At 52.2% G+C, this 57671-nt stretch carries 30 protein-coding genes (2 of these 30 running past the window's edge); 19 read left to right on the forward strand and 11 right to left on the reverse strand.

Annotation, left to right across the window (positions count from 1 at the left end):
• The 3 genes in view from SH449x_RS07865 to SH449x_RS07875 are tightly spaced (at most 48 nt apart) and all read left to right on the forward strand, a layout consistent with a single transcriptional unit that may run on beyond the window.
• A protein-coding gene (locus tag SH449x_RS07865) for a XylR family transcriptional regulator (protein ID WP_482380782.1) crosses the window boundary here: on the forward strand, positions 1-134 show its 3' portion. Its footprint begins 1039 nt before the window's first position; 134 of the gene's 1173 nt are visible here — the last part of the coding sequence; the start codon falls outside the window, past its left edge; it ends in the stop codon at positions 132-134.
• Positions 135-182: 48 nt separating this feature from the next.
• Complete coding sequence (locus SH449x_RS07870; RefSeq protein WP_482380783.1) at positions 183-2471, forward strand: glycoside hydrolase family 2 protein; 2289 nt, start codon at positions 183-185, stop codon at positions 2469-2471.
• Positions 2472-2492: 21 nt separating this feature from the next.
• Positions 2493-3140, forward strand: a complete 648-nt coding sequence (locus SH449x_RS07875) for a 4'-phosphopantetheinyl transferase family protein (RefSeq protein WP_482380784.1) — start codon at positions 2493-2495, stop codon at positions 3138-3140.
• 53 nt (positions 3141-3193) lie between these two features.
• Here SH449x_RS07875 and SH449x_RS07880 read toward each other — a convergent pair whose 3' ends face one another.
• Positions 3194-3964, reverse strand: coding sequence for a four helix bundle suffix domain-containing protein (locus SH449x_RS07880; RefSeq protein WP_482380785.1), 771 nt, complete (start codon positions 3962-3964; stop codon positions 3194-3196).
• Positions 3965-4145: 181 nt separating this feature from the next.
• On the opposite strand from SH449x_RS07880, the gene SH449x_RS07885 reads away from it, so the two are divergent.
• Entirely contained in the window at positions 4146-5177 is a 1032-nt protein-coding gene (locus tag SH449x_RS07885; protein ID WP_482380786.1) for a zinc-binding dehydrogenase, read from the forward strand.
• A gap of 82 nt (positions 5178-5259) precedes the next feature.
• On the opposite strand, the gene SH449x_RS07890 is transcribed toward SH449x_RS07885, so the two are convergent.
• Positions 5260-5982: an SOS response-associated peptidase gene (locus SH449x_RS07890; RefSeq protein WP_482380787.1), complete on the reverse strand. Its 723-nt coding sequence runs from the start codon at positions 5980-5982 to the stop codon at positions 5260-5262.
• Positions 5973-7133, reverse strand: coding sequence for a dGTP triphosphohydrolase (dgt, locus tag SH449x_RS07895; RefSeq protein WP_482380788.1), 1161 nt, complete (start codon positions 7131-7133; stop codon positions 5973-5975). Before dgt ends, SH449x_RS07890 begins: the two co-directional genes overlap by 10 nt.
• A 200-nt stretch (positions 7134-7333) precedes the next feature.
• Here dgt and SH449x_RS07900 point away from each other — a divergent pair, with 200 nt between their 5' ends.
• The 3 genes from SH449x_RS07900 to SH449x_RS07910 all read left to right on the forward strand — a co-directional run bounded on the left by SH449x_RS07900 (position 7334) and on the right by SH449x_RS07910 (position 11717).
• Entirely contained in the window at positions 7334-9172 is a 1839-nt protein-coding gene (locus SH449x_RS07900) for a sigma 54-interacting transcriptional regulator (RefSeq protein WP_482380789.1), read from the forward strand.
• A 125-nt stretch (positions 9173-9297) separates the two neighbouring features.
• Positions 9298-10521, forward strand: coding sequence for a GTP-binding protein (locus SH449x_RS07905; protein WP_482380790.1), 1224 nt, complete (start codon positions 9298-9300; stop codon positions 10519-10521).
• A complete protein-coding gene (locus tag SH449x_RS07910) occupies positions 10521-11717 on the forward strand; it encodes a GTP-binding protein (protein WP_482380791.1) in 1197 nt (398 codons plus the stop codon). The genes SH449x_RS07905 and SH449x_RS07910 overlap by 1 nt, the downstream gene beginning before the upstream one ends.
• 89 nt (positions 11718-11806) lie before the next feature.
• Here SH449x_RS07910 and SH449x_RS07915 read toward each other — a convergent pair whose 3' ends face one another.
• The gene (locus tag SH449x_RS07915) at positions 11807-13777 is read right to left on the reverse strand and encodes a 6-phosphogluconolactonase (RefSeq protein WP_482380792.1); all 1971 of its coding nucleotides are present in this window, start codon (positions 13775-13777) and stop codon (positions 11807-11809) included.
• On the opposite strand from SH449x_RS07915, the gene SH449x_RS07920 reads away from it, so the two are divergent.
• Positions 13777-14292, forward strand: coding sequence for a CinA family protein (locus SH449x_RS07920; protein WP_482380793.1), 516 nt, complete (start codon positions 13777-13779; stop codon positions 14290-14292). The two genes, SH449x_RS07915 and SH449x_RS07920, sit on opposite strands and share 1 nt — an antisense overlap.
• A gap of 369 nt (positions 14293-14661) precedes the next feature.
• Here the strand turns inward: SH449x_RS07920 and SH449x_RS07925 are convergent, their stop codons facing one another.
• Both SH449x_RS07925 and SH449x_RS07930 read right to left on the reverse strand, forming a co-directional pair.
• Entirely contained in the window at positions 14662-14856 is a 195-nt protein-coding gene (locus tag SH449x_RS07925; RefSeq protein WP_482380794.1) for a hypothetical protein, read from the reverse strand.
• Positions 14857-15000: 144 nt separating this feature from the next.
• Positions 15001-15384 carry a response regulator gene (locus SH449x_RS07930; RefSeq protein ID WP_482380795.1) on the reverse strand — a complete coding sequence of 128 codons (384 nt, stop codon included), beginning with the start codon at positions 15382-15384 and terminating at the stop codon, positions 15001-15003.
• 113 nt (positions 15385-15497) lie between these two features.
• Here SH449x_RS07930 and SH449x_RS07935 point away from each other — a divergent pair, with 113 nt between their 5' ends.
• The gene (locus SH449x_RS07935) at positions 15498-16688 is read left to right on the forward strand and encodes an aminotransferase class I/II-fold pyridoxal phosphate-dependent enzyme (protein WP_482380796.1); all 1191 of its coding nucleotides are present in this window, start codon (positions 15498-15500) and stop codon (positions 16686-16688) included.
• On the opposite strand, the gene SH449x_RS07940 is transcribed toward SH449x_RS07935, so the two are convergent.
• Positions 16685-17884 (reverse strand): PDZ domain-containing protein, encoded by a 1200-nt coding sequence (locus SH449x_RS07940; protein ID WP_482380797.1) that lies wholly within the window; start codon positions 17882-17884, stop codon positions 16685-16687. The genes SH449x_RS07935 and SH449x_RS07940 overlap by 4 nt on opposite strands.
• Before the next feature lie 51 nt (positions 17885-17935).
• Between SH449x_RS07940 and SH449x_RS07945 the strand changes: the two genes are divergently transcribed.
• From SH449x_RS07945 to SH449x_RS07970, 6 genes are all read left to right on the forward strand, one after another.
• Positions 17936-18979 (forward strand): thiamine-phosphate kinase, encoded by a 1044-nt coding sequence (locus tag SH449x_RS07945; protein WP_482380798.1) that lies wholly within the window; start codon positions 17936-17938, stop codon positions 18977-18979.
• Between the two features lie 59 nt (positions 18980-19038).
• A complete protein-coding gene (locus SH449x_RS07950) occupies positions 19039-19551 on the forward strand; it encodes a MogA/MoaB family molybdenum cofactor biosynthesis protein (RefSeq protein WP_482380799.1) in 513 nt (170 codons plus the stop codon).
• Positions 19552-19678: 127 nt separating this feature from the next.
• Entirely contained in the window at positions 19679-20521 is an 843-nt protein-coding gene (locus SH449x_RS07955; protein WP_482380800.1) for a DUF3467 domain-containing protein, read from the forward strand.
• Positions 20522-20676: 155 nt separating this feature from the next.
• Positions 20677-22065 (forward strand): DUF1501 domain-containing protein, encoded by a 1389-nt coding sequence (locus SH449x_RS07960; RefSeq protein ID WP_482380801.1) that lies wholly within the window; start codon positions 20677-20679, stop codon positions 22063-22065.
• Positions 22065-26921, forward strand: a complete 4857-nt coding sequence (locus SH449x_RS07965; RefSeq protein ID WP_482380802.1) for a DUF1549 domain-containing protein — start codon at positions 22065-22067, stop codon at positions 26919-26921. The genes SH449x_RS07960 and SH449x_RS07965 overlap by 1 nt, the downstream gene beginning before the upstream one ends.
• Before the next feature lie 19 nt (positions 26922-26940).
• The gene (locus SH449x_RS07970; RefSeq protein WP_482380803.1) at positions 26941-28350 is read left to right on the forward strand and encodes a c-type cytochrome domain-containing protein; all 1410 of its coding nucleotides are present in this window, start codon (positions 26941-26943) and stop codon (positions 28348-28350) included.
• 190 nt (positions 28351-28540) lie between these two features.
• On the opposite strand, the gene SH449x_RS07975 is transcribed toward SH449x_RS07970, so the two are convergent.
• Complete coding sequence (locus tag SH449x_RS07975; protein ID WP_482380804.1) at positions 28541-30007, reverse strand: DUF1501 domain-containing protein; 1467 nt, start codon at positions 30005-30007, stop codon at positions 28541-28543.
• Positions 30008-30076: 69 nt separating this feature from the next.
• Positions 30077-35218 (reverse strand): DUF1549 domain-containing protein, encoded by a 5142-nt coding sequence (locus SH449x_RS07980; RefSeq protein WP_482380805.1) that lies wholly within the window; start codon positions 35216-35218, stop codon positions 30077-30079.
• Between the two features lie 425 nt (positions 35219-35643).
• Between SH449x_RS07980 and rpsO the strand changes: the two genes are divergently transcribed.
• On the forward strand, positions 35644-35913 hold the full coding sequence (rpsO, locus tag SH449x_RS07985) for a 30S ribosomal protein S15 (RefSeq protein ID WP_482380806.1): 270 nt from the start codon (positions 35644-35646) through the stop codon (positions 35911-35913).
• 355 nt (positions 35914-36268) lie between these two features.
• A complete protein-coding gene (locus SH449x_RS07990; RefSeq protein ID WP_482380807.1) occupies positions 36269-38710 on the forward strand; it encodes a polyribonucleotide nucleotidyltransferase in 2442 nt (813 codons plus the stop codon).
• Between the two features lie 341 nt (positions 38711-39051).
• On the opposite strand, the gene SH449x_RS07995 is transcribed toward SH449x_RS07990, so the two are convergent.
• Positions 39052-39468, reverse strand: coding sequence for a hypothetical protein (locus tag SH449x_RS07995; RefSeq protein ID WP_482380808.1), 417 nt, complete (start codon positions 39466-39468; stop codon positions 39052-39054).
• Between the two features lie 92 nt (positions 39469-39560).
• On the reverse strand, positions 39561-54614 hold the full coding sequence (locus SH449x_RS08000) for a GEVED domain-containing protein (protein ID WP_482380809.1): 15054 nt from the start codon (positions 54612-54614) through the stop codon (positions 39561-39563).
• A gap of 290 nt (positions 54615-54904) precedes the next feature.
• Here SH449x_RS08000 and ffh point away from each other — a divergent pair, with 290 nt between their 5' ends.
• Together ffh and guaD are read left to right on the forward strand one after the other, a co-directional pair.
• Complete coding sequence (gene ffh, locus SH449x_RS08005; protein WP_482380810.1) at positions 54905-56377, forward strand: signal recognition particle protein; 1473 nt, start codon at positions 54905-54907, stop codon at positions 56375-56377.
• A gap of 44 nt (positions 56378-56421) precedes the next feature.
• Positions 56422-57671, forward strand: the 5' portion of a protein-coding gene (guaD, locus tag SH449x_RS08010; protein WP_482380811.1) for a guanine deaminase. It continues 58 nt past the right edge of the window; 1250 of the gene's 1308 nt are visible here — the first part of the coding sequence; its start codon is at positions 56422-56424; its stop codon lies off the right edge, out of view.

Here is a 57671-nt window from a genome sequence, read left to right on the forward strand (position 1 = left end):
TGAGTACCGATCTATCCGCAGAAAAGATCGCGACTCTGTGTGGCTTCGAACATTCGGAGTATATGTACGTGGTCTTCAAGCGACACGTCGGGATGACCCCCGGCGAATTTCGAACGAAAGCCTTGCAAGGCTAAACTTTTCCGCAAACACACACCTCCCCCTCTCACACAAAGGTTTAGCTGATGAGATTCCTCTACCTAATGCTCGTCGCATTGCTGCTGGGCAGTTCCCCCGCGATCGCTCAGATCGAACTCCAGGAAGAGTGGAGCTACACACTCGATCCTCCCGGTCCTGATTGGACACAACCCAATTTCGACGACACATCGTGGAAAATCGGAAACGGCGGCTTCGGCTCCGCAGGTACTCCAGGAGCACGTCTCGGTACCCGATGGCAAACCAAGACCATCTGGCTACGCAAGTTTTTCGAAGTGAAGGAAGTGCCCACCAACCTCGCACTTCTCATTCACCACGATGAGGATGCTGAAGTGTTCCTCAACGGTCAAAAAATAGCCGATGAAAAAGGCTATACGACCGACTACAAAATCCTTCCCATTACGAGCGAGCAGAAGAAAGTCTTGCTCAATAAAGGAACCAATCTGCTAGCGGTTCACTGCAAACAAACTGGTGGCGGCCAGTATATCGATGTCCACGTTGTCGATGCTGATAATGTACCGGTGCTACCCCCTGCCCAAGGATCCTTGAAACCCATCGCCACCCAGCTCACCACCATTTGGGGCGAGCAGCTTACCCCGGAAAATGCTTGGACTGAATATCCCCGACCTCAATTGGTTCGCGAGCAATGGATCAACTTGAACGGCAACTGGGACTACGCGATTTCGCCCGCAACAACCAAAGCAACACCAGGCGAGTGGGCGGGCCAAATCCTGGTCCCATTTTGCTTAGAGTCAAAACTTGGTGGCGTCGAACGGCTACTGCAACCTTCCGAAGCTCTCTGGTATCACCGAACATTCGAGCTCGAATCGCTCCAAGACGAACGATTGCTTCTCAACTTTGAAGCCGTCGACTACCTATGCGAAGTCTTCGTCAACGGAACCTCAGTCGGCACTCATCAAGGTGGCAACACCCCCTTCACACTGGACATCACCCAAGCTACCAAGGCTGGAACCAATGAGTTGGTCGTGCGAGTCGAAGACAAAACGATGGGCTTTCAATTGCAAGGCAAGCAACGCCCCCATCCAGAAGGGATCTGGTATACCCAGGTTTCCGGCATTTGGCAAACCGTTTGGATGGAACGAGTTTCAGCTTCCTACATCCAAGATCTAAAGATCTCAACCGATGCAACGAAAGGTAGTATTCGAGTTTCGCCCGTCCTCGGTGGATCTGCCAAGGGAACGAAGGTGCAACTGATTGTTCGTGATGATGATAGAATTGTCGCACAATCGGTGGGAGGGCTCGAGCCAGTAGAGTTGGCCATTCCGGCAGCAAAGCTATGGACCCCACAAACGCCGCATCTGTACCAACTCGAAATCAACCTACTCGATGCCGACGGTAACCAATTAGATTCTATCTCGTCCTATGCGGGAATCCGTAGCGTTGGTAAAGCTAAAGATAAAGATGGACACTGGCGGTTCACTCTGAATGGCGAATTTATCTTTCACTGGGGACCGCTCGATCAGGGCTGGTGGCCAGACGGATTGTTAACCCCGCCAAGCGATGAGGCAATGCTGTTCGACATCGAGTACCTCAAGGATGCGGGATTCAATATGATTCGTAAGCATATCAAAGTCGAGCCGAGGCGATATTACTACCATTGCGATCGGCTCGGTATGATCGTATGGCAGGACCAAGTCAGCGGGGCGGTCAATCCTCCCTGGACCCGGTTAGCCCCGAACCCACGAGATACCAAATGGCCCGACGAAGCCCACCAACAATACATGCTGGAACTCGAACGCATGGTTAGCGCGCTTGAGAATCACCCGTCGATCATGGTCTGGGTCCCGTTCAATGAAGCTTGGGGCCAACACCGAACGATGGAAGTGGGAAAATGGATGGTGGAAAGAGATCCATCCCGCTTAGTCAATATCGCAAGTGGCGGGAATTTCTGGCCCGTAGGTGATGTTGCCGACGAGCACAACTATCCTGATCCAGCCTTTCCTTTTGATCAACCTCGTTTCAACGATTTCGTGAAAGTGGTTGGAGAGTTTGGTGGCCATGGATTCCCGGTTCGAAATCACCTCTGGGATACCGAAGCGAATAACTGGGGGTATGGGGAGCTTCCAAAGACCGAGCAAGAGTACCGTGACCGGTACGTTCGAACGTTCCAGCAGTTGATGGATCTCAGGAAACGAGGCATCGCGGCAGGTGTATACACGCAAACGACCGATGTCGAAGGAGAGATCAATGGGCTCATCACCTATGACCGGCGAGTCATCAAGCTCCCGGCCAAGGAGCTGCGAGTGCTGCACTCTCCTGTAAACGATCCCGACCCCAAGGCTTCGGCAAAAGAATAAGTTCGAAAAGCCCCTAAATCGATGCAAGACTCATTAACACGTTCCCTTTTTCCTGACGGCGTGGTTTTGGAAACGCTTGAGGATCTGACGCTTGCCGAGGAACTCTCGCTCCCTGAGCAAGCTTTAGTTACGAAGGCGGTTCCGAAACGTGTTAATGAGTTTCGAGCGGGTCGACACTGTGCTCGGCAAGCGTTGCGACGGCTGGGCATTGAGCGATTTAATCTTCTGGCTGGCCCCAATCGCGAGCCCCTCTGGCCGAGTGGGGTGGTGGGTAGCATCTCTCACTGTGATCATTGTGCGGCGGCCGCGGTCGCCGCAATCGGCAAGATTCAGTCTCTGGGAATCGACATTGAACAAGCCAAACCGCTGGCTCAAGGAATGCTCAAGATTGTTGCAACACCCGATGAGATTCAAATGATCAGTGACTTTCCAGCAAACAAGCCTTGGGACACACTTCTCTTTAGCGCAAAGGAAGCCTTTTACAAAGCGTGGTTTCCGCTTACGAGATCCAAGCTAGATTTTCATGACGTACTAGTTACTCTTCGTCCTAACGAAAATCAATTCCTGGTTCGCATCCTCACCGAGGATGGTTTGGAGAGTCGGACCATGATTGGTCGATTTTTATTTTCGCATGATCTGATTTGGACGAGCACAACGGTGACAATGTAGTGCCAACATAGTCGCGGAAGCTGTCAACGCTTGCGATGGTTTTCTCGAATCGCTTAGATAGGCTGTGTTCCCCGACAATTGGGATAGCTTGTGCATCCCCAGAATTGGCTACCGGCATTGCGACCTTCTTTGGCTGTTCGCAATGCCATCTGGCCCCCGCAATTCGGACAAGGGGGAATGGTGGGATTTTCAGTCGCATGAGGTTGGGAGCAGATCTCAGATCGTTTCTTCAATCGAGCTGTCGCCAACTGTTCGCTATATCCACCCTCGTCGATAAAGTTCCGTTCTAGCGCATCGATCTGCAAATCCAGCAAATAATTGGCCTGATGAATTAGGCAGATAATCGCATTCGCACGAATCGCCGCGTCGCTATGATCGAGCCAGCGAGAATACAAAGTCCAGCGCTGCTGGTCAGAAAGATCGGTCAGATCAGTCCGATCCGACTGATCTCTTAGATCAGACTGATCTTTTCTCCATTGCGAAGCAACACTTCGCACTGCCGAGGCCTCAGGGCTATTAGGAGCCCAGAGAATCAATCGCCGATGACGCAAAAAATCCTCGTAGTCGAGCAGCAATTCTTCCAGGCTCGCGCGAGCCACATTCACGAGTCGCAACTCAGTCTGAGAGGAAGTCGCACCGGCACGACTCCCCTCTGCGATATTTTGTCGACCAGAGCGGGCCGCCTGGACCATTTGGTCCACAGTACGAGACTTGCGATCGTTGAGAAATTTTTCGCAAAACCAGACCGTCGCATCGTAGATGATAGTCGTCGTCTGAAAAGAGGCTAGTTTGCGGTAACCTCCACTTTTGCGTATGCGAGCCATTGCGTGATCTCCCCTGTTATGATGTCAGACGTCCCGTCTGACATCAACAGATCGGTCAGATCAGTCGGATCAGACCGATCTATTAGATCCGACCGATCTAATTCCTCCGATTGCGGGAAACACCGCATGCGGTATCCTAATTGGCACGTCCAGTGCCATTCACCTCCCTCCCCCTATTTCTATGAGCCTATCCGCTGCTGTTGTTAATTTCGCTCCCACCAAAGGATCGGTCGAGCTTCGCGATTTGCCTTGTCCCTCTATAGGCGAAGACGATGTACTGCTCGAGGTCTCTAACGTCGGGGTCTGTGGCAGCGATCTTCACCAGTGGACCGCCGACCACTCTTGGCCCGTGAATTACCCTGTCGTCCTCGGGCACGAATTCAGTGGTACCATTGTTGAACTCGGCAGCCGTGTTACTGGCTGGCAAAAAGGGCAACGCGTTGTCAGTGAAACCGCTGCCATCATCGATACCAATAACCCGATGACCCGCCAAGGCCGCTACAACCTGGATCCAACTCGAAAAGGATTTGGTTACGGTGTTAACGGTGCCATGACTCGCTATGTCTCGGTCCCCTCACGCATCCTACACAACGTCCCCGACCATCTCCCGATGGAGTACGCTTGCTTAACCGAGCCATGCTGCGTGGCTTACAATGCCGTGGTGAAGAACGCGAGGATCGAGCCAGGAGATCGAGTTGTCGTCATGGGACCCGGTACCATCGGTATCTTATGCGCGGCCATGGCTCGATTGTGCGGAGCAGAAGTAGCCATTGTAGGGCTGGAGGCTGATCGCAAACGACTCGAGGTCGCAGAAAAGAGCTACGGCTGCACCCCGATCATCGGCAACGCCAGCGAGTGGGCACGCGAGCGAGATGGGTTGGGAGCGGATGGGGTCATTGATGCTGCTGGAGCGAGTATCACGCTAAAGCTGGCTCTGGAAATCGTGCGACCCGCGGGCTGGATAAGCAAAGTGGGCTGGGGACCTCAGCCACTCAACTTTAGCTTAGACCCACTCGTTCAAAAGAACGTCACTTTGCAAGGCAGCTTCAGCCATCACTGGACAATCTGGGAACGAGTCATCGCTCTACTCGCTAGTGGTCAACTGGACGTGCAGCCGATCGTCGGTGGAATTTGGGCTCTCGAGCAGTGGCACGAAGCCTTCGAGAAAATGCATCACGGCGAAGTTATAAAATCGGTTCTGAAACCTATATAATCGATCATCGCGACTGTTAAGAATTGGTGGGCAAATGGCCCGCAGGTAAATTCGGAGACCGTGCCCCGAGGTCTCGTTCAAGTCATGTCATTCTTTGTATCAGCTCAGGTCCCTCCACCCTTGCTGAGTTAACGAGCCTGGCAACGGGCCTAAGCTCCAGCATGCCGGAGCTTGCCGTACGAATGATGTTGTTCATCCTCGATTCTGGCTCAACCTCTGAATTTTCAAGCCAACCAGTCATATCGTCTTGATCGAACATCATCGCAGGCATCCTATCGTGAACTGCTCTTGTATCTTCATTGGAAGGAACAGTGATGATGGTCGCGCTTTTCAATTCTCGGTCGGGTGAAACCTTGGTGTTGCATGCCCATAGTCCTGCCATACCGAAAGGTGATTCTGAGGGGCGATGAATCCAGAACGGCTGCTTGTCTTTTGGCGCAAGCGTCTTCCATTCGTAATAACCGTCTGCCAGTATGACGCATCGCTGCGTGGAAACGAGTGATTTGAAGCTGGCTTTTTCGAGCAGTGTCTCGCTACGAGCATTGAACATGCTATACGCGGTTTTGAGAGAATCCGCCCAAGCGGGAACCAAACCCCAACGCATGGGTTGAATTCGGAATCCCTCTTTTTTATCGCAACTAAGACACCAAACATTTTGGGTGGGAGCGATGTTATAGCGAGGTTCGAAAGACTCCGTCGTCCAACCAAACATGCTGGCGATATCAGCCCCGGGAAAGAGGCTGCGGAGCCATTCGGATACCGGAACTTTGAGTGTGAATCTACCGCACAACGGGCTTAACTCCAATCCGTACCTTTATCGCGTCCTAGCTCCAGCAAGAGGACGTACTGGTCATCGCAGAAACGATCCGTCATGCCGGCTATGTAACAAGCAATGGTCCGATCCAAGCCCCATTGATCCACAAACTGGTAAAATCGTTCCGGCAGGCGTTGCGGATACGACTTCAGCAATCGAAACATCTGATGAATCCGAGTCGCCGCTCGTTGACGAATCTCCGATAGTTTGGGATGTCGATAGACATGTTCGAAAAGGAAATCTTCAAGCTCCGATTTGTCGGCTGCGAAATCCGCAGACATGCTCAACCGGATCCCCAGGTCGCAAATACTTTGAGAATCTAATTCTTGAACATCGGCGAGAATCTCTTCTGAATTGGAAAGGAAATCTCTCATCTGGACGTCGATCAAGGCATGTACCAGCATTTGTCTTCGATTCTGGGGACCGCATTGATCCAAGGGTGCGATCTGCTTAGCACGACGAACCAGCGATAGCCCCTCAAGCTGTCTCCAGCCTAGCAGGCCCAATTTTAGTGCGTCGTCAACATCATGTGCATCATAGGCCATGCTATCAGCCATATCGACAACCTGAATCTCCAGCATTTGAGTTCGACCAGAATCTTTGTCGGATCGAAATTCTTGCCCAGCCAGTACCTCGCGTGTCAGATTCAATCCGGGATATCCTGTGTAACGTTGCTCGATGCGAGTCACTAGGTCCAAGGCGAATTGGTTGTGCGAAAAGCCACCGGCCTCTTTTGTACACTCGTCTAGTGCATCCTCACCACAATGTCCGTAGGGCGGATGGCCAATGTCGTGGAGCAACGCCATGGCTTCAATCAAATCTTCGTTAAGCCGCAAAGTCCGCCCAATGGTCCGGGCTAACGAAGAGACTTCGTTGGTGTGAGTAAGCCGCGTCCTGTGATAATCCCCCATGTCACCGGTAAAGACCTGCATCTTGCCACTTAGACGTCGGAAAGCCGCACTATGCAAAACACGGTCGCGATCTCGCTGGTAGGGATTGCGGTAGGGGTGCTGCTCTTCTTCATGCTCTCGCCCAAGGCTGCAAGCTGAATGAAAGGCGTAGGGCGCGAGCAGCAACTGCTCGCGTTGCAGCCAGCTTAGCGAGTCAATCAATCTTGAACTTAGGGCAAAAGGTGGATTCATGGTACTAATAGAAGCCTTTCTAGATAACCATCACGACATCCTAGCCTAGTGGCAAAAGATATCGCAAGGCCACCTAAACTCGCAAAAACCCGGGAATTGCGGGGAATTGCAGACGTTGCTGGGCAAATCTCATTATAGGTTACTGTCGCAGATTGAGACAGTAGGCATAATAGAATAGCCTCAAACCTACACACAACACTATGGCAACACACCTTACGGTCGTAAAGGGAACCGACCTCAATGCGAGGTTCCGACTCGAGAAGAACACGGAAACTACGGTAGGCCGCGGCTTGGAGTGTCAGATCCAACTCCAGGACCCGGTATCCTCGCGCGTCCATGCGAGACTTTTCTATCGAGCGGGCGTTTGGCATGTGGAGGATTTGCAGTCTCGAAACGGAACCTTGGTCAATGGCTCTAAGGTCGATCGGGCGGCTCTGCAGCACGGTACGCGAGTTCGTATCGGTAACACCGAACTCGAGTTTCAAGACGATACGATCAATGAAGATCTCACCGTGGAGCGAATCAGCCTGTCCCATGATCTACGCGAACCACGCACGGGGGCGATCACCAATGGAATAGCGTCCGGCATGTCGGCTTTTTTGTCCCTTAGAAAAGCGGAACGAACAGAGGATCTGTCCGACTTGCATCAGCTATCGATTCGATGCATATCTCTAGTAAACCCTGACGAAGTCATTCAGCTAGCCAGCGACGTGTTGCGCACCCGAACTCAGGCGACTGTTGTAGCATTCTTGTTAGCAGACAAAGATGGTGAGTTGGTAGATCAGCGTCGCAATCTGGCGGGTGCTGAGACTCGCATTACCCTTAGCGAAAAACTAACTGACATGGTCTGCAAACAGGCCACTGCTGTTTGGATCAAGAACGAGGTCCGCAATGTGACCGACGGGCCGCTTCGTCATTATGCCGATGCCATATGTGTCCCGTTGTTGCACGAAGGCTCACTGATTGGCGTCATACATCTCTACCGATCGAAAGAGTCTTTCGAGCAGCACTCTTTTCACTTTACCTTGGCTGCTGCTAGCTTCCTTGCTCCGTCGTTAATTCGCGCGCAGAGTGAATCGTCTCTTCGCATTCAGCATGAACGCCTACAAGACAAAAACGCAGACTTCGACGAGTTGCTCGGCGATAGCCCACCCATGTTGGATCTCAAAGCAAAGATAGTACGAGTCGCGGGGGCTATGGGGTGTATTCTGATCCGGGGGGAAAGTGGTTCGGGTAAGGAGCTCGTCGCTCGGGCCATCCATAAAGCGAGTCTCAGATCCGATCGCCCCATGCTGAGTGTAAACTGTGCAGCAATCCCCTCCGAGCTGATGGAGAGCCAGCTTTTTGGCCACGTCAAAGGTGCCTTTACCGGAGCGGACAAAGACCATATCGGCTGGTTTGAACAAGCGCACAGCGGTACGCTTTTTCTCGATGAGATCGGGGAGATGACCCTCGAGGGGCAAGCGAAATTGTTACGCATCATGGAGGGGCATCCTTTTTTACCAGTCGGTGGAAGGAAAGAAATCAAAGTCGACGTCCGAGTGCTCGCAGCTACCAATAGAGACCTGAGCGAATTCGTTGCGGACAAAAGATTCCGGGAGGATTTGTACTATCGACTAAGTGTCTTTGAGCTAAAGGTCCCACCGCTTCGTCTCAGAGGTGATGACATCGGGATGCTCATAGACTATTTCCTGGATCACTTCAGGACGCAACACGGCAGGCCAAGCATAAAGTTGAGCCCAGGTGCGAAGAAAAGGATGCTGGACTACAGTTGGCCCGGAAACGTTCGACAGCTCAGAAACGTAATCGATAGCGCGGTCGTACTAGCATCAACCGATGAAATTCAGGCTAACGAGCTGAGTTTGCATGAGTCGAAACCAGAGATCTTTGACACACTGAACATTGAGCAATGGGAACAGCGACTCATTCGCGAAGCCCTGCAACGGACGCATGGAAACATTCCGGAAGCTTCCGAACTGCTGGGTATTTCACGCGCCACCCTCTATCGCAAGCTTGACAGTTACGGAATTGAGCGATAATCGCAACTCCCTCCGAGAGCTTCGGATCCCGTGCCCTCGGCCCTGAGCGAGACTTGCTACTCCAGGCGTTCTTGATATGCTATTGCAATTATTGTGCAATAAGTCATTTAGCTAGGCAAACTCTTATGACCAGACAACTTCCCGTCACCTTACTTTCCGGTTTCCTCGGAGCCGGTAAAACCACACTGCTCAATCATATCCTGACGAACCGACTAGGGATGAAGGTCGCAGTCATCGTCAATGATATGAGTCAGATCAATATCGATGCAGCTTTGGTGCGAGGTGAGACCAGCCTTAGCCGAACGGAAGAAAAGCTCGTCGAGATGACCAATGGCTGCATCTGCTGCACCCTGCGTGAGGATTTGCTCGCCGAGGTGCGCATGCTGGCCGAGCAAGGCAAATTCGATTATCTACTCATCGAGTCGACCGGTATCTCCGAGCCTTTACCCGTCGCAGAGACCTTTACATTTGTAGACGAGAATGGAGTTTCGCTAGGCGATGTCGCACGACTCGATACACTGGTAACGGTGATCGATGCTGAGAATTTTTTGAACGACTACGAGACATTCGACGATCTGGTGGATCGCAAGCTCGGAGTCAATGAAGAAGACCACCGCAATATCGTCGATCTACTGGTCGATCAAGTTGAGTTCGCTAACGTTGTCCTGCTTAACAAGTGCGATCGGGTTTCCGCTGAATCGATCGAGGATCTCAAGCGTTTTATTTATCGAACCAATCCCTATGCCAAGATCATTACCACGGAATACTGCCAAGTCGACTTGAACGAAGTTCTCGACACGGGAAGCTTCGACGAAGACTGGGCTCAGGGGCATCCCGATTGGCTAGCCGTGCCGCGAGGATCGGAGACTAGCGAAGCTGACGAATATGGTATTTCATCCTTCGTATTTGAAGAAAGACGCCCCTTCCACCCCGAGCGATTGATGGAGGCATTGAATTTTGAAGACGGTGTTCTGCAAGGTGTCATGCGTTCGAAGGGATACTTCTGGGTCGCAACTTACAATGACGAAGCCTATCGTTGGTCACAAGCAGGGGTCTCGGTCCAGATGGATTCCGATGGGGCGTGGATGTGCACGGTCAGCGAAGACGAGTGGCCTGAAGACGAAGAGGTTCGGAATGGCATACGTGAATCGATGCAGCCACCCTTTGGCGATCGCCGTCAACAATTGATCTTCATTGGCTCGGACATGGACGAGCCTGTTTTGAGATCACGCCTCTTGGATTGTCTCCTTACCGACGATGAGCTCGCCCAAGGCCCTGAGGTTTGGGCTACCTGGGAATGCCCGCTACCAATTCCCGTCTACGACGAAACGGATTCGGAGGAAGCCTAATGCCACAACTACCAGTAACGCTGCTGTCAGGTTTTCTGGGGGCAGGCAAAACGACCTTGCTCAACGCCATTTTGAATAACCGGCAAGGACGAAAGGTTGCCGTCATCGTCAATGACATGAGCGAGATTAACATCGACGCTCGCTTGATCGAAAAAGGGGGGGCTGGCTTAAGTCGAGTCGACGAAAAGCTGGTGGCTTTGAGCAACGGTTGCATTTGTTGCACACTGCGCGAGGACTTACTCAAAGAAGTACGAGACCTGGCACTGCAAGACCGATTCGATTACTTGCTTATTGAATCCACTGGAATTTCGGAACCTCTTCCGGTCGCGGAGACGTTTTCCTTTGAAGATGAGAATGGGCTAAAGCTCAGCGACGTAGCACGTCTCGATACGCTCGTTACGGTAGTTGACCCGATCAACTTTGACGTAGATTACTTTTCCGAGGACGGGCTTAAAGAGCGATCTCTAGAGATCGATGAAACCGACGAACGTGGCATTGCCCAGCTTTTAACCGATCAAATTGAATTCGCGAACGTGATCGTCATCAGTAAGTGCGATATGGCGAGCGAAGAGCAGATCGGTGAGGTGCAACAATTGGTTCACATGATGAATCCCCGGGCGAGGATTTTAAGATCCAGTCAAGGCAATGCACCGATCGATGATATTTTAAATACGAATTCTTTCAGTGAAACTTGGGCCGAAGAAAATCGTAACTGGATGGCAGTCCAGCGAGGTGCCGAAGTATCCGAGACGGATGAATACGGTTTTGATTCTTTCGTGTTCGAGGCCCGTCGACCGTTTCATCCTCGACGATTTTCCGAGTTGGTCGAGAGTGAGCTTTTCGCGGACGTAGTTCGATCAAAGGGTGTTGTCTGGTTTGCAAATCACAATGACTACGCTGCGGAGTGGTCTCAATCTGGCCTGCTCTATGCCATAAAGCCGGCGGGGATTTGGGCGGCGACTGTGCCCGAAGCGGATTGGCCGGACATCCCAGGCTTTCGCGAACAAGCGATGGAGGCTTGGGTAGAACCTTTTGGAGATAGACGAATCGAGCTAGTGATCATCGGCCAGGATATGGACAAAGAGGCGATCGTCGATCAACTAGAAGATTGCCTTTTGACCGAAGAAGAATTGCAGATGGGGGCCGAACGCTGGGCGGGATTCCGCGATCCATTGCCCGATTGGATTGACTCCTAAGAAACCGGTGCAACGAAATAGCCAAGGGTATAGGATCAGCCATTTCGTTGATTAGCTTGGTTTCTTGGAGGCGAGGGAACAGTGGTAAGTTAGATTGGTTCCCATTGCCATCGAGCAAACGCTTCTAAGGCAAAAAACTCAGGCAGCCCAATTCGATTGTACGAGTCAGCCGTGCCTCGGTTTCTATCCTCTGCACGCTGCCAGAACTCACGAGGGTCACTTCCTGGAAAGAGAGCTTTGTCCTTCTGGCTTTCGTGCATGAAGATTGCTTGTCGCTTGAGGGCTAGGTCGTTCGGGCTGAGCGGAACGGCAATTTCAATTTCGTGCAGTGGGTACTCTTGCCAAGCGCCGCGGTAAAGTAGCACTTCCGGTGTCGGCTCGTTTCGATTCCTCATATTGATCAATGCCGCGAAAATCGCTTCCGCACAGACACGGTGCGTTCCGTGTGGATCCGCTAGATCCCCCGCCACGTAAATTTGGTCTGGGCGAACTTCTCTGAGCAAGTTTTCAATGATCAGAATATCTTCGTCTCCGACCGGTTTCTTGGCGATGGTGCCGGTCCGGTAAAACGGCAGATCAAGGAAGTGTAAATTTCCTTCGAGGCAACCAATGGCAAGTGCACCAGCTCTCGCTTCGCTGCGCCGAATCATCGCTTTGATCTTGAGCACGGATTCGTCGTCGGGATGACCAGGTCTCTTGTTTGCGATCGCAGAACGAACGGTGTCAGCTAGCTGGTCAGCTCGGTCTGAGTTCATCTCAAAGATTCGGTTGTAGTCAGCCACCAACTCGGCCACACGTTCCGCGTCATGATCAAAAACCGCAATATTGCCACTGGTCATGTAAGCAATATGAACATCATGTTTATCCTCGACCAAGCGGATGAGCGTTCCCCCCATGCTAATCACATCATCGTCAGGGTGTGGACTGAAGCAAATGACTCGCTTAGTCTCCCCTCCTGCAGGATGGTAATCGATCGTGTCGAGCATCCAACGAAACACTCGTTGTGAAATCATTTCTGCTGGACCATGATGCCGCAGTAGCTGATGTAAATCATGCGCTCGAAAGTCATCAGCATCCAGCTTGAGAAGCGCTTTTCCGGTGCGTTCACAAAGCCACAATGTCGCACGCTTGATAAGATCTTCGTCCCACTCGACATTTCCCAGAAGCCATGGGGTGGCAGCGCCACGAAGCATCGAAGCAGCTGGTCCGTCTAGCAACACGCGAACGTCCCCGTGGTCCTGCAAAAACGAGGCCGGTAATCGGTCGGTGGGTGGCTTCTCCAACGCCTCGGTGATGATCTTCGCTTTGTGCTCTCCTATCGCCAGCAATAGGATTCGCCGCGCACTGAGGATTCCACTCAAGCCAACTGTTAGGGCCTGCGTGGGAACGTTTTCCTCTCCAAAAAAGTCGCTTGCCACGCCACGACGCGTGATTGGGTCCAAGGTGCAGAGTCTTGTTTTGCTCTTCTTGACGGAGAAAGGCTCGTTGTAACCAATGTGCCCGTTCATACCGATGCCAAGCAAAACTAGATCAAACCCTCCCGCATGCTGAATCGCTTCGTCATAACGCCGACAATGAAGATCGATGTCGTTCAGCGGTAGCTGACCGTCTAGCGTGTAGATTTGGTCCGCTGGAATATTGACATGATCTAAGAGTTGTCGCTGTAACCATAGTTTGTGTGACTGAGGGCTATCAGAGGGCAATCCGTAGTACTCATCCAGTAGAAACAATACGACGCTTGACAGATCCAGTCCCTCCTCTCGGTGTAGTCGGATCAGTTCCCGCATCGTGGTCAATGGGGTGGAACCGGCGGGAATCCCGATGACCGTCTTTTGCCCCAGCGTGACACGCTCGCGAATAAGCCCCGCGATGATATGAGCCGCGTAGTGGGCCATTTCTCCTATCGTGTCAAAGCAGAACGATGGAATGAGAGTGCCGGAAATGGGCCGGGCTCGCGTACTCCACCTGGGAGAGATTTCGGATTTTGCCAAATTCATGCTGTAGGTCTTGATCGTTTGTCGGTACATTCGACGGGAAGTACTAGCCAAGGAACAGTCCATTGTATTTCACACTCCGGTCGATTTACCAAAAGTTACTAAAAAACGACGCCAGGCTCGTTTTAGCCGAAAGTTGTACATCAGGAATGGCTGCGGCGGAACTAGGGCAAATGCCGGGAATCTCGGCTTGTTTTTGCGGTTCCATGGTGGTTTACCAGACGGAATCTAAAATATCGTGGCTAGGCGTAGACGAGCAGCACCTAAACGATCCCGCAATCGGACCTGTGTCAGCGTGGGCTAGCTCCCAATTAGTCATTCAGCTGCTCAAAACTACTCCCCATGCGACCATTTCGGCGGCCATCACGGGACATCTAGGCCCTGGCTCGCCACCTGAATTAGATGGCGTGATCTTTATGGCGATTGCCTCGCGACAACTCTCCAGTCCGATGATGCGAGAAGCGAGATTGACGCACCCATCTCCCACCGGAGTCGAGGATTTTGAGGCAAGAAGGGCGCGTCAAATCGAAGCAACCAAGCTTTTTTTAGAATGGATTGACCAGATTCTTTCTGACGAATGAGCACATCAGCGAGACGTCTATAGCATAGCTGGGTTATCAAGTTGTAGAGACTAAACACGTAGAGGCAAAACCCAAGGTAGTTTGTCGATCGTTCCAGGAAGAGGACGATTGCATGACACGCCTTGACGTCGCATTCCCTTGGATTGATGAGTAAATCGTGGCAATTCTAAACCCGTACCAGTCACCGCCCGTCTCGACTCCCTCGAATACAGTGCGCGGAGAAGGCCGTTCCTATATCACTCTAATTTTGTTTACCAGCTTTCAAATTTTTGCTATTCTGACCGCTCATCGAATCTGGATGGAGAGTCCTGCCAATCAGTATGTATTGTTCGGCCAAAGCTGGATAGAAAAGGTGCTTTCCTCGATTTTCTACTCGCTCGTATTTGTCTTTGTGAACTGCACGCTGGCCTGGACCAGCGATCGATTTTCAAGCCATCGATTTTCAAGCCAACGTGCAGAATCTCGGACTGCATCGGCGAGTACCTCACCGAGCGCCTCGGTTAAGAATTGCGAAAAGTTAACCATATTGTTGGCTGCTAGCTTCGCCGTTTGTGGACTATCCATGACTGTTTATCATCGCATGCTACACCCAATTACCTCCTTTATGGTGGTCGCTGCCTTTTTAACCTTACTTTCGGCAGCGTGGTACCGATTCGAGCTCGCTCGGGCACATTCTAAAATTCGGGAGGAGGAGTTAGGGGAGCATCTTTAGCAAGGATAGAATCGATCGAGTACCTGACGAATGGTGTCCGACAGAACTCGCAACGAAAACGGCTTGGAAAGAATGTTGTCTGCTCTTAATTCGCGAGCTCTCTCTACAATCTGTGGATCCAATCTCGCCGACATCAAAATACATGGCAAGTTTGGTGCCGTTGACCTGAGCGATTCCAACATGCCCAATCCATCGAGACGCGGCATATGCACATCCATCAGGGCAAGGTGAATGTTTCCGTGCTCGATGACCTTGAGTGCCTCCAGTCCGTCGCTAGCTAAGATGGTGCCGTAGCCCCGGCGAGAAAGCGCATCGGCCAACGACTGACGAAAATCGATATCGTCATCAGTGATCAATACTTGAGGATGCGTCATTTCCATAGTTCACGAACTCCGGCGTGTTCCTATGATTATGGATTAAGCTTGTGTGCGAATCAAACCCGATTTTCCTATTCTGCCGAGTTGTCTGTCCCATTTTCCCATGAATTCCGATTATGCCAACGTTTGCCAGTTTTTGGGACGAGCTTGCTTGCCAGCTTCAAAATCGCGAAACCGCCGGGTTGCGTCGCAATCGCCCGACGTGGACCCATTTATCCCCCAGATTGGTGGTTGATAACCATGGGAACGAACTGCTGAATTTTGGCTCCAACGACTACTTAAGCCTTAGTTGGCATCCTAATCAGCCCCTCCCCGACTGGCCTTCTTGCTCGGAAGCAGGAATGCCGGAAAATAGGAAAGAGGGGGCCGGAGCCAGCCCCCTCGTCACTGGCAGCACTCCTGAGCACGATGCTCTGATCCGAGAACTGGCTCGCTTTGAATGCGAAGAAGACGCGATTCTGTTCTCCAGTGGATTTGCTGCAAATGTGGGGGTCGTCTCATCGCTTGCTCACGAGGACGATATTCTGTTCAGCGATCATTTGAATCACGCGAGCTTGATCGATGGCTGTCGATTAAGTCGTGCCAAGACTGTCGTTTATCCTCATAATGATATAGAGGCACTGCGACGCTTAATCGCCAAACACAGACATGAAGGGCGTCGAGGATTTGTGGTTACAGACTCGCTTTTTAGTATGGACGGAGACACTCCCGACCTCGTCGCGATGAAAAGGGTCATGGAGGAATGGGACCTCATCGGAATTATCGATGAAGCACATGCAACGGGAGTCTATGGCAAACGGGGGACCGGTTTGGTCGAACATCAAGACGCAAAATCCGAACGCTGGATTCGGACCGGAACGCTTAGCAAAGCGGTCGGGAGCGTCGGAGGATTTGTTGCTGGTCCGCAGATTTTGATCGATTGGTTGACCAATTTTGCAAGGTCTTACATTTACAGTACAGCTGCCCCAGCCTCGCTGCTCCGACGAACGAGGGGGCTCATTGGCAAACTGGAGTCGATGGAATCGGAGCGTGAGAAGCTACGAGCAAACGCCACCGGCTTGAGAAGCTCCCTTCGGTCAGCTGGTCTACGGGTTGGGGGAGTTGATAGCCCCATCGTTGCGATCTATGCAGACAGCATTGAAGAGGTTCTGGCTTGGTCTCAACGTCTTAGAACATGCGGCTTGTTCGTCCCAGCCATCCGACCACCTACCGTTCCTGTCGATAGCTGCATGCTTCGGGTTAGTCTCAATACATCCCACACACAAGAAGATCTCGATCGTCTAACCGAAGTACTCACGATGACTTAACGTTTGCGGCGTCCCAGGAGAACCCGAGTTTGTATCAGCTCCCCCCTGCGTAGATACTCCATATCAACCTCCTCGCCGTCAGAGAATTTCCCCAACTCTTCCCGCAGATCTTCAAAGCGAGCTAGCCTCCTACCGTTGATGGATAGCAACCGGTCCCCCTTCATGATCCCAGAAAGTTCGGCCGCTGAGCCTTCTTCGACAAAATCGACCATGACGTCGTTTGCCAAACAACGCACACCTAAAAACGCACCTCGCGAATACGTTAGCACGACATCCCCTAGCATGGCTTCTGCCCGCTCTAAGCCTTCGCGAGAAATGTTGGTCCCGTAAATCCAAATTTCCGTCCAAACCGGGAAGCTCGGTAGCTGATCCACAATCTCATCGCCGACCGGCACATACTGTAACTCTAACAAATCCAAGTCCGGTCCGGATTTGATTACCATCAAGTCGTCGCTGGTGAGAGGAACATCAACGAGTTGCAAATGGGTTAACTTTGGCAACCGCAAGACCGCTTCGAGATGCTGCTTGGTAATGTTTGGGCCATGCAGACGAGCAAAGTTAACCCAATCTATTTGATCTAGTTCGCTGAGATCCTCAGGTGTTCCCGAAAAAGTAGCATCGATGACGATCGGATTTACGACCGGGTACGCAGGGTTCGATCGACTGGGAAAGCTGGTCTCGATGTTTTTCGATTTACGTTTGTATCTATACCAAGCTTGCTGAGCAACATCCGCCCGAATGGAGCGAACGATCTGCTTGATCTGAACACTTCTAGTGCCCGTCATTCGCGACGAAAGTTTCAGCAAGCCTTGATAGGCCAGTTTGGAAACCGGTGACTCCGGATTCGTCGCGAGATCGGTTACCAAAGTAAGGAGTCTCGCATGTGCCTCACCTTCGGCGGCTTCGATTTCCTCAAGAATGTAATCCAAATCGGTGTCCGCGAGCTTCTTCAGCTTTTCGCTCGCCAATTCACGTCGGGCGTAGTTGGGGCTACTCAAATCCGCAACCCAACGCTTTACTTCGGCACGCTTCTGTTCTACTTGCGAATCGTCTTGTCGCGCACCGTCTTGGTGTTCTGGCGAGTCCGCGAACGTTATCGTAGCACAAACGCCCCCTGGCTTAAACAGCGAGCTTGCCAAGAACACCCCAAAGGACAAGCCCACGCAAATCAAAAAACGGCTAGAACTTTGGCTCATTCCGGTTAGTCTTTCCTTGAAATTGATCATCCTACAAACGACGAAATCCATATGGAACATAGCTTTATTGCCTGGGCCAAGCAACGGGCATCGAAATTACCGCAAGTCAAATTGGGAATCGGGGACGATTGCGCGTTGCTCGATTGTTCCAACCCACTCACCAGTCCAGCTCGACTACCAGCTCGATCTGACACCGCGTTTGCCCCTGGTGGCACTGAGGCTGCAACGGACCAGTCTCTTGTTCAGCAACTGCCTCGGGACTTACAAACGCAGGATGCAAGCTCAAGTAACGACTGGGTCGTCACCACCGATTCCTTGTGCGAGGGCACCCACTTTATTCTAGCAGAATGTGGCCCAAAGCGAGCAGGCCGAAAACTAATGGCGGTAAATCTCAGCGATCTGGCTAGCATGGCAGCTAAGCCAGTAGCTGTTTTTCTATCGTTATGCTTGCCAAAAAAATCGGCTGGCGACATCGCGTCTCAAGTCTTCGAGGGTGTCTATGAGCTGGCCAAACACTTTCAAGTCTCAATTGCCGGCGGCGATACCAATGTTTGGGATGGCCCGTTGGTATTGCACCTCACCGCCATGGGACTGTGCCCGACCGATCGTGCTTGGAAGCGTTCGACGGCACAAATCGATGATGCAGTCTTTGTTTCAGGAACCTTGGGTGGCAGCATTCTTGGGCACCATCTCGACTTCACACCTCGGCTAGAGTTGGCAGAGAAGCTTGCTGATTTGGGGATCGTGACGGCGGCTACAGATGTTAGCGATGGGTTGGGAGTTGATCTTCTAAACATCACAGCCGCCAGTCGCTGCGGTGCCGAAGTACACTTGGAATCACTTCCCATAAGCGATGCCGCTCGAAAATTGTCGGAAACATCTGGAAAAGCACCGTGGCAGCACGCGGTTGGGGATGGAGAGGATTTCGAGCTCTTGTTTACAGTCCCGTCGGACAAAGTCGCCGAGGTTCCAAAACAAATCGATGGGATTCCGCTAACGCACATCGGAAAGATCGTTAGTCGAACCGGCCTTTGGGCTAAAGATAAACGTGGCGTGCGACAATTGCCTCCCAACGGCTATGTCCATGGAAGCTAAGCGAACAAGCTGCTAAACGAACAAGCGAAGCTGCCTAGAGAATCAAGCAAAGGCTACCGATGAACTCAATCTCCACCGAAGAGCACCGCGAACAGGCAGGCAAACGGGCCAAGGTTTCCGTTTTGACCGTCAGTGATACCAGGACCGTAGAGACCGACACCGGTGGCAAACTGATCGCGGACTTGTGCGCGGCAGCTGGTTATGAAGTCGTCGAAAGAACGATTGTGACCGACGATCTCCTGTCGATTCGGGAACGCACTTCGAGTTTACTGAGCCATGAAGAATGCGATGCGGTTCTCATAACCGGTGGAACGGGACTTGCGGCCCGCGATCAAACGGTCGACGCCGTAGAGGCTTTGTACGACAACTCCATCCCAGGATACGGTGAGTTGTTTCGCATGCTGTCCTTTCAAGAGATAGGTCCTGCATCCATGCTAAGCCGCGCGAGCGCTGGTCGCGTCGGCAAGAAGCTAATTTTCACAATGCCAGGCTCTGTGGCGGGAGTTCGTTTGGCGATGGAGAAACTGATTGTGCCCGAGCTGCCTCATTTGATCTTTCACGCTGGTAAATAACGCTGTTTAGGCGAAACATGCTGGACTTGGACCAACCGGGCTGGCATGGTCGCAGGCTTGGAATCTGGTAAGATCTAGCAGAGAATACGGCGGGCTCGACTTTCGGCACCCTTTACATGATAGCTCTATGACCTTTCCAAATAACCCGGATGATAGACCTGACCCTATGGAAAACATGCCCGCAGTGCGAGCCAGGATTCCAGAGCATGTGGCGAAAGGGGAAATCAGCACTGGAGTCATCGTAGTAACCGGCCCGACCGAGTACGTTCTAGACTTTGTTCGAAATCTCCCTCGCCCGAATTGCATCGTGGCACGAGTGGTCTTGCCCCATTTGGTCATGCCGCAGTTCATCGATGCGTTGTCAACCAATATCCAGATGTTTCGGAACCGCTATGGAGACCTGCCTGGAGCGGTCGTACAAGCTCCTTACGTTCCGCAGGTCCCTCATCAACAAGCCCCCCATCAACAAACACCGTATCCAGAAAACGTCGGAGCAGCCCAATCAAACGAGACGGATGCGAACGCTCCTGCTCCAGGGGGATTCCCGTCGGGACAAATCCCGCAGCAGCCACAGCCGGGAGCAGCAGACCCAGATTCAGGAGCGAGGGCCAGAAACGAACCGCCCGTAAACGACAACCCGTTTGACTCTCAACCGATCGAGGTGCATCCTGGTGCCCCGCTGCCTAAGAACCCCGATCAACAGAACATTCACAAACGACAGTCCCCGCAGGATGTCTACGACGACTTGAAGCTGCGCGACGAGATCTTGAGCGGTGCCTACGCGAACGCAGTCATGATAGGCCACGGACCTTTCGAGTTCAGTTTTGACTTCATTACCAATTTCTATCCGCAATCGGCCGTGAGCAGCCGGGTTTACATGGCTTCAGGCCACGTTTTGCGTCTTTTGGACTCCTTGAAGGCTTCCTGGGAACAGATTCGCGGCCGCTATGGGCATCCTCCTAAACCATAAAGTTGGCGTGAAGGTAAGTTTTCTGCCTCCTCGTCTATCTTGTGCCCCGTTTTTTGGGATATAATTCTAGGTGTGGGATCGATCTCGGTCCTGCTTTCCCCATCCCACCCGGCCTCTCTGCTAGGCCACCCTGCCAAACCGCACAGGAGCGAATCATGCGACCTGCCTACACCATAGACCGGAGAGGTCTGCTCAAGGTTGGAGCTGCCAGCGTCATTGGAAGCTTCGTTGCCCCGAGTCCACTAACAAAGCAGGCCCAAGCCGCTGCGGTCTGCCCTTCATCATTTGGTCGCGCTAAGTCGGTCGTGTTGGTTATGCTCAGCGGTGGGCCAAGCCAACTGGACACGGTCGATCCCAAGCCGGATGCCCCCGCCGAAGTGCGAGGCGAATTCAATACTATTTCAACGGCAATTCCTGGAGTTGCGATTTGTGAGCACCTGCCCAAACTGGCAACCCAGCTCGATCGATGGTCCGTCGTTCGTACCCTTGCTCACCAGGAACATAACCATCTTCTGGCAACTCACATCGCATTAACTGGTCGCCCCACTCCACTTCCTCGAGGGGGCTCGGACCTGGATCGCGTGGAGTCACGTAGCGATTTCCCCAACCTCTCCGCAGCACTCGATCACATCCGCCCTCGGAATGACGGAATTCCCACGGGAGTATCACTTCCTAATTATCTTATCGAGGGACCGCTTACATGGCCCGGCCAACACGCCGGTTTCTTAGGAGCCAAGCACGACCCGTGGCAAATCAACGGCGACCCCAATAATCCCGACTTCAAAATGGATGCCCTAGCATTGCGAGACGGTATGTCGGTCGATCGTGTTTTAGCCCGCCGAGATCTGTTGCAGTCCCTTGCTAAACCAAACCAAAGCGGAAGCATCACTTCAGTCGAATCGTTCCGCGAGCAGCAAAACATCGCCTTCAACATCCTTACCTCTGGCAAGGTGGTGTCCGCGTTCGACATTAAAAGCGAATCGGAGGAAACTCGAGAACGATACGGGCGAAACAAGTTCGGGCAATCGCTGCTCATGGCGAGAAGGCTCGTTGAAGCAGGCGTTCCCGTTATCCAGGCTACCATGGGTATCGTGCAGACTTGGGACACCCATACCGACAATTGGGGACGGCTGAAAAACACGTTATTGCCCCAGCTTGATGCAGGCTTGGCCGCTCTCATGGACGACTTGCAGGCCAGCGGTTTACTAGATGAAACCTTGGTTATCGCTATGGGAGAGTTTGGTCGGACCCCCAAAATCTCGACGTTGCCCGGTGAAACCATCCCCGGGCGAGACCACTGGGCTGCGGCTTATTCGGGGCTTTTTGCAGGAGCGGGAGTTCTTGGGGGGCAAGTTATCGGCAAGACCGATGCCCAAGCCGCCTATCCACTGACTCGTCCTTGGTCCCCTGCTGACGTTCTTTCGACCACGTTCCACGCTTTGGGTGTGAACGAGGAAACGACAATCGTCGATCCGCTTCAGCGAAATCATTTTCTGATCAACGGTACGGTCATTGAGCCTCTGTACTCGGGAGCCGACGCGTAATGAATATCCGAAAAAATCGACACTACTCGCTCATCGCCATCGTAAACATTTCCTCACCCTCCCAGCGAAGCGACCGGGAGGGTCGGCAATCGAGCCTTAAGCGAGATTGCCGGGAAGGGCAGCACGCCGTCTGTCTCGATCCGACCGATGCGTCGTACCCCTCCCCAGCCACGCTTTCGCGGGCTGACCTTCCCCAAACGGCGTTTGGAGAGGGTGAAGTCAGTGGCGATCAGCGAGAAGTGTCAAAAAATCTTCCATTTACCCTGTTGTTTGTAGCCTTACTGGGAATATTGAGTTCGAACAGCTACGCACAGATCACAGATATTCAACCTAGATCGGTGCAACCAGGTGTTAAGTCGACACATACAGTATTCGGTCAGCAACTGGGGCCTACCTCTTCGTTTTTGACGACGGCTGAGGGAATCAAGCTGCATTGGGAAGTAACGAGCCCCGAACAAGCCGTCCTGCAGATCGACGTAGCTGCAGATGCACCCCTCGGTGCCTTTGGGATTCTGGGGACAACGGCGGCATCGGTGCAAGAGCCGTTCGCATTCCTTTGCGACGAATTGCCAGCAGTTCCTCGAGCAGCCGGTAACACATCCCGCGAGCAAGCTCAGCCGCTGGAATGCTTAGCCAGTGTGTTTGGAACCAGCCGTGGCTCGGAAAGCGATTTCTACAAAGTCAACGTTGCTGCCGGAACCTCGCTATCGTTCGAGGTTGTTACACAGACACTTTTATCCAGCATGGATACGCTGGTTCGGCTGTATGGACCGAGCGGCGAGCTCCTGGCGAGTGTCGACGATGACGGAGCGAGCGTAGAGCCTCGATTTCGTTATCGATTTGAATCGGCAGGCGAGTGTGTTATTGAGGTCCGTGACGCTCGGTATCAACCGGGAGGCATGTACTGCCTACGCGTGGGAGACTTTCCCATTCTCTCCGCTGCTCAACCCAGTGGAGTGGTGCGAGACGTGACGACACCGCTTTCGTTTTTTGACTTAGACGGAAACTTCCTAGGCGAAAAGCACATCCATGTTGCAGCGTCTTACGCAAACGATATTCAGTGGGTCAGCTTCAAACCAGAGGGGGCAAAATCCTCCTCTTGGCTTCCCATCCGAATCGCACCAACGACAGCCGCTATTTATAAAGAAGCAGCTCATGTCGTTTCCGTCCCCGCAGCCTTAAGCGGCACATTGAGAGAGCCCGATCAGACTGATTCCTACCGAATACAAGGAGTCGCGGGGCAAGGGGTTAGTTTTCAAGCACGCACGGCGAGTTTGCGATTCCCAACCATGCTGCGGATGAAGCTCAAGAATGCGGCGGGAGCTGTCTTGGCGCAAACGACTCCCCAAAAGGACGACGAATGGGGATTCGATTTTACGTTCCCAACCGACGAAGAGTACACGCTGGAGGTAAGCGATCTTCTCAAAAGGGGCGGTGCTTCCTTTGGCTATTGGATTGATATCGCTCCCTTATCGACCTTCCAATTGGCACTAATGGGTGATGCCAGTGCGAAGCAGCTTTTCACACTTGATGAATCGCATGGTGCAGTCGCGATAGATCTGCTCTGCCACCGAGCTGGCTATGCAGGAGCAATCGACCTCGAACTCACAGAACCCAATCGAGGGTTTACAATTCTCAATCCGACCATTCCATCAGAAGCCAAAGAGCATCGTGTTTATATCGTTCCAAGTCGCGATCCGGCTGCTTCGGTTGACGCATCGCTTAGAATGGTGTCGCTCCAATTGATTGGCAAGAGTCGTGGCGAGACTCAACATACAGCGGTGGTTTCTAGTCTAGCCGTTAACCGCCAGAAGCGACCTCACCTACCCCATCCGCCCATGTGGTCAGAGAACCAATTCACATCGGTTGCCGCTCCAGCCATACCGCTACCATTTGAGCTGGCTGAGGAACAAATCGTCAGGCTCGCCAAATATGTCGAGGAACAAGAGGTCATCGTTGGACCAAAACGACTTGTCGAAGACTTTAAAACCCCATTCACTTTCATCCCTCCAGCCACGATGGCGGAATGGCCACTGGTCGCAAAGCAAGAAAACGACAATCTGACCTTAACGCTCCAACAGTTAACCAGCAGATCTCCGGACACGACTCATTTGTCAATCCCACTGTATAGCGAGCACGCTGGCCGAGGGTTGTTCAAGGTGTTCCGTTTACGTGTCCAGTGGTTTAGCCCAGTGCAAGTGACTTGGCAAACGCCATCACATGTAACCACTGACCAACAAGCAGAATTGACCCTTACGGTTGTGAGAGAACAATCCAATGCACCGGTGACTATTAGATGGGACAATCTACCGGCAGGTGTGCTCGTACCCGATTCGATTACTATCCCAGCGGACCAAACTACGGCTACCGTCCCGCTTCGCATCACTCAAGAGCTAAAGCAAACGAGGTTGAGCCTTCAGTGTACGGTATCGAGTGCTTATAACGAGAAAGAGTTTTCGTTCTCTCAAACGGTTGGTCCGATAGCGGTCGAGTTGCTTCCGGTGCAGCTAGAGGTTTATCCCGTTGAGATTGTCCTTACAGGAAAGCAATCCAAACGACAGTTAGTTGTTACGGGGCAGAATTTCGATGAGAGTCTAGCAGATTGGACGACGCGTGCTACCATTCGATCGCTCGATGAATCGATTGTCAAAGTTGACCAAGGCGTTGTCACACCAATCGGCGACGGTGAAACGCAGGTTCTCATCCAGGCTGGAACGGCCGAAAAGATTGTCCCTGTTCGGGTCACGGATTACGCTCTCGAACGTAGAACAGAATTCGAGTCCGAGGCGTTGGTAGCATTGAGCAAACAAGGATGCAACTCCGGCGCGTGCCACGGTTCGCCAAGTGGCAAAGGCATGTTTCGTCTTTCACTGCGTGCCTTCGACAAGCAGCTTGATGAATTAACATTGATCCATGAAGAGTTTGGCAGGCGGTTAAATCTAGTAAAACCTGAAGAGAGCTTGCTGCTGCTCAAACCACTGATGTCCATCTATCACGGCGGGGGCAAGCAGATACGCCCGGATGACGCGGCATACAAGGTTCTTTTGAAATGGATCCAAGAGGGAGGAAAGGCTGATCCCGCTGACGCACCTCGATGCGTAAAGCTGGAAGTCTATCCCGGGACAAAAAGAATACTGCCACTATCGAAAAGCTCACAGCAAATCGCAGCGATCGCTCATTTCTCTGACAGTGCACAACGGGATGTGACCGAATTGGTGGCGTACGAATCCTCCAATCAGCAGATTGCAGAGGTTGATGCTAGTGGCATGGTCACACCCAAGGCAAAGGGGGAAGTGGTCATTCTCGTTCGCTTTTTGGAACATATCGAATCGGTTCGGTTGACGTTTATTGATCACGATCCCGATTTCCGATGGGATGCGCCCACACCGGCCAATTTTCTGGACGAGTTAGTTTACGACAAGCTGAGGCAGATGCAGTTGTTACCTACCGCGCGAGCCTCTGACTCAGAGTTCGTTCGGCGAGTCTATCTCGATATTCTCGGCATTCTGCCAACCGTTGCGGAGACAAAGCAATTTTTAGACAACCCATCCCCCGACAAGCGTTCGGTTTTGATCGATCAACTTCTGGAACGAGAAGAGTATCCCAAGTTTTGGGCAAACAAATGGGGGGATTTGCTGAAACTCACCAACAAATTAGTTGGCGGCGAAGGGGTTTACAAATATCACCAATGGATCGAAGACTCGGTTCGTGCCGATGTTCCTTACGACCAGTTCGCTTATGAGTTGATCACAGCAAGCGGAAGCACGCTGGCTAATCCGCCTGCTAATTTCTACCGCACCTCGACGGACATGAACGAGTGTGTAGAAACGATTTCGCAAGTGTTCCTCGGGGCGAGATTGCAATGCGCCAAGTGCCACAATCACCCGTTTGAGCGATGGACACAAGACAACTACTATGGTCTAGGAGCATTCTTCAATCGCGTGCAACGCAAAGAGACTTTGCGCCCTGGGGAGATGTTCGTTTGGGCTGGCGAGCAAGGTGACGTTGTACAGCCAAGAACGGGCGAAACCATGAAGCCTTGGTTGCCGGGTGTCGGCTCACAGGACGCGACCGATGATGATCGTAGGCGGATGTTTGCTGACTGGCTCACCAAAACGGACAATCACTACTTTGCACGGATCGGAGCCAATCGCGTTTGGAGCCATTTGTTTGCGCGAGGTATTGTTGACCCAGTAGACGATTTCCGGGACTCCAATCCTGGTACTAACGAACCGCTGCTCGATGCTTTAGCGGAAGAGTTTCGAAAAGGCAACTACTCTACGAAACATCTTCTGAGAACCATTCTTAACAGCAACACTTATCAAGCCGTTTCGTTACCCGCAGCGGGGCAGAAAGAGGACGAGTACTATTTCTCTCACCAGCGACCTCGTTTTCTAGCGGCAGAGCAATTGCTCGATGCGGTAAATCACGTAACTGGTGTTTCACAGCGGTTCGGAGGGTTACCGGTTAGCACCAAAGCGACTCAGTTGCCAGCCCCTGACTTGGTCAAGGTGGACTTTCTGAAGGTGTTCGGGCAACCCGAGCGAAGTACCGTGTGTGCTTGCGAACGAAGCAGCGATTCCAATCTGGCGATGGCGATCGAGTTGTTTAATGGTCCTATAATCTATGAACGTTTGAAAGATCCCGAGAATCGTTTTCGCAAACTGCTGTCAGCCGGTCAAAGTCATGAGGAAGTGCTCCATGATCTCTATCTCGCTGCTCTAGCCCGCCACCCCAACGACCAAGAGAAAGCCTCCGCCTTGGACTACTTGGCGAAAAACGCGGATGTAGCCTTGGCGTTTGAAGACCTCTGTTGGGCATTGCTTAACTCCGATGAATTTTTATTCCAACACTAAACAAATCGGAGTATCGCAAATGGAACAAAATTTTGAAGTGAAGTGTCACAGGATAAAGTACCTAGGGCTTAGCATGAGCATCGCCATGCTGATGACAAGCTCCGCAGCATTGCTGGCTCAAGAACCGGTAAATGCAGTTGGCTTTCGTGAGCATGTTGCTCCGATCCTGGTCGAGAAATGTATCGCTTGCCACAGCGCCAAGAAAGCGGAGGGGGGCTATCGCCTGGATACATTTCAGGAGTTGATGAAGCCAGGAGACTCGGGTGAAAATCCGGTCGCAGCCAGTGAATCAAGCAATAGCTTGTTGCTTCACCGCATTCAGGATTCCGATCCTGAAACCAGGATGCCGCCTGAACAAGATCCATTAACAGAGGATGAGATTGCTGCAATCGTTGCCTGGATCGATTCCGGAGCGGTTTTTGATGGAGAGGATCCTACGTTGCTTTTGCCGCTGCAATCTTTGGCAAAGACCTATGCCGATCCACCGGCTTATTATCCTGCAATCCCTATCTACACAGCGGCGGTGACCAAGGATGGAAAGTATTTGTTGACAGGTGGTTTCCACGAGGTGCTTGTTTGGAATCTGGCCGATGGAAAGCCGACCGATGAACAGTCCGCCAACAGGATGCCCGATCGACGAATCTCGAACTTGGGGCAACGCATTTTTGCGATTGCTTTGAATGATGCTGGCGATAGGGCGGCGGTGGCATGTGGCGAGCCGGGACGTATCGGCGAGGTTCGGCTGATAGACTTGCAAACACTGCAAGTGACGGCTGTGCTCGCTCGCGCGTTGGATGTTGCCTTAGACGTAGCTTTCCGGCCCGGCACCAATGAGATAGCCGTTGCCTTTGCCGACAACAGCATACGGCTCATCGATACCGACACGAACTCGACGATTAAATCTTATTCCACCCATGCGGATTGGGTGACAGCGATTGCATTTAGTCCGGATGGCAAGCGGCTAGCGTCAGCAAGTCGCGACAAATCGGTCAAAGTGCTCGATCTCGAATCAGGAGAAATGATCCTCAACTATGCTGGACATACAGCCCCCGTCCGTGGAGTCGTTTTCTCGCCAGATGGTACCCAGGTGTTCTCTACGGGCGATGATAAAAGACTGCACCGATGGAACGTTGCTGATGGAGGTCGTGCAGCCGATGTGCTCTTGAGCGGTCAAGGCTCCCGATTGGTTCGCCATGGAGGTTTCGTATACGTACCGACCTCGGCCAAGCAGTTACACAAATTGGACACATCCAACAATCAAGTTGTTCAGACATTCAGCGGTCACAAAGATTGGGTGCATGCAGCAGCAATCACTCCAGCGGAGTTAGTGATAGGCGTCGCGCACGATGCGGAAATCAAGTTATGGGCACAGGACGGAACGCTCCAGGCGAACTGGCTTGGTACGCCTTGGCAAGTCGGAACAAATTAATTGTTCAAAGGGGAAAAGAATGCCTGAGGCTTTGTGTAGTTACGACATGCTTCGCTCTGGCTCGGGCGGAATCCGACAAGCTCCATGCATCTCCGGCGTGCCGTGCCGTAACGGCATAACGATTTGTTATAGCCTACAAGTAGCTTTGCTCGTCGGCGTACCTGAGAGTAACGTCAGGTTGCATGCGTTTCTAACCGAAAAGCTGCGTGACAGCTTGGGCTTTGACCAGCTCGCGCGGCTGGTTCAAGTGGTTGTAGACGATGGTTTCTGGATCAATGCCAAACGAGTGGTAAATCGTTGCCAACATCTCCGCTGGATGCAGTGGTGCGTCCACAGGCGAACTGGCAGTTTTGTCGCTCTTGCCATGAACATAACCACGCTTGATCCCGGCCCCCGCCATTACGGCAGTGTAACAGTATGGCCAGTGATCTCGACCATCATCCGAATTGCCGTTTCCACTAGTGCTCACACCTCGTTCAGGAGATCGGCCAAACTCGCCAACCGCAACCACCAAGGTATCCTCCAGAAGCCCGCGATCGTCCAAGTCGGAAATCAAAGCCGAGATGCCGCGATCCAGCATCGGTGCTGACTGATTCTTCATTCGCTTCGATAAATCGACGTGATGATCCCAGGAGTGGTTGTCACTATTCGCCACCTTGGGCCAAATCACTTCCACAACTCTTGTCCCGGCTTCGACTAACCGTCTCGCTAATAAACAACTCTGACCAAAAGTGTTTCGTCCGTATTGATCACGCAGAGCTTCAGACTCTTGCTTGAGGTCAAACGCTTCTCTCGCTTTGCCTGAGACCACCAACGATAGCGCTTGCTGAAAGTACTCGTCCAGCTGGTGCTGTTCAACGGCGGCATTGATTTCGGGCATCTTGGCATTGATGAGATCTCTTAGTGCCGCTCGACGTTTTAACCTGACTGCGAAAACCTCGGGCCGGAGTTGCAAGTCGCTGATATTGATGCGATCCATCTTGTTCATATCCATATCGTCACCCTCAGGAAACAACGTATATGGATCATAGGCCTTACCGAGAAATCCGGCATAACCACCCTTGCCCACAACGTTCGACTCTTGAAGCGGCCTAGGAAGCATGACAAACGGCAGCATCGGTTCATCGGCGGGCTTGATGCGAATGATGTTGGACCCGAAGTTCGGAAAGTCTTTCGGGCTGGGTGGCTCCAATTGCCCAGAAGGGCTCACCTTATCGGTGGTGTAACCGGTCATCATTTGGTAAATGGCGGCAGTGTGATTAAAGAGTCCGTTGGGTGTATAACTCATCGAACGAATCATCGTAAACTTGTCGTTGATTTGACTCAACAAGGGCAAATTTTCGGTAAATTGAATTCCGGGAATCTTGGTCGATATGTTTCCGAAAACACTCTTCACCTTATCGGGAACGTTTTCCTTGGGATCCCAGAGATCGATATGGCTAGGTCCACCCTGTAAGTAGACCATGATCATACGCTTGGCTCGATTCCAACCAGGGGCATTGTTGGAATCGCTGGCCTGGACAGCTTGGAGTTGCAAAAGCTGAGGCAGTGTTAAACCGAACAGGCCCGACGCACCGACGCGCAGTACATCGCGACGCGTGACACCCAAATGCCCGTCACACAAATCTCGTCCTGCGTGTCCTAATAATCGAAACATGACCTATCCCTCCCAAATTTGGATTTAACAATCGTTGGATCTGAAGCCGTTACCGAGTACAAAATTGAATCAGTGGTTGAACAAAAAGGCGGGGCTATTGATCAAAGCCCATGTAATGTCTTCTGCCGCCGTCAATCGGGCTTTGTCTTTTTGCAGTGCGCTTTCTTTCACGTCATTTCGCAATCGAACTAACAACGGATCATCCCCCAAAGGCTGCGATAATCGTTCGATTCGCTTAGTCAGCGTAGTAACGAGTTCATCCTCGGGAAGCGGCACGTTTTCACGGTTAAGTCTAGCAACCAGTTCGACTCGCTCGGCTGAGGTTTCGCGAATGTACGTCTTGGCACTTTCCAGCTCACCATCATTCCACTGTTCAACCGGCGTGGATGCTAACGCTTGAAAACTTTCGGGCAGGCCGATTTGCAGATCACTCGACTTGTTGGCGACACTCAATCGAAAGTGTCCCAGTCGATGTTTTGCAGCGTTATGCTTTTGATGAATACGCCATTCGAGGATCTCTCCCGGTGCCAGCGTTACACTTTCGGCGAGCTCGAACACTGCCCAGTGCTCAACGCCTGTCGCACCATGAATGGCCCAGCCACCTTGATCGTCTAGATTGCCATCGATGGCTGCTGCTGCCGAGAAACCTGCCTGATCAAAATCGGTCAATCCCTTGGCAAGCTTTATTGGCCGCATCTCACCGGGTTTGTCAGGTGAGCCCACAAATAGTTCCAGTTCCGTAATCACAAAGTTACCGTTATCGGAAAGCCCAGGGCCTTTACCTGGAAGATCAGGCCGAATGAGGGCTTCCAAACGAATCGCGTTGAACACGGTCGGAACCACTGTTTGCACCGAATAGGTGGCTGGCGAGTCATCCCCATTCACCAGTAGAGATCGATCGCTTTGCACCTGAAACTTCGCTTGGTTTGTGGAGGTCGCGGAAGAAGTCTGTAGCGGGATCCAGGCAGGATGCCCCTTGCGTGCGTTCACAAAATCGATCACCCGCTGCTTGAGTCCCGCATCAAAACCGGCAATCGCATTCTTAGCCTCTTCTACGCGTGCTAACCTAGCTGCTTCGGCAGTCTCGCGTGCTTCGCGAATCTCAGCACGTCGGGCTTCTAATTCGTCCTCAGTCCGTTTCTTTTCGGCTGCTAGTCGCTCTTCGCGAACAGGCCTTTCGTCAACCCACCATGCTTCTCGCTCCGCAAGCTGAGCTTCGAGTTGTACATGGTCGAGTTCGATTTGTTTCAAGACGGTTGCGGCGGTTGCAAGCTCCTCCGTGGTAGCCGGACGATTGAGCACTCTCAAAAAGAGCTCATTGGTGAGAGCTTTGTCATCGGATATCTCGTTAACCAATTGGGCGATAGAATTATTCTGATCCGAGATGGCCGATCCGAGGGTAGGTCCGCTTACCAGAGACATCACCGCCCCAAGTCGGAGTTCGTTCGAGCGTTCGCATTCGCATGCACTTTCCCGGACGGGGCGTCCTAGATTGTTGAGGAATCCGTCCGGAAGACCAGGATCCGCGTCAGCCAGAGAGGCAGCTCTCGTGCCAGGTTCGAGCCCAGGCAAATTCGACTTGGATCCGGTCACTAGGTAAATCGCGTCGTAGAGCACTTCTGCGGGCAGACGCCTAGGCATCGCTCGGGCGTAGTTTCTCGAGTCATCCTCGTTCCACTGGTTCTTTTCGATCGAGCGTTGATAGGTTTCCGATTGGCAAATGGTTCGCAGCGTGTGGCGGAAATCAAAGCCATGGGCAATAAAGTCCGATTCGAGGTGTGCCAATAGTTCTGGAATGCTGGGCGGGTTGCCTGCTCGAATATCGTCAATCGGTTCGATCAACCCCGTGCCGAGCAAGTAGCCCCAGAGACGATTCACGAAACTCTTTGCAAAGTAGGGATTCGACGGATTGGTGAGCCAAGCAGCAAACTCGGCACGACGAGTCATGCCATCCGATTTGTCGAACTCCGTTTCGAACGGGAACTTGGGAGCAACTACTTGTTGCGTTCTGTCATGTTTTAGTTCCTTTCCACTTGCGTCTGCAACAACTTCATAGAGCGGTTTTGCACCTTCCACGGCGGTTCCACCGATGGTTCGATCGCCGGATGCCTCGTCTTTGGCTAGACTGACGTGTGAGAAAAAGGCTGCCGTTTCAAAGTATTGGTCTTGGGTCCATCTTTCGAACGGATGATCATGACACTTGTTGCAGTTGAATCGAATACCCAAAAACAAATGCGTTGTGTTCTCTACCAAATCCTCCGGGGTCCTTAGTATCTTGTAGTAAGCCGCTTCGGGATGTTCGCGATTCGAGCCGCTAGCCGTTATGATCTCTCGAACGAATTGATCGTAGGGTTTGTTGGACGCAACGCTGTTCTTGATCCAATCGCGGAAGCTCGAGGCCCCTTCCTTGCCTAGAAATTTGGAATTCACCTGCAACAGATCCGACCATTTGCTGGTCCAATGCTCGACAAAGGCATCGCTGGCAATCAGCTCGTCAATCTTGCTATTTCTCTTTTCTTGCGTCGGCTTAGAATCGGCAAGGAACTCGCGGACTTGATTTGCCGTCGGGGGCAAGCCGGTCAAATCAATGCTGACTCGGCGAAGGAACTCGGTGTCAGTGCAAAGCTCGGAGGGTTCGATCTTGAGACGCTGCAATTTGTCAGCAACGAGCTTATCGATGAGGTTCTCAGATGGAGGTGGCGTCCATGCATAGCCAGAGCGATCCCCCATAACGGTCAATGTTGTTGCAGCGTAGGCACCCTCGTAGCGAGCCAGAATGGGAGCTTCGCCTCTGCGGATAGCGTGCACACGAGCACCCTCGAGAACGGATGCCACTTCGGCATTGCCAGTTTCCACAAATGCATCGTGTGTTACATCTTGTTTGGTTCCGTCTGAGTAGGTTGCCAGGACTCGCATCTGTTGCCATTGCCCGGCGGATGGGATCGTCGGATCTTTAGGATAGATATCGAGACTTTGAACACGAGGGGTTTCAAGATTAAGCGTTGCCCCTTCTCGAATCCACTGTTGTAGAACCAGCGAAGCACGGTCACCGGATTCAAAGAGCTTTCCACCAACGTGTGGAACGATTCCAAGCGGCTTAGTAACCATCAAGCTATCCAGTGGAGATGATGGATTCAGTCGACGCCCTGCCAAATCATCTGCCAACGATCGGATATCGAACAGTGGATCGTAACCTCGCAGGGAAAGCTTGAAGCCGTTTTTGCCAGCTTGGGCTCCGTGGCACGTGCCCGAATTGCAGCCTAAACGCGAGAGGACCGGGTTGACATCGCGAACAAAATCCATGTTCGATTCCCCATCTAGAGCAACCGATACGGGGATTTCCGCAAGATGATCGGCTAGTTTGACTTGGAGAGTCGTTTGCCCGGATTCTAGAGGTTGTACCCAACCTCGGGGCGAGCTCCAAGCTTGAGGGCTTGCTATGTTGAAGTTACAAAAATTAGTGACGTCGATGCGTTCGCCATTTTTCAGGACCGCGGTAACCAAACACTGCACCGATTCATTCCATCTTGAAAAGACCACTTCGCTGGGCTGAACGGTTAGCTCTGCAATCTCTGACAAAGGCAAGGCTTGCGATTGCTTTAACCATTCGTCATGCAGGCGATCTTGTTCGTGCAAGGTTGCGATTTGGTCGAGTCGAACTTTGCGACCCTCAGCGATGGATTTCGTATCGGCAGCATCTAAAGCTCCAGGAGGAGTCGCGTCGAATTGATGCACCAGTTTTGCTTCGGGAATCGACCAGACTCGAATTTGTCCGTCGGTTCCGCCGGCAGCCAATCGACCGTTGGGATCGATGCAGATCGAGTAAATTGCAGTGTCAGGAATTTCCCAGGTAGCCAAGACAGCAGGTTGCGGCACCACGTATTTTTCCAGCGATTGTTTTTCTTCGTCGTTTCTAGAAGAAATAGGTTTCTCCTGTATAGACTTAATCTCTTCCGGCAGTTGTTCCACAGCATCGTAGGACCAGACCTTCACCACACTCTTGTTGTCCAAAGTGGAAGCGGCAGCCAGATAGCGACCATCTTGACTTACCGCCACATCAAAGATTCGGCCGGGCATGGGGTCTAGTTGGCGAATCAAATTGGCATCGTCACCGATAACCCTGGCTGTCTGCCGGAACACACGATAGATCTTGGGAGTCCCGTCAGCACCACCCACAACTATTTCGTTTCGACTCGGATGCCTCGCCACCGCTTGGACACCTCCACGAAGTGCCCCTGGAGTGATCGAAGTCACATTATCGATAAAGCGTTCCGTTTCGACCTCGGTCAGTTTGACCGACATATCGCGAGCGACCGAAATCAAGTGTTTGCCCTCGGGGGTGAACACGGTCGCCCTCACCCAATCCTCGTGCGTTCGTTGATAGAGCTTTTGTTCTCCGGCCAAGTTAACCGCACGGACGGAATTGTCGCTGCATGCAAAGGAGATCAGCTGCGAATCAGGCGACCAGTTGATTCCGAACAAGGTATCATTGCCGATGACAAAACTGTTCGTGAGTTCTTTGGTTTCGCGGTTCCAGATCTGCAATTCGCCTCGAACGCCGGGATCACCAGCAGCGATTGCGATCCATTTGCCGTCGGGGGAGAATGCGATCGACTCCAATCGCGGGCTGAGACCTATCAATCGGTCTTTGAGTTCCCATGTATTGGAGTCAAAGACAATCGCTTCGTGGAGCCCGGAGGCGATTAGCTCGGCACCTTCGTTGGAGAAACGGAGGCTGCTCACCAAGGGTGGGCGAATATACTTGGGTGGATTCGCGGTCGAATAGGTTGGTTGAGCGGTGGGGCGATCATCCACGGCCCCTTGATCGATCCAACGTTTGATCAATTCGATTTGTGTTTCGGCGAGTGGCTTGCCTCCTTTGGGCATCTCAGCTTTGCCGTCAAGGATCGTTATTTCGTGAACTAAATAGCTTTCTTCCGATTTTCCAGGCATTACTGCTGGCGAGCCGCTTTCCCCGGCCGAGAGCAAGGCCGAAAAATCGGTCATTAAGTAGCTACCCATCTGCTTAGCTGGCTGATGGCAACCAAAGCAATTATCACGAAGAATCGGAAAGACATCGCGGGAAAAGCTGACCGGATCGTCTGCTCGGGCGAATCCGAACGGTGTGACGACTAAAAGCATGCTCCCCAGAAGTCTATGGAACACTGAAAGTATGGAAAAAGCCGAGCGAACTGCAGATCCAAACGCCATTTTATCGAGACTCCGTTGGGAGAAAACAAGGCAGGAGGTGGGGTGAGGGAGGGAAGATTGGGAGTGCTCCAGCGGGTACGTTGGGGGGAACAGGTAAATCCGCCAGGATCGATCCAGTTGACATGATAGGCCAAATCTGCTTGCGGGTCAATATTTCGCACAAACCGCTGTTTTCGATGCCGAAGGTCACTTTGTGGCGTCGAGAACCTTATTCTTGCTAAGGAAAACAGGCAGAAATCGAGGAAAATAGAACTGTTTGCGAATCCGCAGGGTTCTTCGCTGTCCGGCGAGTACGATCTCGCAATCTTGGCATTGCAAAAAGTAAGGGAACGGGTAAGATCTCGCCCTTTGATATAAGAATTTCGGATGACCGAGGCGGGATCGTCAGAACGGAACGCCGTAACTTTTAGTTTTGTGGTTGATTGATGACTGTTAGCAAAGAACGAAAAGTAGAGTTGGTTGAGGCTTTTAAGCAGACCGAGTACGACAGCGGATCAGCGGATGTGCAAATTGCACTTTTGACGGAGAGAATCAATGGGATGACGGAACATATGCGTCGAGCACCCACCGATTATTCCAGCCGTCGAGGTTTGCTGCGCATGGTTAGCCGACGTCGTTCCCTATTGGATTATGTTCGCAAGCATGATCCACAGCGATACACCGAAATCATCGGAAAGCTGGGAATTAGAAAATAGTTTTGATTGGAGAGGCTGGCATCGACCAGCCTTTCGCGTTTATGGCGTTAGTCTTTTCTGGTGCGCCAGATCTCTGTCGATTTTGTATTTAAATTGGTCCATGGAGTGTTTTGAGACGGAGCTCTTTTGTAGAGAACGGGTGTGATCGTTCACCGTCTTCTGGGGTGAGTGGTCGAGTCCATAGTTGACGTGTGTTTCGTGTAGGCTTGATGCGGTGCTAGGACCATCGCACGGCTGGATTTTGTTGTTCTCGTCACGATGTGCTTCGTGGCGAAGATATTTGTAATTGTTTTTGTTTACCTGCATTCGAGCATCTTTGTCGCTCGATGCGTGAGTTTAAGAAGGAAGTAGTTCTGTGAAGATTCGTGTAGAAAAACAGATTGGGGATTCCGTTCTGTCATTTGAAACTGGTGCATTAGCGAAGCAAGCAACTTCGAGTGTGTTATGCCAATACGGTGAGACGGTTGTTCTGATAGCCACCGCGACGGGACCATCTAGGCCGGGAACCGATTTTTTCCCTTTGACGTGCGATTACCGAGAAAGGTTTGCTGCAGCAGGGAAGTTCCCGGGTGGATTTCTCAAGCGTGAGAGCCGTCCCACAACCAAGGAAACCCTTACTAGCCGTCTCATCGACCGACCGATTCGTCCTCTTTTTCCTGAAAGCTTCCACGATGAAGTTCAGGTCCAAGCGATCGTTTTGAGCAGCGACGTTCAGAATGATGCAGATGTTTTGGCGATGAACGGGGCAGCCGTTGCACTTTATATCAGTTCCTTGCCGTTCCAAGGCCCGATTGCATCGTGTCGAGTGGGCAAGATCGAAGGTAAGCTGATCGCATTCCCGACTCACGCTCAGCTTGAGGAAAGCGAATTGGACATGATCGTTTCCGCGAATCAGCGCGAAGTGGTCATGATCGAAGGCTTTGCCCAGGAAATGCCTGAAGCTGAGATGCTTGAAGCGATCAAATTCGCACATGACATTTGCCGTCAAGTTATCGAGCTTCAAAACGAGTTTCATGCCAAGGTCCAGCCAGTCAGGGTTCCGTACGAATCTCCTGATGACACCGAATTGATGGGCAAGATTCGCGCTGGCTACTACGATCGCTTCAAGGATGCCAAGCAAATCGAAGGCAAGCAGGCTCGCAATGAAGCGACAAGTGCTCTCCAGAAAGAGGCTCTCGCAGCCTTGATTCCTGACCCCGCAGCAGAAGGTGCCGTTTCGGTCGATTTCTTCAATAAGGTTTGGCATCGATTTGAAAACGCTGTTGTGCGAGATCTGATTCTATCCGGACGACGCAGCGACGGTCGTGATGCAAAGAGTTTGCGAGCCATTCATTGCGAAACGGACTTGCTCCCTCGAACTCACGGTACTGCTCTGTTCCAAAGAGGCGAGACCCAGGCATTCGTCACTGTGACCTTAGGGACTCCGAGAGACGAGCAGCGAGTCGACGGCTTGGTCGATGAATACAGCAAGAAATTCATGCTCGACTACAACTTTCCATCCTTCTCGGTTGGAGAGTGCCGTCCGATCCGAGGCCCCGGTCGTCGAGAGATTGGTCACGGCATGCTAGCCGAACGATCGCTTGAGGCAGTCCTGCCTGATCCAGAAGATTTCCCTTACACCATTCGGGTGATCAGCGATATTCTGGAAAGCAATGGGTCGTCGTCCATGGCCAGCGTTTGCGGTGGTTGCTTGGGGCTGATGGCTGCTGGTGTGCCGATCACGAATCCCGTCGCTGGTATCAGCATCGGCATGATTCGAGAAAAAGATCAATACGTTCTGTTGACCGACATCATTGGCGACGAAGATCACTTTGGCGATATGGATTTCAAGATCGCTGGTACACAAAACGGAATCACCGGTATCCAACTAGATCTCAAGATCGATGGCATTAGCGAAGAGATCATCCGTGGGACTCTTAAGCAAGCCCGCGAAGCAAGAATCGAAATTCTGCGAAAGATGCTGACCTGCATTCCACGACCTCGCAGCGAGACCAGTCGCTTTGCTCCGCGATTGTTGCGAACCAAGATCGATCCAGAAAAGATCGGTGCTTTGATCGGTCCTGGAGGAAAGAACATTCGGGCCATTCAGGAAGACACTGGTGTAACCATCGATGTCGATGACGAAGGAAACGTAACAGTCGCTTCTGCTGATGCTGAATCCGCCCGAATCGCAATCGGTCGCGTAGAAGCCTGCACGGCGACGGTTCAAATTGGCAAGATCTACGACGGTGTCGTATCTAGCGTTCGTGACTTCGGTGCGTTCGTTGAGATTCTGCCGGGCAAAGATGGGCTTTGCCATATCAGCGAATTGTCTTCTGGCTATGTTGCATCGGTTGACACTGTTTGCAAAGTGGGAGATGCCATGAAGGTTATTGTGATCGACATCGACGATCACGATCGAGTTAAGCTTTCTCGACGACGTGCACTCGAAGAGCTAGGGATCCCAGACGAGTTGGCCGAGAGCGTTGAAGAGGACGAAGAGGATTTGTCCGATGACGACTTTGGCGGCGATGACCTGGGTGAAGACATCGGATTCGGAGATGCTCCAGAGCGCACAGCGGAACGCAGTCCAGAGCGTAGCGGTGGTGGCGGACGTAGTCGCGGTGGTGACCGAGGCGGCGATCGTGGAGGTCGCGGACGCGGTGGCAGCGGCGGTGGATCCGGTAGTGCCGGAGGATCCGGTGGTGCTGGCGGTGGATTCCGACGAGGAGGCAGTCGCGGTGGACGAAGCCGTGGACGCTCTGGTGGCGGCGAACGATCTGGTGGCGGCGAGCGATCCGGCGGAGACCGTCGTTAAGGTCTAAGTCTCTGATTGCTCCACAAGCGATTGATAAACCAAACCCTTTGCATTGCTATCGCAACGCAAAGGGTTTTTTATTTGTACAATGGAAAAGCGGGCTCAATTTCCAGGGAGGACGTGTCCCCACGTGAGGGCTGGCTCCAAAGACGCACAGAGAGGACTCCGATGATACTCAACTTGTAGCAGCTACGGGCGATGCGTTCGAATCTGAGAGCAGCGAACTTGCTTTGGAACACAGTGTTGACTCACTGGACACAGGGGAAGTTTTGCAGTTGGTAGGCATCCTTGACAGTGGTTCACATCGCAAAGCGTTGATTCTCAAGGTTGCCACACAAGAACTACTTTCCTTTGAAGTCGGAGAAGGTCCGACGGCCGATGAATTTAGAGATGACGGACAGGAATTTGCAGTAGACCAGATTGAGTCCGATTGCATCTGCGTCGTTGTGAGCTTTTCGTTCTGCTTTCGTTTCTGTGAACGAACGATTAACGGATTTCACCGATTCGGCATTCAATATGGCTATCTCTTCAGCGGGAACCGGAAAAGCCAACAGTTGGCGTGGGGCAACGAACTGCTTGTGTGACAAACAGTGCATTATCACTCTAAACAGGTCTGCCATATAGCGATGATCGCTGAGTCGATCCCCTAACAGGCCACATTTGAGTTCTTTGTTTCGATTCTCACTTTCCCTTCGTTCGGCATAATGGCGATATACCAGTTGAGGGTTGTCGACCACCTGCATGCGATTACTTATCAAGACGCGAAGTGCAATACAAGATTGAACTCTTTCCCCTCGATTATCGAGGGGAAAGAGTTCGTCGTTATGCCAAAGATCGACAATCGGCGATTCTACAGTAGCAAATCCTGTAGGACGTCACCAAGTGCAAGGTCGTGATCGTCAGTCTCCTTGTCTGCTTTGTAACCCATGAGGCTCCAATCAAACTCGTCGGCTAGGTCATCGTCCAAATCTATGAACGCTCCCAAGTCACTGCCCGAGTTGGAGAGCTCATGGTCTCCGGAGGCATACGAATGAGAGGCGTTCCAATCGGATCCCAATTGCTCAGCACCACCAACCAACGGAGCTTGGAACCACATGTCAGCCGAGAATTCTCCCTCACCCTCACCGAGTCCCTCTCCTCCCGAGTTAGAGACATTGCTGTTAATGTGGTTGATGATTGCCAAAACATCCAATGAGCCCACTACGGAGTCCCCATCCACATCGAGGAATGGAGGCGTAGGTCGATTTAGAGGCAGCGGTCCGCCTCCGGTCGCGTTGATATGGTTGATAACCTGCAACACATCGATTGCGGAAACAAATCCGTCGCCGTTGACATCGAAGCGATTCGATTGATTCTGATGCGGATTCGCATTGATTCGCACCAAGTAATCCTCGACTTCACCTGCACCGTCTGGTCCGAGAGACGTCAAATTGCGCTGCGTACTCAACCGAACTCGGACACCGATGTCTCTGTTGGTCACAGCACCGGGGGGCACATTGACCGGAATGGTAAAGTCGCCGCTTGTGAAGGTTTCCAGGACCGCAAGTTTTTCGCCTGCATCCTCGAACGAGCCGTTACCGTTAAAGTCGATCCAGATGTGGACATAGGCTATCCTGGAAATCGACGCACCCTGAACATTGACAACAATGTTGCTTTGATACGCCGCGGTCATCTGATTGACGGTCACACCGTCATCGTCATCGAGATTCGGCAGCCGAGCATCCGCGTCAGCGGAAACGGTATTCCCGAGCGAGAAACCTTCTACAACGATGTGGCTTGGTCCGTTATCAGCGCGTCGGCTGATATATGGCGCAGGAAGATCACCATAGTCTCTGCCTTCACCCAGGAAGATCGTTGTTACTGTCGAGCCGTCAAGTTCGGTCGCTCTCATCGCATTTCCAGCGATGTCTCGAATACCACTTATTGAGGAAACCCCCGTACCGGCGACTCCCAACGCACCTTCAACAAGAATGTTAGCCCCGGACTGAGTAACGACCACATTCACAAGGTTGCGTGATTCGATAACATCCTTAACGATCGTAGCAACTTGTACGTTGGTCGAAACGGCATTGAGATCGATTTCGATTGGAATCGAGGCTGCCCGACCCGGCGCACCAACGACTTGAATCGCAGTGTTTGTTGCTTGGAGTCTAAGGTCAATCTGGTTCCCAACCGCAATAAACCCACCGCCTGAGCTTGCAGCGGTAACAGCCAATCCGGCACCGTTGATAGCAGCCGCAATGTTTTGGGCCAAGGTATTGGTATTGGTCGAAAGAATGACCGGCACTCTGCCTGCCCCCACCGTTCCCGTTTCGGTAAGTTCAAAAGTAACCACCGTATTGGCTCGTTGGACTGCAAACGTTTGTCCCGAAAAGACACCTACCGTCTGGCCAGCAAGCGATGGAATTCGGAATCCGTAGGTCGGCGTAACACCGGTAGCCCCACTCACTCCCAAACTACTCGTGTCTGGCAATACTGCTACGGACTTGTCCCCAAGGATCTGCAACTGACCTCGACCGATCGACTGAATCCTTAAGTTGAGTACTGTCGATCGAACGACACCGGCAATCTTTTGTGCAACGACGTCCGGAAGATCTTGTGCTTCGATAGCGATAGGAATGTTATCAGGCCTTACGTTGTCATTCAGATCGAATTCAAAAGTAATGACCCGAGTTCCATCGTCGATTCGGAAAACGGTACCATCTTGGATTCCGTGGGTCAGACCGTCCTGACTTTGAGGCACCACCAAACGAATACCGGTATCGATTTCGAAGTGATGTGTTACTCGATTGATATCTTGGATGGAGATCGTGGAGCCATCTCGAAGATCGCGAGGATCGGCCAAGGTGATCAACGATTCGTTCGAATTGACAAATCGAATTTGGTAGACCGAACCGTTTTCCCAAAGTCCCGAAAGAGGTGTCAATCTGACGATATTGCTAGTTGGGTCGAAACCAAAGCGGTAGTCTTGTCCCTCAACCAGGACATTACCGTCCTTTACGAGGATAATGGCATTCGAGTCAACCGTCGATTGATCGATTCCATTTCCTTGAGAAATGCTGCCCAGGATTGACGAATCTCTTAGCTGAATGTCGAAGTAGTTGAGCGTCGCTCCAATCACTTCTACGATACCGACTGCACTGTTACGATCCGTGCCAGCTGCGTCATTATCGCGAGGGTTCAAAGCAAAAGCGGATGGCCCTACAAAGTCAGACCGATCGAAAGCACCGCGATCTTTAAATACCGACTCACCTAAGCCTGGAGGTGCCGCAACAGAGGGATCGTCCACTCGTTGCTGGCCTGTGATATCTAGGTTGGGAGCGATGATTGGCGAATTTGGCAACCCGAGAGGTAGCTTAACAGCAACCAGGGATGAACGGTCCTCAAGCGAATCGATCGAAGAGTCGATGAGTCGAGACTCGCGTGCTGGATACAAGATGCCTTTACCCGGATTAACGAACAACGGTAGGTTGTTCGGTACGATGATCGGGAATTGACCCGTTGATCCACCGGCAACATTTTGGGTGTTGTTTTGGTAGAGCGTACCACCAACAACCGTCGACTGACTGGTGCTGGCTATCGATAAACCGAGGCTGTTATTCACCAGTACATTATTCATCAAGGTTGGGCTAGCATTGCCACCGACCGAGATGCCTGTCCCACCTGGTGCATAGACTGTTGCTGGCCTGGTTGACAACGCCCCAACGGCGTCAATGTCTGCTCCAACAGAGTTGCCAGAGGTTGGACCTTGGTTGGGTTCATCTCGCAAGCGAACAAACTGCAATTGGCTTGTGGAGTTGAAACCATACGCATCGAGGTCGATGTAGCGATTGGCAAGAGTCGTAGTACCAACAAATGTCCAGTTGACACCATCTGCACTGACCTCGACCAAGACGTTCTCCGATTGGCCAACTTGGTAGACGGCCAAATCGGGACGTGCATCGTCGGACCCGGTAAGAATGTTATCGGTAAACTGAAGCACTAGAGTACCCCCGCGTCCCAGGGAGACAGCTCCCTGACCGGGTTGAGGTTCTCCAATACCGGTGTAGTTTGGAACACCTATCGCAGCAGTTGCATCCTGCAAACCTGGAATCGGTGCAGGACCGCCACCAGCTGTCGGATTATAACTAACCACTCGATCCGCAAACGACATGCTACCAAAGCTGTAGAAGTCTCCCTCGAAGGTAGCGGCTGGAGTAGCAGTGAACTCCGCTACGGCACCACCAACGATGGTATTATTAACAACCCTCGCGAATGGTAGGGATGCAGTTGGAACGTTTCCGGTAACCGTATCTCCCTCGATTCGGATTCCACCGGCACCGTTTTGGAACAACACGTTGTTCACTACCACGGCCCCCGGTGCTAGCCGCTGATTGTTCAGCGTGATCAAGTTGCGGACAGCGCCTGGATTCGGAGCGTTCGAAAGTGGATCACGCTCGTCGGCTGTAATCTCAATTCCAAAGCCGTTCGAGAAAGAAACCTTGGTGCTCGAGATAACAACTTGTCCTTGCTCCCGCTTGATGTTTCTATCACCCTGCGCGGTTCGCGAATTTACAACGACACCAGCATTTGACGGCAGCGTCATCGTTAGCGTACCAACGAGAATGATATCCGTTCCGTTTACTCCAGAAGTCGACCCATCGGTGGAAATCGCACCTCCCCGAATCAATGACTGTACCGTCGGAGAGTTGATAAGGTCTCTAACTCGTGCTGCAATGACAGCTGCCGACTCTCCAATCATCGGGTTAAACGGAAGTCGAATATTGCCTGGTCGAACTCCGAAACTTGGTGACGATGGGGATTGAGAGACATCCTCAAATTCCAAGTTTACGACGTTGGTGCCGTCGGTTAACTGAATGACTTGGCCGTCTGCAATATTGGCAGCAGAGTTAAATCTTACCACCTGAGAGTTGGAGTGGACTTCATTTGGTGCAAATCCACGTACGAGATCGATACCGCTTTCAAATCTTGGAACACCGTATTCGGCACCACCTCGGATTTCGAGCTGATAAGTTCCCGTAACAATCCCGCCAGTACCAACGGTTGTGAAGGTAGTATCTTGAGGAGCGTTAGCAACCTGCTCACCACGTTCTGCTACCGCAATGATGAAGTCATCGAGGAACAAACCTTCGAAGCCATTGTTCTGCGAACGCAAGGCAGGTCTGTTCGGAGCGGGGAGACCCCATTCCGACAAGGCGTCTTCTGGTCGTAGTCCTGCAATAGTGAACGGACCTGGGTCGTTCACTGTCACTCCGGTCATGTCGATAAACGCCCCGCGTCTTGCAAAGACTTCAAAGCTCGAGTTGCCCGCGAGAGCTCCGACCAATGCGTTGCGAATGCTCGTGGCAACCTGCTCGGCCGTCATCGTTTGAGTAACATAAACGGGGACCGCAGTGGTGTCATTGAGCCCATTGCCTCCAGTTAGTCGCAAGGAGGAACCGGTTGGAAGAACCACGCTTCGTGCTCCATCGAGCTGAATCCTGTTTTCCGCAATAGAGATGTTGAGTCGAGGTGTAACGTCTACCGTCAGTTGGTATTGCCCCTGCGAACCGCCAGCCGTTCCACTGCCTGCCACGTTGGGATTGTAGTTTACATTGGTTGATCCCGAGACGCCGATGAAGTACACACCATCGGCAGGTACGGTAAACGTAATCTGAGAATCCCGGCTACCGCCAAAATCATTGTTGGCGAACAATTGACGTCCAACGCTATCGAAGATTCGCAAATAGGGGTCGAGTGGGGAGGGAGGAGTCACCTCTGTTGCACTGGCTCGAACCACAACTTGCGACCCAGCTTGCAGATTCATTCGAACCAGATCGATGTCTCGGTCCGGGGTAGCAGCCAAGTTTGGATTGTCGCCGATCGCCCCGATGCCTCGGTAAATTCCACCCTCGCCGTTGATGCCAACAGAGAGAGCTCGATCCAAGGTGTCCGAACCGCCAGCGGGGTCCGCCAAGTTGATGTTAAAGGTCGGCCTGGTAAACGTAGCGTTGCTGAGTGCGTCGAAGATCTTTTCAGCGAGCTGAGTGGGCGAATCGGTCGCTTCGTAACGGATGACGTTTCCTGCTGGTGCAGAGCCTGTTCCATTCCAGAGAACAAACTCGGTACCGAGAACCGTCAATGTTTCCAAATTGGTGACCGTAGATCCACTAGGAATGGACAAGGTTGGGCCCATTTCCAATTCGAATCGACGACCACCGACGTTAAAGGACTGACCGTCGGCAAGTTGGTTTCCTGCTAGAGCCCGCATCTCAACGCCACGTCCGCCGAAGAATCCGTACCCCATACCACCTGCTGTACTGAATTCGAATCGTAGCTGAACATTACGATTTCCTGCAAACTGGCCTAGATCAACCCGTGCTTGTCTCCATGCAACTGCAGACGTTCCCTCAACTCCGCCGGGCACGTTATCGATTGCCCGCTCGACTCCACCTTCGAAATCGGTGTTGTCGTTGTTGGTCACAAGCAATTGCCAGGTTCCATTATCGCCCATGCCGTAAACACGGAACGAATCCAACATTCGTTCATTGTTGATTTGGTCGAAAATCGCGTCTTCCGTACTCAAGAAATAATTAAAGTACAAAGTCGGCTTGTCAGCAAAGGTTAGACCTTGAAGTGAGAAAGGCTGTGACTCTAGAACACCCTTTGCTCCACCGGGGAAGTTGTATGTGTTCTCTAGTGGGTTTGCGTTTGCCCTTGGCTGTGCGAGAGGATCTTGCCAAGGTTGCAATCTTTGGTTGCTGTTGGCCAATACATTCTCAAATCCAAAGTACCAGCTTTGCCCACCAAACGTCCCATCGTCGCTGCCGTCTGGAGATGGAGCGACCCCGTGAGCAGGAGCCCCGCCTGGTGTGACTGTATCCAAGGCCCGGCGATTGGTCACGTGCCATAGGTTGAAGTCAAGATTGGAAAACGTGATGCCAGTCAAGCCTGCGATTCCCGTCGAGACCGACGTCGCCCCCCCCGCGAATACTGGCTGAGGAGTACCGTTCACATCGAAAGCATAGATGTTCCCCGCAGCATCCGTGGCGAACAAAATGTTATCATACAGACCACCTGCAACGTTTCGCGGCCCGGAAGTCAAACTGGTGAAGTTGACTCCAATGTAGCTAAAGCTTCCCTCGACGTATTGAGCAATGTTGTTATTGCTAACCGAGTTCAAGAACTGAGGTGCAACACGATAGAGACCGCCCTGGTTGCTAACAGCGTAAAGAGCACCACCGACCTGGGCGATACCAGTTACCAAACCGCCAGGAGCGATTCCCACGATTCTAGCACTGCCGCCTGCGGATACGAGCGTAGCTCCCACGAACTGGACGATGTTTCCATTTACGGAAGCAGATAGTCCGGCAAATCCGGCGGTATTAGCAGCTTGCGCAATTCTTACCGCGATGGTAGCAGCAGTATCTTGTGCCAAGAAATTAACGGCGATGCGCCCCGCACCAACAGTTCCGTTGGATCCCAAGTCACGAGCAACGTTACGAGCGATAAGAGTTCCGAAAGAGCCAGTCGTTGCGCCGCTAAAATTAACGCGATTTCCGTCGAAACCGATTTGAATGGTCGGAGCAATCGAATTACGCAAGGACTCAACAAACTGCTGATTCGTCATGCTGCTGTTGTACGAAACAATACGTACTCCTGGCACAACAGGTGGAGTCGCCGCTGTCGAAATTCGGTAAATTTGACCATCGATCGTGAATTCGTCACCATCCAGTAATGCTCGACCTGGGATGGACGGATCGAACTGCAATGCGAGTTCTGGACCACTGTTCATCTCCAGTGTAACGAGTGTACCAGCGGTGGTACGAACCGTTATCAGATCACCATCGCGGATGAGGTTTCTGGTGGTATTGCCGACCACTTCGGTGGCTTCCGTTACGGCAACACGCTGGGAGGTTGCACCAGCGGGGGCTTCAGTACGAATGTACCCTCGCTCGGTAATGTTCGTTCCCGCCCCAAGAATGACGTCTGGCCCGTCGGCAATCGCGATGTTGAACTGATCGTCCACGCCAGGACTGCTTATTCCCAAGCCCGTATTGGGATCAAACCTGTACAGGATGTTGGTGGAACGGTTTGCATCAACACCTCGTCCAGGAGCCCGATTCGCAACCACGAACCCTGCCTCCGTTGTATTGCCGTCAATTCCAGCAAACGTTAACGCACTGAAGCTAAGGCCAACATTATGCACCTCTAGTTCCAGAGTTGGGTTCAATTGTCTGGTTATCAAACCAAAGGAATCTGTCACCTGTGAGGCACCCGTCCCAGCGTCGATAAGAACATAGCCAGCCGTGCCATCATTCTGGACAGCCGTTCGACTTTGGAATCCACGTATATCCCCATTGGGACGGATCGCAAACGAATCCAAGAAGGTCGAGGTGCGTCCCGCATAGTTAGAAACCTCACCCGTGAACGGATTGGCTATAAAGACATCCGAGGCATTGGAGGCGAGCCCCCCCAACAAATACATGGGAACGTCGCCAAAGTTATACGCAACTCGCGACGAGGTCGGCAGGAATTGGGGAACGATCGGTGCTGAGCCCAAGTTTGCTCTTCTGTCTCCGACACGATCCTCAACAATGTTTTGGTTGCTGTTAATCGGTGTGATACGAATACCGTTGGCGGTCGCGTCTGATGCATTTCTGTCATTGCGATTCGCTACGACCGACGGGGCCTGGTTGCGGCTAGAGATTGCCACAAAGTATCGTCCTGCGGGAAGCTCAACCGATCCTAGGAATGGATCAAGCGTTCCGGTCGATCCTCGGCTTAGGTCAAAGTTGCCGGCCGACGACAACGAGGTCGAGCGATCGTCGGTAATATTGCTGTCACCCGAAATATAGATCAGATTGCCATTGCTGTTGAAAACGTGAAGGGAAAGATCTGCACGCCCAATACCATCGGCATAATCAAGATCGAATACCGTCGAGAAGTATTGCGCTAGCGGGGTTTCTAAAAGTTGATAATCGATATCGAATGAGTACCAATCAATATCGCCTGGTTGCGCAATGCTTCCTGCTAGCGAGATAGCACGACGATCTGTGCTTAACAGATTGCCGAGATACTGGGCATTCTCAAACGTATTATTGTTAAAGGTTGGAGTGTTGATCTCCGCCGTTTCTCCGAGCAATGGAGAGTGACGTGGAACCCCACGCAGCGCAATACCGGTTTGAGCATATCGAATATCAGCATACATGATGGACGAACCAGGATGCTCTTGGGCCTCGCCCAATCGAACTTGTAACTGATAAGCCCCTCGCGATAGCCCTTGTCCAACCGACGTGGGATCGCTCAAAGCGGGCGTTCCGGCTGGTTGCGAAGGACTTTGGTTGCTGCTTCTAACCCGAATATGATACAAGCTGGTTACGGAATCCTGACCTGGCAGAACGACTCGGAATCCCGCATCCAGTGGATTGGTGCTGAAATCATCGCGTGCTTCGTTTCGCAGCGAAGTTGTCGGGGCTTGCAGAAGCGAACTCTTGCGCAGAGGATTCGCAGAGTTGCCCGGCAGAATCGAATAGATCGGATGGGTATCAGGGCTGTTTTCTTCTAAATAAGAATTGTCCGAAAGAGCTAAGATCGTTCCATCTTCAGCAATCAATTCCACCACGGTGTCGAGACCAAAGGTGGTGCGATCGATATCCAACCATACCTCAGTCCTTCCTTTCGCGAAGAAACTGTAAACATCGACATCGCTGTTCTTGTTGATCGTACCATGGATCTGGAATCCGAGTCGTGCCGTTTCATCACCTCCATTGAGAGATGATGCTAGCTGTCCCAAGAACTGTGCGGTTTGAGGAGTGTCGTTACCAGCGGGGGCACTCGCATTGTTCGATTCGATCTCGTGAATGACGGCGATGTTGCGATCGTTGCTGTTGGTAAGCAACTCGATACCTCGCCAATCACCGGGCAGTGCAGCAGACGCCGGATTGGCAGGAACGAGTTCCAAGAAGCTCATCATTGTCGCAGAAGTTGCGTTGGGATCGACTCTCCAGCTGAAGGCTGTCGTTATGTCTCCCAGTCCGAACACATTGCCCAGCACAGGGTCGGTGAATAGTGGCAAGTTATCCAGGTTAATATTACCCGGGATGGTATATTCCGTACCGACGGTTTCAATATTCGTTAAAAGGTTGCGGAAGGAGTCTGCAGCCCAGCCTTCAAAGCTCGCGTTGATAAGATTTCCGCCTGGGTTGTATATACCGCCGTGCGCGAAACCGATCCGTTCAGGACCATCCAATGTAAATGCTCGGAAATCATCCTCGCCAGGTGTACCGACTAGATACAGTAAGTCATCTGATGGCAATAGAACATCTTCGTCTAGGTAGTTGATGAAGAGCATGTCGCCAAGAGGTGAGTCACTCTCCAATGACAGTCGGTTGAATACCGTAGCAATGCCGTTCTCCATGAACGACTCAATCGTCCAGCGAACTTCATTGCCACCATTTCCAACAAACGTACCTCGACTTACAACGAAGTCGTCGCGAATCAATGTCGGTGGTTGTGTAATGTTGGTCGAACCAAGCTCAATAGCCCCACCGTTGATGCCGACATCAATGAAGTTGAAGAACTCGAAAATGGCGTCGGTATTCGAGAATAGGGTTGTATTACCCTGTGCAGAAATGCCCCCTCCGAACCCATCCGGCACTGCGAAACCACTCCGACCTCCAGCCCCTACTTGGAAGGAAAACTGACCAGGAATTCCGACTGCTACGTCATTATCGATCAAGGTACCGTTGTTAACTTCCGGCCCGGTGGGAAGTCTACCCGCTACAGATCTCAAGTCCTCAATCGTATCAAGATTGGGGCGTCCATCCGGTGTGAATCCAGCTCCAACCGTATTGTCACTGAGCGATGTCAGGATCACAGGTGCGTTTGGTTGACCGATCAACGAAACACTTCCTCCAATCCGATCCTCAATGTCAAGCAAAACCCCGGTTGCCGTAAAGCCTGCATCCTGACCTTGAAGCTTTACAACCAGGCTTTGACCGTTCTGGCTCATCAGCTTGACGCCACCAAAGCTGTAAGTGTTCGACGAGACGACTTCACCTCGCAGAACGTGAACGATATCCGAATCGTCCCATACGGACTGAGTGGTTAAGATGCCTGCACGAACCTCCATGCCATTGATGAGGTTATCAGCCAACCGGTTGCCCTTTACCAATGGCCCCTTGTTGCCGACTGAAGTATCGACAATCCCAATGTTGCCCGTCATGCGGCCACGGTCCACCACCAGTTCAGACGTGAGGGAATTGACGTCGATATTGATCGCGGCACCACCGTTACCAGAGATCACGTTATTAACGATAACTGGCTGAGCACCACGAACGAAAATGGCGGCTTCGCCATTAGTTCCTCTACCAACCCTGGTCGGAGAGGTAGAGCCCTCGGTTCCAGAAGCACTATCTGTTATGCGGGAGTTAGCGATACGTACGTCCGCTTGATGGATCTCGATAGGATTGAAAGAGGCGAAACCACCCTCAATACGTGTTAATCCTCCAGCATAAGCAATGCGAACATGGTCGATCGACGCGGCACTGGCATGTCCGACGAAAATCCCACCCCAGTTTCCTGGAGCTGCGACGTCCGACACTACGGAAGTCGTAGTCCTAGATGTTCCTCCAATACCGTAACTGGTGTCGAGCAAGGAAGTGATAATGATAGGAGCTTCTGGGGTCCCCTCGGCTATCAGGCTTCCACCCTTGCGTACCTCGATGCGTGCGTCTTTCGCCTTGATAAGAATTCCTGGATCAACTACCAAGCTACCATCCAATCGAGAGCGGACCGTTGCTGTGGTCACATTCAATGGTTGCCCCGTTACTGTTCCGTTGTCTGTGAAAGTGGTGGCAACAGCATCGAGTTGAGCAACGAAAGAATACGTGCCCCCACCCGTGGCGTCACTACGATAAAGACGTCGGCTAACAATTCCTGTTCCCTGAATGACAGGAGGGAGATTGGACAAGCGTATCGATGTGTCATCCCCAACGGTTAGCGAATCAGTTGGCGTCGATGCGATTCCCTCGTTCCCATTCGCGTCAACATAGACCAGACGGTAGTTGTAGGTCCCCGCAGCCAATGAACCGGTCGGTAAAGCCGAAAGAGTGACTAGCGTCGTTGGTGGAGCCACCGAGTCGACGATTCCCCCACCAGGCTGCCCTTCGATAATCAGGTTTTCACCGAGGATGTGTACGATATCCGTGTCGTTAAAGCGAGCCGCGACAGTAACGGTCTCGAGACTTCCCGCCACGCCTGTTGACGTACGCACAAAAAGGCCGTTCAAAGTATTGTCAACAATTCGGTTTCCGTGAATATCTGGACCAACTCGGTCGTAGTCTGGAATGAAGAAACCTGTCGCTTGTGATCGCGGATCACGGAAATTGTCTTCGCGGAAGCTGTTTGGCGTTGCCGACATTGCCGCGTCAGCACTACGTGTTACCAAGCTGTTCGCAATCGTCGGGCGAGAATCAATGATGTTGATCGGCGTGATGACCTGCGAAACACCATCGACAATGACTTGACCACCACCAAACCGAATATCGGAATGGTATATGGTATTTAAGAACAAACCATTTCGCTCCCGATCCGTCCTCGTCTCATCCGAACCGTCGATCTTGTTTCGGAAATCGATTCCGCCCCAATCTCCAGGTCTTGCAGCGGGTGGATTCAAGTCTGGGTTGACACCGACACCGGTACGGTCGTTGATCGACGTGATGATAACTCGCGCATCGGGAGTTCCGAGTACCTGCAATGCACCGCCGCTACGGTCGACGCTCACGGTCGAACTGCCCACGCCGATGCGAGATTGCCCCATCTTGATGATCGCACCTGCGTCGATCATCACAGTAACATTTTTGGGAACATTAAAGAACGCACCGTCCGCCAGAGCTTGCCCGAAACGATTGGTACCGATTTCATAAGCTCGGTTCTGACTGTTGCCTAGGATACGAACTACGACATTTCGGTTTCCGTTTAGATTCGCATTTGACAAGCTTTGAGCGGCAGTCATCGCTTGGCTAATCGTGTTAAACGGGCTCGCAAGTGTTCCGGTGCCACCGTTCGCAGCGGTCTTGTCGACCCAGACAGTCAATACCGAGGTATCAGGTGTGCCAGGAACGGCAGTAGCGCGATCGGGCCGAGTCGGAATAAACCAAAAGTTGTGAGTTCCGCCAGGTTGCCCATCACCATTGCCATCAAGTCGCGTTGGTGCGCCGTCGCTATCTGTCAAGGATGTCAGCGCTGGTGGTGCGAAATCGATTCTCAGCTGATAGCGTCCTTCGGATTTCCCACCCATACCCGAATCTTCGATGAGCGGGTTGTAGTTCGTATTGCCCTTTGCACTAACCCCAACTGCATAGATTCCGCCCGGCAAGAAATCTAATCGGATGTGCGGATCGTTGCTGAAGTAATCTTCGTTGGCAGCGATCTCTACCCATCGAGGATTGCTCGTTGTTCCTTCGTTCCGGAAAAGTCGCAAGGAAGCGTCGAGTGTGCTTGAATTTGCCAAACGCTCGGCTGCAACCTCAATGTTTACAGCTCCACCAGAGGCAGGAATCTCAAAGCGATAAAGATCGATATCTTTGCTTTCCGGACGATACATGAATTGTCCGTGAACAATGTCGTGATTGCCCGGGAAAACTCGTTCGGTGTTAGGATCGGTAATCGGTGCATTATTCTGAACCGTTGGCTGAGGCATTTCATCAGCCGTTCCCCAACCGAGCAATACTCCGATACCACGCATGAAGGATCGGAACAGTTCCGAACCAAACTCGTTGTCGGTTGCTGCATTGAAGTCCTGGATATCGATGATGACCGCCGAGACGCTAGCATTCGCGAGCAATGGACCAGCAGCAAACGATCGGCCCCCTTCGCGATTAGGCTCCACAGGAGTCAAAGAAGTCAGCGGATTGATCGCCAACATGTCACCGACTGCAATCGTGAGTCCGAGGTTGTCACTCTCTTGAAAGCGAACGCCGAAATACTTTTCATACAACGAAAAGATCTGCCTCACCATATCCTTTTGTGGAGCGGTGATGGCATTTAGCTGAACGCTGTTGTTGGCAGTTCCCAAAGCTGACGCAAAATTATAATTGATGACTTCAATGCCATCTTGATCGACGCGGTTGACGTGTCTTTGATAGCGATTGTTTCGGATGCCGGCTTCATCGTTGGCACCTGGGAAGTCTAAAGGAAATGGAGTGGTGTTCCGAATTTCGGATTCCACAATCACAGCCCGTGCTCCTCCGCCCATCGTCCATGCACCGCCTAGATTAAAGGCAGTATCGAAACGGGTTCCCGGCTCGGAGTTGACTGGAACCTGGGTTACTCCAGCGTTGACGGCGGGCTGGTTGTTGCCGATCCGGAGCCTTAGCGTGGTGACGGGCAGAATGTTTCCGTTCGAATCTGCCAATTCGTCTAAATTGCGATTAAAGGTAAGCGTTACACGATTAAGAACCGCATCATAGTTTACGGCCGACGGTTGGAACGCAATATCGTCGAGACTCGTTAACGTATTATTCGTATAGACCAACTGGTAGTACTGAGGGCGAGTCGCCTCGTTTATATTTAGTTTGTCATCATTAAAGTAAACATGAATGACATTTCGCAACTGAGTCAGCGTAGCCCCCGAGCGAACGACTGGCTGCGGGACGATCGACTGAATCGTTGGTCCTAAGTCCAAATCGAATCGTACCGATCTCGAGACGCCACCATTGAACGGCAGACCTGCAGTACTTCGCAAAGCAAATGGACCGCTGCCCAAAATATCGATCAAGTACGCATCGTCAGGAAGCGTTTCCGCAAAACGAACCACGACCTCTCGGTCCGTATCACCGAACCCAATAAAGTTGGGGATCACGGCAACATCGTCGCCCGCGACCAATGTCAACGGAGAATAGGTGGTCGGATTGGCACCCATTCGTGTAACAAGAGATCCACTGACCAATCGTGCGTTAACCAATGCACTCGCTTCGAACGAGTTGTTGATCGCATCGATGAATTCCCCTACAGTCGTGGAGAACCGGATGTTGCTGTTGACTTCGACGCGAATGGTTCGAGGACCAGATTGCGGTCCATGGACCGAGACCTCGGGAAGCCCCGCTCCACCGAAATCTCTCGAAACGACTTCAATGCGAGTCCCGTTGCCGGCAGCGCTAGGCAAAGTTGACAAAAACTCGACTTGCAAAGCATTGCTCGACGAACCTAAGTTGGAGGAAACGCGTGCCGCGTCCGCCCCTCGCAACGAGTAAACCTGCCCTACAGGAACGGTCGTCGCAATGACCGTCGACTCCACCCCGCGGAGTCGCTTGACCAAAACTTTTGACGCTACGGTCTGATCCTCGGTCATTGCTTGAATCAAATCAGCAGCCGTGGTTTGCGAGCCGGTTCGTGTGTTGACTTGTACGTTGATGCGATTGCCGTCGACCGATAAAACTGGCCAACTGATTGGTCGTCCAGGTACTCCCGTGGTTCGGGAAACACTGCTGAACACAATCTCGACTCCAACCCCCTGCTGCCCAGGTAACGGTGAGCTGAAATCTAGTACGACTTGTCCATTGGTGCCCAAGTCCGTGGAAACATAGGCGGTCTCCAATACTCCATCCGGTCCGGCTCGTTTAATTCGAATGCCGTCCATCAGGGTGTTGGGGTCCAGCCCTGCGGCGTCGTCAAACCGCAAAACGAATTCCCGAGGACTAGTGTTCAAAACCGTAACACTATTTTCCCCAGCAGAAAGTGAAATCTGCGCTCCTTGATTGGGTTGGACTCCGACTAATTGCGGACCAACTGTCATAAGCTGTCGAGCTTCCAGTGTCTCCAACAACGAATAGCGGACCATGTCTCGCTTTCGCTTCTTGGAACGCGAATTTCTTGCCTTTTCACTGGAAAAAAAACCACTTCCGAAACCCACGGTGGTCATCGAAAAACCTCTTGAGGAGCCAAAAACAGGGCGTTGACGATTAGGTGCTCTACACTGAGCTGTGATCTCGAGTCTAATTCGAGCGAACTGCATTGCAACGAATCACTGCCTCAGGATTACGACTTCCTCGCTCGCAAGTCGTTTTCCTTCCTTTACTTGCTGCGAATCTGCCTGCATAATCCGTACAGGTGACACAATGCGATGCGAGCATTGGAGTAAACCCTAACGGTAAAAGTTCCAACTTTTGAACTGCTTGCCCTTTTCAGTCCCAAACCAATCGCGAATCCCGGATGTTTCAATCACTCCAAGATGGTCTTCAGTCCGCCTTTCAAGTTTTGCGTGGCAAAGGAAAACTTACCGAAAGCAATATGCGAGAAGGGCTCGCCATGGTCGAAAAATCCATGGTGGAAGCTGACGTCAACATAGATGTCGTACGAAAATTCATCAGCGATGTCTCCGAAGCAGCCGCCGGACGACGAGTCATACACTCTCTCCGCCCCCACGAAGAACTCGTCAAAATCGTTTACGAACAACTCGTTGAACTGCTCGGTCCCGTCGACAACTCCATCTCGGTGCAACGCGGCAAACAAACCGTCATCATGATGTGCGGCCTCCAAGGTGCCGGGAAAACCACAACCTGCGGGAAATTAGCCCAACTTATAAAAGAAAAGACGTTTAAGCCGTTTTTGGTCGCAGCCGACCTTCAACGGCCAGCTGCCATCGAACAACTCCACGTGCTCGGTCGCCAGCTAAATATCGGAGTTTTCAGCCAAACCGGGGCCACCGATCCGGTCGAAGTCTGCAAACAAGGCCTCCAAGCAGCCAAAGATGCTAATGCAGACTTGGTTATTCTCGATACCGCCGGACGATTGGCCATCGATCAAGAATTGATGGACCAACTAAAGCGTATCGACAAAGCTATTAACCCGAACCAAGTCCTTCTCGTGGTGGACGGCATGACCGGTCAGGATGCCGTCAACAGCGCCAAAGCCTTTAACGAGGCTCTGTCGATCGACGGGGTCATCATGACCAAACTCGATGGCGATGCTCGCGGCGGTGCTCTCCTGAGCGTCAAAGCGGTTACCCAAGTTCCGATCAAATTCATCGGGACGGGTGAACACCTCGATGCTCTGGAGCCTTTCCGCCCCGAAGGCATGGCGAGTCGAATCCTGGAAATGGGTGACATTCTCGAGGTCGCCCGCGAAGCACACCGGCTTATCGACGAAAAGGAACGAAAAGCCCTCGAAGAGCGAATGTCTAAAGGGATTTTCTCCCTAAGCGACTTCCGCGATATGATGCAAAAGCTCCGCAAACCAGGGCTTATGACCAAAATGCTCTCGCTGATGCCAGGGATGGGCGACATGTCCAAAATGATGGCCAATGCCGATAGCGAAAAGGAAATGCGCCGCCTGACAGGGATCGTGGATTCGATGACCCCAGAAGAACGTCGCAATCCGAAACTCATCGACTCTTCGAGACGTAACCGCATCGCCAAAGGCTGCGGCGTTCAGCCCAACCAAATCAGCGATCTGATCAAGCAATTCGAGATGATCGGCCCCATGCTGCAAATGGCGACCTCTGGCAGCATGGCTGACAAAATGAAAATGCTCGGCCAAATGCAAGGCATGATGGCTAACAATCCTTTCAACCCACTTGAAGGTGCAAAACTTAAGGGAAGCACAGGAAAGCGACTCACCCCCAAGGAGCGTGAGCGTATGCAAAAGGAACGCGAACGAGCCCTCCGAAAAAAGAAACGCAAATAGAAAGCCCAACTCATATACTATCGGGCTGCGTCGTTGACTTCCCTTTGAGTGAGATAAACTGCAATTCCGCAGAATCCACCATTGGGATAGAACGCCGCAACAAAGGCCCTTTGAAATCGATCGTTCGCTCCAACTACCACGGAGCGATCGTGATCGATGCTTCAGGTAAAATTGTTTGGTGCGGCAACCGCTGCGATCTACCGCCTATTTACACACAGCTGCCGGAATCCGACTACGGGGCCCGCCTCATACTGCCTGGCTTTGTCGATCCGCATATTCACTTCCCCCAGTACCGGATGATTGCCTCCCACGGCGAGTCACTTCTTGATTGGTTAAATCGGTACACCTTTCCCGAAGAATTGGCTTACGAAAACCCCGATTTCGCCGAGGTTGCTGCCGATCGCTTTCTAGATCACCTAACGCGAGCTGGCACGACCTCATGCCTCGCGTTCGCCACAACGCACCCCGAGTCTGTTGACGCACTTTTTCGTGCGGCCCAGTCTCGCAATATGTCCCTCGCCACCGGAAAAACTCTGATGGACCGAGGAGCCCCCGCCGGATTGCTCGACCGCTCTGACGATTACATCGGTGATTGCATCAATCTCATCAAAGAGTGGCACGGTCGCGATCGATTGAAATACGCCATTTCGCCCCGCTTTGCAGTTACCTCCACCGATTCGCAACTCGAAGCTTGCGGTGAACTCATCCACTCCTTTCCGAACTTACTAATCCAAACTCACCTCTCCGAAAGCCTTGGCGAGGTCGCGAGAGTGCGGCAACTCTTCCCTTGGGCAATCGATTACACCGATGTTTACGATAAGTTCGGGCTCATCACAGAGCGTTCCCTTTTCGCCCACGGCATCCACCTCTCTGAACGAGAGAAAGGCGTACTCGCGGAACGCCAAGCCGCGATCGTTCATTGCCCCACGTCCAACACTTTTCTCGGTTCAGGCTTATTCCGCTGGCGGGAAACCGCAGAGAACCATGCCATCAAGATCGGCTTGGCTACCGATATCGGTGCCGGTACCAGTTACTCAATGTTGCAAACCATGAGGGAAGCTTATTGCATCTCACAGCTCCTGCATAATCGTCTGAGCGTTGCCGAACTTTTCGGTGCCGCGACCATCGGCAACGCCACGCTGCTAGGCTGGGAAAGCAATATCGGCACAATCGAACCAGGAAAGTTCGCCGACCTGGTAGTCATCGATCCACTCGCAACCGAACTGCTTCGCGACAGAGCCCCCCTATCGTCGGACATCACGGACCAACTCTTCGCGTTGCTGATCCTAGGTGA

Source organism: Brakhagea baltica (assembly GCF_052161605.1).
GTDB lineage: Bacteria > Planctomycetota > Planctomycetia > Pirellulales > Pirellulaceae > JBKCUI01.

Coding starts and splice junctions, on each gene's coding strand:
- SH449x_RS07870 (WP_482380783.1), top strand. CDS start 183: ATGAGATTCCTCTACCTAATGCTCGTCGCATTGCTGCTGGGCAGTTCC.
- SH449x_RS07875 (WP_482380784.1), top strand. CDS start 2,493: ATGCAAGACTCATTAACACGTTCCCTTTTTCCTGACGGCGTGGTTTTG.
- SH449x_RS07880 (WP_482380785.1), bottom strand. CDS start 3,964: ATGGCTCGCATACGCAAAAGTGGAGGTTACCGCAAACTAGCCTCTTTT.
- SH449x_RS07885 (WP_482380786.1), top strand. CDS start 4,146: ATGAGCCTATCCGCTGCTGTTGTTAATTTCGCTCCCACCAAAGGATCG.
- dgt (WP_482380788.1), bottom strand. CDS start 7,133: ATGAATCCACCTTTTGCCCTAAGTTCAAGATTGATTGACTCGCTAAGC.
- SH449x_RS07900 (WP_482380789.1), top strand. CDS start 7,334: ATGGCAACACACCTTACGGTCGTAAAGGGAACCGACCTCAATGCGAGG.
- SH449x_RS07905 (WP_482380790.1), top strand. CDS start 9,298: ATGACCAGACAACTTCCCGTCACCTTACTTTCCGGTTTCCTCGGAGCC.
- SH449x_RS07910 (WP_482380791.1), top strand. CDS start 10,521: ATGCCACAACTACCAGTAACGCTGCTGTCAGGTTTTCTGGGGGCAGGC.
- SH449x_RS07915 (WP_482380792.1), bottom strand. CDS start 13,777: ATGGACTGTTCCTTGGCTAGTACTTCCCGTCGAATGTACCGACAAACG.
- SH449x_RS07925 (WP_482380794.1), bottom strand. CDS start 14,856: ATGGATAGTCCACAAACGGCGAAGCTAGCAGCCAACAATATGGTTAAC.
- SH449x_RS07930 (WP_482380795.1), bottom strand. CDS start 15,384: ATGGAAATGACGCATCCTCAAGTATTGATCACTGATGACGATATCGAT.
- SH449x_RS07935 (WP_482380796.1), top strand. CDS start 15,498: ATGCCAACGTTTGCCAGTTTTTGGGACGAGCTTGCTTGCCAGCTTCAA.
- SH449x_RS07940 (WP_482380797.1), bottom strand. CDS start 17,884: ATGAGCCAAAGTTCTAGCCGTTTTTTGATTTGCGTGGGCTTGTCCTTT.
- SH449x_RS07945 (WP_482380798.1), top strand. CDS start 17,936: ATGGAACATAGCTTTATTGCCTGGGCCAAGCAACGGGCATCGAAATTA.
- SH449x_RS07950 (WP_482380799.1), top strand. CDS start 19,039: ATGAACTCAATCTCCACCGAAGAGCACCGCGAACAGGCAGGCAAACGG.
- SH449x_RS07955 (WP_482380800.1), top strand. CDS start 19,679: ATGACCTTTCCAAATAACCCGGATGATAGACCTGACCCTATGGAAAAC.
- SH449x_RS07960 (WP_482380801.1), top strand. CDS start 20,677: ATGCGACCTGCCTACACCATAGACCGGAGAGGTCTGCTCAAGGTTGGA.
- SH449x_RS07965 (WP_482380802.1), top strand. CDS start 22,065: ATGAATATCCGAAAAAATCGACACTACTCGCTCATCGCCATCGTAAAC.
- SH449x_RS07970 (WP_482380803.1), top strand. CDS start 26,941: ATGGAACAAAATTTTGAAGTGAAGTGTCACAGGATAAAGTACCTAGGG.
- SH449x_RS07975 (WP_482380804.1), bottom strand. CDS start 30,007: ATGTTTCGATTATTAGGACACGCAGGACGAGATTTGTGTGACGGGCAT.
- SH449x_RS07980 (WP_482380805.1), bottom strand. CDS start 35,218: ATGGCGTTTGGATCTGCAGTTCGCTCGGCTTTTTCCATACTTTCAGTG.
- rpsO (WP_482380806.1), top strand. CDS start 35,644: ATGACTGTTAGCAAAGAACGAAAAGTAGAGTTGGTTGAGGCTTTTAAG.
- SH449x_RS08000 (WP_482380809.1), bottom strand. CDS start 54,614: ATGACCACCGTGGGTTTCGGAAGTGGTTTTTTTTCCAGTGAAAAGGCA.
- ffh (WP_482380810.1), top strand. CDS start 54,905: ATGTTTCAATCACTCCAAGATGGTCTTCAGTCCGCCTTTCAAGTTTTG.